Origin of the sequence: Flavobacterium sp. CF136 (genome assembly GCF_000282055.1) — a bacterium.
Taxonomy (GTDB): domain Bacteria; phylum Bacteroidota; class Bacteroidia; order Flavobacteriales; family Flavobacteriaceae; genus Flavobacterium.
Genome location: NZ_AKJZ01000008.1, coordinates 1 through 57,671, shown reverse-complemented (window position 1 = coordinate 57,671; position 57,671 = coordinate 1). Strand labels below are relative to the sequence as shown.

The 57,671-nt window shown below is 32.3% G+C and carries 55 protein-coding genes (1 of these 55 running past the window's edge); 25 read left to right on the top strand and 30 right to left on the bottom strand.

Features of this window, described 5'->3' with window-relative positions; all coding sequences use genetic code 11:
- Window positions 1-305, top strand: the 3' portion of a protein-coding gene (locus tag PMI10_RS02735) for a peptidylprolyl isomerase (protein ID WP_007804231.1). It extends 628 nt beyond the left edge of the window; the window shows 305 of its 933 coding nt (coding positions 629-933); its start codon lies off the left edge, out of view; its stop codon occupies window positions 303-305.
- Between the two features lie 92 nt (window positions 306-397).
- A complete protein-coding gene (locus tag PMI10_RS02730; RefSeq protein ID WP_007804230.1) occupies window positions 398-703 on the top strand; it encodes a c-type cytochrome in 306 nt (101 codons plus the stop codon).
- A gap of 75 nt (window positions 704-778) precedes the next feature.
- Here PMI10_RS02730 and PMI10_RS02725 read toward each other — a convergent pair whose 3' ends face one another.
- Together PMI10_RS02725 and PMI10_RS02720 are read right to left on the bottom strand one after the other, a co-directional pair.
- Entirely contained in the window at window positions 779-1,333 is a 555-nt protein-coding gene (locus tag PMI10_RS02725; RefSeq protein WP_007804228.1) for a thioredoxin family protein, read from the bottom strand.
- Between the two features lie 114 nt (window positions 1,334-1,447).
- Window positions 1,448-2,341: an alpha/beta fold hydrolase gene (locus PMI10_RS02720; protein ID WP_007804226.1), complete on the bottom strand. Its 894-nt coding sequence runs from the start codon at window positions 2,339-2,341 to the stop codon at window positions 1,448-1,450.
- Window positions 2,342-2,466: 125 nt separating this feature from the next.
- On the opposite strand from PMI10_RS02720, the gene PMI10_RS02715 reads away from it, so the two are divergent.
- The gene (locus PMI10_RS02715; protein ID WP_007804224.1) at window positions 2,467-2,802 is read left to right on the top strand and encodes a tRNA-binding protein; all 336 of its coding nucleotides are present in this window, start codon (window positions 2,467-2,469) and stop codon (window positions 2,800-2,802) included.
- 59 nt (window positions 2,803-2,861) lie between these two features.
- On the opposite strand, the gene PMI10_RS02710 is transcribed toward PMI10_RS02715, so the two are convergent.
- The 3 genes from PMI10_RS02710 to PMI10_RS02700 form a co-directional block, all read right to left on the bottom strand.
- Window positions 2,862-3,407 (bottom strand): RBBP9/YdeN family alpha/beta hydrolase, encoded by a 546-nt coding sequence (locus tag PMI10_RS02710; RefSeq protein WP_007804222.1) that lies wholly within the window; start codon window positions 3,405-3,407, stop codon window positions 2,862-2,864.
- A 160-nt stretch (window positions 3,408-3,567) separates the two neighbouring features.
- Window positions 3,568-3,936 carry a PUR family DNA/RNA-binding protein gene (locus PMI10_RS02705; protein WP_035631252.1) on the bottom strand — a complete coding sequence of 123 codons (369 nt, stop codon included), beginning with the start codon at window positions 3,934-3,936 and terminating at the stop codon, window positions 3,568-3,570.
- Window positions 3,937-4,003: 67 nt separating this feature from the next.
- Entirely contained in the window at window positions 4,004-5,782 is a 1,779-nt protein-coding gene (locus tag PMI10_RS02700; protein ID WP_007804219.1) for an ABC transporter ATP-binding protein, read from the bottom strand.
- 203 nt (window positions 5,783-5,985) lie between these two features.
- Between PMI10_RS02700 and PMI10_RS02695 the strand changes: the two genes are divergently transcribed.
- The 3 genes from PMI10_RS02695 to yajC all read left to right on the top strand — a co-directional run bounded on the left by PMI10_RS02695 (window position 5,986) and on the right by yajC (window position 8,578).
- A complete protein-coding gene (locus PMI10_RS02695; protein ID WP_007804217.1) occupies window positions 5,986-7,095 on the top strand; it encodes a Glu/Leu/Phe/Val family dehydrogenase in 1,110 nt (369 codons plus the stop codon).
- Between the two features lie 238 nt (window positions 7,096-7,333).
- The gene (gene nusB, locus PMI10_RS02690; protein WP_035631249.1) at window positions 7,334-8,245 is read left to right on the top strand and encodes a transcription antitermination factor NusB; all 912 of its coding nucleotides are present in this window, start codon (window positions 7,334-7,336) and stop codon (window positions 8,243-8,245) included.
- Between the two features lie 57 nt (window positions 8,246-8,302).
- A complete protein-coding gene (gene yajC / locus PMI10_RS02685; RefSeq protein WP_007804213.1) occupies window positions 8,303-8,578 on the top strand; it encodes a preprotein translocase subunit YajC in 276 nt (91 codons plus the stop codon).
- A 245-nt stretch (window positions 8,579-8,823) separates the two neighbouring features.
- Here the strand turns inward: yajC and PMI10_RS02680 are convergent, their stop codons facing one another.
- The 4 genes from PMI10_RS02680 to PMI10_RS02660 form a co-directional block, all read right to left on the bottom strand.
- A complete protein-coding gene (locus PMI10_RS02680) occupies window positions 8,824-9,405 on the bottom strand; it encodes a YdeI/OmpD-associated family protein (RefSeq protein ID WP_007804211.1) in 582 nt (193 codons plus the stop codon).
- Entirely contained in the window at window positions 9,405-10,682 is a 1,278-nt protein-coding gene (gene pepT, locus PMI10_RS02675) for a peptidase T (protein ID WP_007804209.1), read from the bottom strand. Before pepT ends, PMI10_RS02680 begins: the two co-directional genes overlap by 1 nt.
- Before the next feature lie 214 nt (window positions 10,683-10,896).
- Window positions 10,897-12,030 (bottom strand): formylglycine-generating enzyme family protein, encoded by a 1,134-nt coding sequence (locus PMI10_RS02665; protein WP_007804207.1) that lies wholly within the window; start codon window positions 12,028-12,030, stop codon window positions 10,897-10,899.
- 115 nt (window positions 12,031-12,145) lie between these two features.
- Window positions 12,146-13,132 (bottom strand): DUF6515 family protein, encoded by a 987-nt coding sequence (locus PMI10_RS02660; RefSeq protein ID WP_007804205.1) that lies wholly within the window; start codon window positions 13,130-13,132, stop codon window positions 12,146-12,148.
- Window positions 13,133-13,459: 327 nt separating this feature from the next.
- Here PMI10_RS02660 and PMI10_RS02655 point away from each other — a divergent pair, with 327 nt between their 5' ends.
- Window positions 13,460-14,494: a quinone-dependent dihydroorotate dehydrogenase gene (locus PMI10_RS02655; protein WP_007804202.1), complete on the top strand. Its 1,035-nt coding sequence runs from the start codon at window positions 13,460-13,462 to the stop codon at window positions 14,492-14,494.
- On the opposite strand, the gene PMI10_RS02650 is transcribed toward PMI10_RS02655, so the two are convergent.
- The gene (locus PMI10_RS02650) at window positions 14,480-15,196 is read right to left on the bottom strand and encodes a DUF3307 domain-containing protein (RefSeq protein ID WP_007804200.1); all 717 of its coding nucleotides are present in this window, start codon (window positions 15,194-15,196) and stop codon (window positions 14,480-14,482) included. The genes PMI10_RS02655 and PMI10_RS02650 overlap by 15 nt on opposite strands.
- Window positions 15,193-15,807 carry a hypothetical protein gene (locus tag PMI10_RS02645; protein ID WP_007804198.1) on the bottom strand — a complete coding sequence of 205 codons (615 nt, stop codon included), beginning with the start codon at window positions 15,805-15,807 and terminating at the stop codon, window positions 15,193-15,195. Before PMI10_RS02645 ends, PMI10_RS02650 begins: the two co-directional genes overlap by 4 nt.
- 213 nt (window positions 15,808-16,020) lie before the next feature.
- On the opposite strand from PMI10_RS02645, the gene PMI10_RS02640 reads away from it, so the two are divergent.
- The 4 genes from PMI10_RS02640 to guaB all read left to right on the top strand — a co-directional run bounded on the left by PMI10_RS02640 (window position 16,021) and on the right by guaB (window position 20,662).
- On the top strand, window positions 16,021-16,887 hold the full coding sequence (locus tag PMI10_RS02640; RefSeq protein WP_007804195.1) for a hydroxymethylglutaryl-CoA lyase: 867 nt from the start codon (window positions 16,021-16,023) through the stop codon (window positions 16,885-16,887).
- A 78-nt stretch (window positions 16,888-16,965) separates the two neighbouring features.
- Entirely contained in the window at window positions 16,966-17,526 is a 561-nt protein-coding gene (locus PMI10_RS02635; protein WP_007804193.1) for a hypothetical protein, read from the top strand.
- 65 nt (window positions 17,527-17,591) lie between these two features.
- Window positions 17,592-18,923 (top strand): DUF5723 family protein, encoded by a 1,332-nt coding sequence (locus PMI10_RS02630; RefSeq protein ID WP_238539442.1) that lies wholly within the window; start codon window positions 17,592-17,594, stop codon window positions 18,921-18,923.
- A 266-nt stretch (window positions 18,924-19,189) separates the two neighbouring features.
- Window positions 19,190-20,662, top strand: coding sequence for an IMP dehydrogenase (gene guaB, locus PMI10_RS02625; protein WP_007804189.1), 1,473 nt, complete (start codon window positions 19,190-19,192; stop codon window positions 20,660-20,662).
- A gap of 64 nt (window positions 20,663-20,726) precedes the next feature.
- On the opposite strand, the gene PMI10_RS02620 is transcribed toward guaB, so the two are convergent.
- Both PMI10_RS02620 and PMI10_RS02615 read right to left on the bottom strand, forming a co-directional pair.
- Complete coding sequence (locus PMI10_RS02620; protein WP_007804187.1) at window positions 20,727-21,227, bottom strand: hypothetical protein; 501 nt, start codon at window positions 21,225-21,227, stop codon at window positions 20,727-20,729.
- A 181-nt stretch (window positions 21,228-21,408) separates the two neighbouring features.
- Window positions 21,409-22,287 (bottom strand): L,D-transpeptidase, encoded by an 879-nt coding sequence (locus PMI10_RS02615; RefSeq protein WP_007804185.1) that lies wholly within the window; start codon window positions 22,285-22,287, stop codon window positions 21,409-21,411.
- Between the two features lie 214 nt (window positions 22,288-22,501).
- Between PMI10_RS02615 and PMI10_RS02610 the strand changes: the two genes are divergently transcribed.
- Both PMI10_RS02610 and PMI10_RS02605 read left to right on the top strand, forming a co-directional pair.
- Window positions 22,502-23,290, top strand: coding sequence for a HipA family kinase (locus PMI10_RS02610; RefSeq protein ID WP_007804181.1), 789 nt, complete (start codon window positions 22,502-22,504; stop codon window positions 23,288-23,290).
- On the top strand, window positions 23,287-24,150 hold the full coding sequence (locus PMI10_RS02605) for a DUF3037 domain-containing protein (protein ID WP_007804179.1): 864 nt from the start codon (window positions 23,287-23,289) through the stop codon (window positions 24,148-24,150). The genes PMI10_RS02610 and PMI10_RS02605 overlap by 4 nt, the downstream gene beginning before the upstream one ends.
- 19 nt (window positions 24,151-24,169) lie before the next feature.
- Here the strand turns inward: PMI10_RS02605 and PMI10_RS02600 are convergent, their stop codons facing one another.
- From PMI10_RS02600 to PMI10_RS02540, 13 genes are all read right to left on the bottom strand, one after another.
- Complete coding sequence (locus PMI10_RS02600; RefSeq protein ID WP_007804177.1) at window positions 24,170-24,751, bottom strand: NUDIX domain-containing protein; 582 nt, start codon at window positions 24,749-24,751, stop codon at window positions 24,170-24,172.
- A gap of 57 nt (window positions 24,752-24,808) precedes the next feature.
- A complete protein-coding gene (locus PMI10_RS02595) occupies window positions 24,809-26,080 on the bottom strand; it encodes an adenylosuccinate synthase (protein ID WP_007804175.1) in 1,272 nt (423 codons plus the stop codon).
- Window positions 26,081-26,175: 95 nt separating this feature from the next.
- A complete protein-coding gene (locus PMI10_RS02590) occupies window positions 26,176-26,634 on the bottom strand; it encodes a Fur family transcriptional regulator (protein ID WP_035631246.1) in 459 nt (152 codons plus the stop codon).
- A gap of 181 nt (window positions 26,635-26,815) precedes the next feature.
- The gene (locus PMI10_RS21815) at window positions 26,816-27,358 is read right to left on the bottom strand and encodes a hypothetical protein (RefSeq protein ID WP_007804171.1); all 543 of its coding nucleotides are present in this window, start codon (window positions 27,356-27,358) and stop codon (window positions 26,816-26,818) included.
- Window positions 27,359-27,398: 40 nt separating this feature from the next.
- On the bottom strand, window positions 27,399-29,618 hold the full coding sequence (locus tag PMI10_RS02580) for a RelA/SpoT family protein (protein ID WP_007804170.1): 2,220 nt from the start codon (window positions 29,616-29,618) through the stop codon (window positions 27,399-27,401).
- Between the two features lie 250 nt (window positions 29,619-29,868).
- Window positions 29,869-30,657 carry a TrmH family RNA methyltransferase gene (locus PMI10_RS02575; protein WP_007804169.1) on the bottom strand — a complete coding sequence of 263 codons (789 nt, stop codon included), beginning with the start codon at window positions 30,655-30,657 and terminating at the stop codon, window positions 29,869-29,871.
- A gap of 192 nt (window positions 30,658-30,849) precedes the next feature.
- Entirely contained in the window at window positions 30,850-31,935 is a 1,086-nt protein-coding gene (locus tag PMI10_RS02570) for a phosphoglyceromutase (protein WP_007804168.1), read from the bottom strand.
- Window positions 31,936-32,063: 128 nt separating this feature from the next.
- Window positions 32,064-33,395, bottom strand: coding sequence for a DUF58 domain-containing protein (locus PMI10_RS02565; protein ID WP_007804167.1), 1,332 nt, complete (start codon window positions 33,393-33,395; stop codon window positions 32,064-32,066).
- A 174-nt stretch (window positions 33,396-33,569) separates the two neighbouring features.
- Complete coding sequence (locus PMI10_RS02560; protein WP_007804165.1) at window positions 33,570-34,583, bottom strand: AAA family ATPase; 1,014 nt, start codon at window positions 34,581-34,583, stop codon at window positions 33,570-33,572.
- 41 nt (window positions 34,584-34,624) lie between these two features.
- Complete coding sequence (locus tag PMI10_RS02555; RefSeq protein WP_007804162.1) at window positions 34,625-35,833, bottom strand: DUF4350 domain-containing protein; 1,209 nt, start codon at window positions 35,831-35,833, stop codon at window positions 34,625-34,627.
- Window positions 35,826-36,599 carry a DUF4129 domain-containing protein gene (locus tag PMI10_RS02550; RefSeq protein ID WP_007804160.1) on the bottom strand — a complete coding sequence of 258 codons (774 nt, stop codon included), beginning with the start codon at window positions 36,597-36,599 and terminating at the stop codon, window positions 35,826-35,828. Before PMI10_RS02550 ends, PMI10_RS02555 begins: the two co-directional genes overlap by 8 nt.
- Complete coding sequence (locus tag PMI10_RS02545) at window positions 36,592-37,536, bottom strand: hypothetical protein (RefSeq protein ID WP_007804158.1); 945 nt, start codon at window positions 37,534-37,536, stop codon at window positions 36,592-36,594. Before PMI10_RS02545 ends, PMI10_RS02550 begins: the two co-directional genes overlap by 8 nt.
- On the bottom strand, window positions 37,536-38,501 hold the full coding sequence (locus PMI10_RS02540) for a stage II sporulation protein M (RefSeq protein WP_007804156.1): 966 nt from the start codon (window positions 38,499-38,501) through the stop codon (window positions 37,536-37,538). The genes PMI10_RS02545 and PMI10_RS02540 overlap by 1 nt, the downstream gene beginning before the upstream one ends.
- A gap of 20 nt (window positions 38,502-38,521) precedes the next feature.
- Between PMI10_RS02540 and PMI10_RS02535 the strand changes: the two genes are divergently transcribed.
- From PMI10_RS02535 to PMI10_RS02510, 6 genes are all read left to right on the top strand, one after another.
- Window positions 38,522-39,268 (top strand): RDD family protein, encoded by a 747-nt coding sequence (locus PMI10_RS02535; protein WP_007804153.1) that lies wholly within the window; start codon window positions 38,522-38,524, stop codon window positions 39,266-39,268.
- A 100-nt stretch (window positions 39,269-39,368) separates the two neighbouring features.
- On the top strand, window positions 39,369-39,971 hold the full coding sequence (locus tag PMI10_RS02530) for a trimeric intracellular cation channel family protein (protein ID WP_007804151.1): 603 nt from the start codon (window positions 39,369-39,371) through the stop codon (window positions 39,969-39,971).
- Between the two features lie 7 nt (window positions 39,972-39,978).
- Entirely contained in the window at window positions 39,979-40,929 is a 951-nt protein-coding gene (locus tag PMI10_RS02525; protein WP_007804149.1) for a hypothetical protein, read from the top strand.
- Window positions 40,926-42,062: a DegT/DnrJ/EryC1/StrS family aminotransferase gene (locus PMI10_RS02520; protein WP_007804147.1), complete on the top strand. Its 1,137-nt coding sequence runs from the start codon at window positions 40,926-40,928 to the stop codon at window positions 42,060-42,062. Before PMI10_RS02525 ends, PMI10_RS02520 begins: the two co-directional genes overlap by 4 nt.
- Before the next feature lie 19 nt (window positions 42,063-42,081).
- Complete coding sequence (locus PMI10_RS02515; protein WP_007804145.1) at window positions 42,082-43,389, top strand: CDP-glycerol--glycerophosphate glycerophosphotransferase; 1,308 nt, start codon at window positions 42,082-42,084, stop codon at window positions 43,387-43,389.
- Between the two features lie 56 nt (window positions 43,390-43,445).
- Window positions 43,446-44,891, top strand: coding sequence for a lipopolysaccharide biosynthesis protein (locus tag PMI10_RS02510; RefSeq protein ID WP_007804143.1), 1,446 nt, complete (start codon window positions 43,446-43,448; stop codon window positions 44,889-44,891).
- 419 nt (window positions 44,892-45,310) lie between these two features.
- Here the strand turns inward: PMI10_RS02510 and PMI10_RS02505 are convergent, their stop codons facing one another.
- Window positions 45,311-46,198, bottom strand: a complete 888-nt coding sequence (locus tag PMI10_RS02505; RefSeq protein WP_007804141.1) for a glycosyltransferase family 2 protein — start codon at window positions 46,196-46,198, stop codon at window positions 45,311-45,313.
- Between the two features lie 47 nt (window positions 46,199-46,245).
- Here PMI10_RS02505 and PMI10_RS02500 point away from each other — a divergent pair, with 47 nt between their 5' ends.
- Genes PMI10_RS02500 through PMI10_RS02490 form a run of 3 tightly spaced genes read left to right on the top strand, consistent with a single transcriptional unit; the run spans window position 46,246 to window position 48,744 of the window.
- A complete protein-coding gene (locus PMI10_RS02500; RefSeq protein WP_007804139.1) occupies window positions 46,246-47,358 on the top strand; it encodes a glycosyltransferase in 1,113 nt (370 codons plus the stop codon).
- A 1-nt stretch (window position 47,359) separates the two neighbouring features.
- Window positions 47,360-47,752, top strand: a complete 393-nt coding sequence (locus PMI10_RS02495) for a sugar 3,4-ketoisomerase (RefSeq protein ID WP_007804136.1) — start codon at window positions 47,360-47,362, stop codon at window positions 47,750-47,752.
- Complete coding sequence (locus tag PMI10_RS02490; protein WP_007804134.1) at window positions 47,749-48,744, top strand: class I SAM-dependent methyltransferase; 996 nt, start codon at window positions 47,749-47,751, stop codon at window positions 48,742-48,744. Before PMI10_RS02495 ends, PMI10_RS02490 begins: the two co-directional genes overlap by 4 nt.
- Here the strand turns inward: PMI10_RS02490 and PMI10_RS02485 are convergent.
- From PMI10_RS02485 to PMI10_RS02475, 3 genes are read right to left on the bottom strand one after another with little or no spacing between them, the layout of a single operon-like run.
- Window positions 48,741-49,676 (bottom strand): glycosyltransferase family 2 protein, encoded by a 936-nt coding sequence (locus PMI10_RS02485; RefSeq protein WP_007804132.1) that lies wholly within the window; start codon window positions 49,674-49,676, stop codon window positions 48,741-48,743. The two genes, PMI10_RS02490 and PMI10_RS02485, sit on opposite strands and share 4 nt — an antisense overlap.
- Window positions 49,677-49,682: 6 nt before the next feature.
- Entirely contained in the window at window positions 49,683-50,573 is an 891-nt protein-coding gene (locus PMI10_RS02480; RefSeq protein ID WP_007804130.1) for a glycosyltransferase, read from the bottom strand.
- Entirely contained in the window at window positions 50,573-51,256 is a 684-nt protein-coding gene (locus tag PMI10_RS02475) for a cell division ATP-binding protein FtsE (RefSeq protein ID WP_007804128.1), read from the bottom strand. The genes PMI10_RS02480 and PMI10_RS02475 overlap by 1 nt, the downstream gene beginning before the upstream one ends.
- A gap of 239 nt (window positions 51,257-51,495) precedes the next feature.
- Between PMI10_RS02475 and PMI10_RS02470 the strand changes: the two genes are divergently transcribed.
- The 3 genes from PMI10_RS02470 (at window position 51,496) to PMI10_RS02460 (ending at window position 57,385) form a co-directional block, all read left to right on the top strand.
- On the top strand, window positions 51,496-54,510 hold the full coding sequence (locus PMI10_RS02470; protein WP_007804126.1) for a tetratricopeptide repeat protein: 3,015 nt from the start codon (window positions 51,496-51,498) through the stop codon (window positions 54,508-54,510).
- Between the two features lie 87 nt (window positions 54,511-54,597).
- Window positions 54,598-55,464, top strand: a complete 867-nt coding sequence (locus PMI10_RS02465) for a PhzF family phenazine biosynthesis protein (RefSeq protein WP_007804124.1) — start codon at window positions 54,598-54,600, stop codon at window positions 55,462-55,464.
- Window positions 55,465-55,627: 163 nt separating this feature from the next.
- Window positions 55,628-57,385 carry a TonB-dependent receptor gene (locus tag PMI10_RS02460; protein ID WP_007804123.1) on the top strand — a complete coding sequence of 586 codons (1,758 nt, stop codon included), beginning with the start codon at window positions 55,628-55,630 and terminating at the stop codon, window positions 57,383-57,385.
- Window positions 57,386-57,671: the final 286 nt, after the last annotated feature.

Genomic DNA, 57,671 nt, shown 5'->3' with positions numbered 1-57,671 from the left:
TGATTCAAAAAGGAGATGGTAAAAAAGCTGAGGCAGGTAAAACGGTTTCGGTACATTACGAAGGATCTTTAGAAACAGGAAAAGTTTTTGATTCATCTTACCCACGCAAAAAACCAATCGAGTTCAGATTAGGACAAGGTCAGGTTATCGAAGGCTGGGATGAAGGTATCGCTTTATTGCAGGTAGGAGACAAAGCCCGTTTTGTAATTCCATCTGATTTAGCTTATGGCGCAGCTGGTGCAGGAGGAGTTATTCCACCAAATGCAACTTTGATTTTTGACGTTGAATTAATGGACGTAAAATAAGTAATTAGATTAGTTTTAAATTAATCTTAATAATGAATCCCATTCGCTTGACGAATGGGATTTTTTTTATATTTACTTAAAAAACATAGTCAATGAAATATAAATTTTTTACCCTTGCAGCAGTAATCGTGTTTATGGTTTCCTGCGGTACACAAAAAAACACTCCAGTTGCTGCAGCACAGCCAGCTGAAACTGTAAAAGCTGAGGCTTTGACGCCTGAATTAGCAGAAGGTCAGAGCCTGTATTCTAACAATTGTGCAAAATGCCACAAATTATTCGAGCCGAAAAAATTTACACAGGAAGAATGGCACCCAATTTTGGTAAAGATGCAGAAAAAAGCGAAGCTGGATGATGTTCAGATGGCCTCGATTACGGATTATATTCATTCGCAATTATAAAAAGTAAAAAAATACAATCACAAATTTCATCAATTTGCACGAAGCTATTTAGTGTAAATTGGTGAAATTCGTGTTTTACTTCCACTTGATATTACAACCAATACTTGGTTTTTGAGGGTTTTTGAGACTTCTGTTATAAATCAGGGCATCAATAGCACTTCGTAAATCACTTCCGCTTAACGGAATTCCATTATTAGGTCTCGAATCATCCAATTGTCCACGGTAAAATAAACGATTTCGATTATCAAATAAATAAAAATCAGGGGTACAGGCAGCATCATATGCTTTGGCAACTTCCTGACTTTCGTCAAATAAATACGGAAAATCTATTTTGTTCTTAAAAGCAAATTCGGTCATCATTTCCGGAGAATCCTGCGGAAACTTTTCAATATCATTACTTGAAATTGCAATTACACCAAGCCCTTGGACCCGATAATCATTTGCAATCATAACAATTTCATTGATGACATGAAGCACAAATGGACAATGGTTGCACATAAAAATGACAAGAGTTCCTTTCGATCCTTTTAAATCTTCAAACGTATAGTCATAGTTAGAATTCGTGTCTTTAAGTCTGAACTCTGGAGCAATAGTTCCAAGAGGTAACATATTTGAAGGAGTTTGTGCCATTTTTTAGAATCTTTATTCAAAAATAATCTTTAAATTCTTAAAAGAAAGAGCACAAGGATAAAAAATATCCAAAGAGGCGTTTATTTTAAATAGCCGGCTCTTTGGATATATTAGTTATGAATTTAAAAAATCAAGTAAATCTTCATTTAGTCGTTCTCTTTCAGTATAAAATAATCCGTGTGGAGCGCCTTCATAAACAATATAGGTATTGTTCTTAATTGACTCGGATGCTTTTTGTGAAGTAAGCCCAATCGGAACTATTTTATCATCATCTCCATGAATAATTAAGGTAGGGACTTTTATTGTATGAAGTTCGTCTCTAAAATCGGTATTCGAAAAAGATTCGGCACATTTTAATGTTGCACGCGGAGAAGCAAAAGAGCATAACATTCTGTAATATTCCAATAAAGGAGTACTTAATGGTTTATTGATGATATTTATACCGAAAAACGTTTTTCCAAAATTATCTACAAATCCTATTCGGTCTTCTTTGATAGCAGCTGCAGTTATTTCACTTTTTTCTCTGGGATGTCCATCAGGATTATCATCGGTTTTTAATAAAAAAGGAATAATTGACGAAATTAAGGCTGCTTTTGTAACCCCTTTTCCGTTATGACGGCTAAAATAACGAACTACTTCACCACCACCCATAGAAAAACCTACAAGCGTTACATTTTCTAACTGTAGCTGATTAATAATTTCACTTAAATCATCTGTCAGAGTATCATAATCATAACCATCCCAGGGTTGTGATGATTTACCAAAACCACGGCGGTCGTAAGCAATTACCCTAAAATTATTCTGCACTAAAAATTGTATTTGATATTCCCACATTTCATTAGAAAGCGGCCATCCATGAATCAGGATTACCGGTTTTCCTTTACCATAATCTTTTACGTATAGTTTTACGTTTTGAGCAGTTTCAACGTACTTATCTGTATTTTGCTGCAGGACATCAAAATCTGATTCACTGATAGCTTCAAAGGTGTTTATTAAATTATTTTCCATTTTGTATTTTTTTAGCGTTAACTTAATCTATAAAATTAAAGGATACACTAAAAAAATAATTATAGAATTAGGAGTAATAATTACAAAATTAATAGGTTTGTAAAAAGTAAAGAATTTAAAAGAATATGGATTTAACCTGGAGCGAATTTGAAAAAGTCGACATGCGTGTTGGAACTATAGTTGAAGTAAGTGATTTTCCAGAAGCAAGAAAACCTGCTTATCAGCTTACGATTGATTTTGGAACAGAAATAGGTGTCCGAAAATCTTCGGCACAAATTACCAGACGTTATTCAAAAGAAGATTTATTAAACAGACAAATTGTAGCCGTTGTTAATTTTCCTAAAAAGCAAATAGGTAAATTCATGAGCGAATGTCTGGTCCTTGGCGCCGTAGGCCAAGAGGGAGACGTTATTTTATTAGCTCCCGATTTTAAAATAGAAAACGGATTACGAATAGGTTAGTTTTACTATTCAGTCACAGTTTTCAGTTATAGTTAAATACTGAAAACTGTGACTGAAAACTAAGAAATTTTCTCGATCAATTGTTCTAAAATCAATTGTCCTTCTTCCCAATATTTTAAATCAGAATCAGAGTTGATGTGTCCTTTTTGTCCCACATTTACAAAATCGCTTCCCCATTTTTCGGCAAAATATTCTTTTCTTTCAAAAGAAGCGTAAGGATCATTTTCGCTGGCCACAACAATTGATGGAAAAGGTAATTTTATAGTTGGCATTGGAGAAAAGTTTCTAACGCTTTCCGGAGTATGCTGAGGCGAATCTACATCTGCAGGAGCTACCAATAAAGCACCAACTATATTTTTGTTATTATTTGAAGCTGCCCAATGCAGAACCAAAGAAACCGCCAAACTGTGTGCTACAAGAATAGTCGGACTGTTTAGCTTAGAAATTTCTTCGTTTAGTTTTTCGATCCATTCTTCACGAATAGGTTCATCCCAATTGTCCTGAACAATTCGATTGGAGTTTTTAAATTTTTCATGCCAAAAGGTTTGCCAATGTTTTTCGCCTGAGTTTCCCAGTCCTGGTAATATTAATAAATTTGTTTCCATTGCCGTGGATTTTTTTAGAGATTATTTTTATTGGTATCTGAATCGTAATATTTAATGTTGGATTTCGTTTATAACTTTTAGAAACAGAAGTTTAAATATATAAAAAAAGTCCAAAATGCAGGACATGTTGGACTCGTACTTTTTAAAAAGTTATTTTGAACTAAATATCGTCAAAATCAATATCGGTAAAGCTGGTTCTTTGTCCCTCAGGTTTATCGGAACCGTATTCTTTTTTAAAATCTCTTTGATGTCTTTCAGAAATTACTTCTTCGCCTTTGTGGTTCAGGACATATGAAGTCATTTCTTCTAATATTTCTGCAAAAGAACTAAAATCTTCTTTGTATAAGTAAATTTTGTGTTTTTTAAAATGAAAAGAGCCGTCTTCTTCAGTGAATTTTTTACTTTCGGTAATTGTAATATAATAATCGTCAGCTTTGGTTGCTCTCACATCAAAGAAATAAGTTCTTCTTCCTGCTCGTAATACTTTAGAAAAAATCTCTTCTTTTTCTAACATGTCGTTTTCTCTCATAATACGTTCTATCATTTTGGAATTAATAGTACTCAAAAATCATAAAAATTTATTGATTACACAACAATTAAAGTAATTCTTTTTCCGAAAGTTGTTTTAAATATAACGACGAATAATAACCGTCCTGATTTATTAATTGATTATGAGAGCCTTGTTGGATGATTCGGCCATCCTCTAAAATGATTATTTTATCTGCATTTTTTGCAGAAGAAACCCGATGGCTGACAATTATTGTAGTTTTATCTTTACAGATTTTAAACAAATTATTTAAAATTGCTTCTTCTGTTTCTGTATCTACCGCAGACAGGCAATCATCAAAAAGTAAAATCGCCGGGTTTTTAATAATCGCTCTTGCAATTGAGACACGTTGCTTTTGCCCGCCCGAAAGAGTGATTCCGCGTTCTCCCAAAATAGTATCGTATTGTTTGTTGAAAGTGATAATATTATCATGGACAACAGCATTTTTAGCGGCTTCAATTACTTCTTCATCAGTAGCATTCTGATTGCCAAATTTGATATTGTTTTTAATAGTATCCGAAAACAAAAAGGCATCCTGAGGAACAATTCCGATATTATTTCTCAAGTCATTTAAGTTTAAAGTACTTATTTCATTTTCATCGATTGTAATTTTTCCTTCGGTAACATCATACAAGCGTGAAATGAGAGATAAAATTGTAGACTTTCCGGAACCTGTTTTTCCTAAAATAGCTAAAGTTTCTCCTTTTTTTACTGTAAAAGTGACATTTTTTAAAGCTTCAATATTAGTATCTTCATAAGTATAACTTACATTTTCAAAAGAAATTGTTCCGTTAATATCTGATGAATTCTCATTGTTATTTTTGATTTCGGGTTCAATTTTCAAAAATTCATTCAGACGTTTTTGAGAAGCTTCTGCCTCCTGAACCATCGAAGAAACCCATCCTAATGACGCGACCGGCCAGGTTAGCATATTTACATATAAAATAAACTCGGCAATGGTTCCTATATTCGGAATCGTTCCGTTGATATACATTACACCTCCAAAATAAATCACTACTAAATTACTGATTCCGATAAGAGCAATCATTAAAGGTCCGAACAGCGATTGAACTTTAGCCAAATCCAAACTTTTGCTTTTGCTTTCATCGGCAAGGGCCACCATATTATTTTGATGTTGATTTTCTAAAGAATAAGCTTTAATTACACGGATTCCTGAAAATATTTCTTGTGAAAAACTGGAAACTTTAGATAAATATTGTTGGAAAGTAGTACTTCGTTTATTGATTTCTGAACTTAGCTTAAAAATGCAATACGAAAGAACCGGTAATGGGAGGATTGTATATAAAGTCAATAAAGGAGAGACATTATACATATACAGAATAACAATCGCAAAACGGATAAAGGTGTTTATCGTATACATTACAGCGGGACCTACGTACATACGAACTTTAGAAATGTCTTCGCTGATTCGGTTCATTAAATCTCCAGTTCTGTTTTGCTTGTAGAAATTTTGAGAGAGATTTTCATATTGTTTAAAGACTTCATTTTTTAAGTCAAATTCAACATGACGCGACATTACAATTAAAGTCTGACGCATTAAGAAAGTTAGAAAACCTGCAACAATTGTAGTAGCTATGATTAGCAGTACGTTATGAATTAAATCCTGACGATAAGATGCTATAATTACCTGAGATACCTGATCGGATTTTGGCAGTTTATCAAACTTTTCAATCGCATTTAAGGATTTACTAATAAGCTTTGGAGTAAATAAAGAAAAAATTTGTGCGATTATGGTGATTAAAATACCTAAGGAAAAACTGTATTTATATTTGATGAAATATTTATTTAAATAGCGTAATTCTTTCATTTTTATAATATATTCTATGTCAGATTTGACAAATTCTGTAAACTATTCTTAATATAATAATATAGAATTAGTATATTTCGCAACACTATTTATTTATTACATTATCATTATTAGGTTAAAAAATTAGCACATATGTATTTTTTGTTTAAGTTTGAGATATCTTATTGATGAATTCGTAATTTTAACAAATAAATAGTAGCGCTATGGATGCAACTTTCACAACTGGAAAGGAATTTCAAAAAATGGATCCTGTTTTTGGTCAGTTATCTTTTGACGATCACGAACAAATTGTATTTTGCAATGACAAAGATACAGGTTTAAAAGCAATTATTGGTATTCATAATTCAGTTATGGGGCCGGCTTTAGGAGGTACCAGAATGTGGAATTATAATACTGAATGGGAAGCTTTAAATGATGTTTTGCGTCTTTCAAGAGGAATGACTTATAAAGCTGCAATTACCGGACTGAATATTGGTGGAGGGAAAGCGGTAATTATTGGTGATGCCAAAACGCAAAAAACACCTGAACTAATGCGTAAGTTTGGTGAATTTGTTCATTCATTGAGCGGAAGATATATTACTGCGGAAGATGTTGGAATGGAGACTAAGGACATGGACATTGTCAGGGATGTAACGCCTTATGTTACCGGAATCTCTGAAGAAAGAGGCGGGTCCGGAAATCCTTCGCCTGTAACTGCATACGGTGTCTATTTAGGAATGAAAGCGGCTGCAAAAAGTCAGTTTGGTTCTGATGTTTTAGAAGGTAAAAAAGTTTTGGTTCAGGGAATTGGACACGTGGGTGAAACTTTGGTTGAATATTTGACTAAAGAAGGAGCACAGGTCACTATTACTGACATTAACGAAGAAAAATTATATCAGGTAGCTTCAAAATATAATGCAACAATTTATACCGGAGAAGATTTATATACTGCCGATGTTGATATCTACGCACCATGTGCTATGGGGGCAACGATTAATGATAATACAGTAAACAAAATTAAGGCTAAAGTTATTGCCGGTGCTGCCAACAATCAGTTAGCTGATGAAAATGTTCACGGAGCAAGATTACAGGAAAGAGGGATTTTATATGCACCTGATTTCCTGATTAATGCTGGCGGAATTATTAATGTTTATGCTGAATTAGAGCATTATGGCAAAGCAGAAATCATGAGTAAAACCGAGAATATCTATAACACTACTTTAGAAATTATCGATTATGCTGTGAAAAACGGAATTACTACGCATAAAGCAGCACTTACAATTGCTCAAAACCGTATTGATTTGAGAAAAATTGAAAACGCCGCGAGGAAATAATTTTTTAGTTTACAGTTTACAGTCTCAGTATTCGGTCACAGTTTCGCAAATGAAAACTGAGGCTGAAAACTGAGACTTTTTTGAATCTGAAAACTGAGACTGATCACTGCGACTGATTTTTTGTTCGAAAATTAATTGGTTTAAATTTTAATATCAGGCGTTAAATACTTATTTTTGCACCCTAATTTTTAAATGTTCTTACAAGGTGGTAAATAGAAGACACTTACGCGTTAAAGTCATGCAATCCATTTATGCAATGCATCAAAGTGGTTCTGATAATTTGGAAAAAGAAGAGAAATTTCTTTTTTACAGTATTGACAATATTCAGGATTTATATCTTATCATGCTTTCTTCATTGATTGAAATTTGCAAAAAAGAATCGGTTTTTTTACATCTTTCAAGCAAAAAACATCTTGCAACTGCTGCAGAACGTAATCCGAATGAAAAATTTATCAAGAACAAAATTTTTCAACTACTTGCCGAAAGCAACTCACTTAGTATCGCTTTAGAAAATCGTAAAATCAATAACTGGACATTGAATGATGACTATATTTTGTTGCTTTTGAATGATATTAAATCAAGTGAATTGTATGCAAAATACATGAGCAATTCGACTAATACTTTTGAAGAAGACAAACAATTTGTAATTGATTTGTTTACTGATGTTATTGTTCCAAATGATAAATTATACGAATATCTGGAAGATGATAAATTAACATGGGTTGATGATATTCCTGTTGTAAATACTCATATTATTAAGCAATTTAAAGCAATCAAAACCGAAAATCCGGATGATTTCAGAGTGCCGAAATTGTACAAAGATGTTGAAGATAAGGATTTTGCAAAAGATTTATTCAGAAGAACTGTTTTAAATGAATCTATTTTTGCAAAAGAATATGATGATAAAACACCAAATTGGGACAGCGACCGTATTGCAGAAATTGATACGATTATTTTAAAAATGGCTATTTGCGAGTTTTTAAAATTCCCTTCAATTCCGGTAAAAGTAACTCTTAACGAATATTTAGAAATTGCAAAAGAGTATTCTACGCCAAAAAGCAGTATTTTTATCAACGGAATTTTAGATAATCTGGTTAAAGAACTGGAAGCCAACAAAAAGATGATTAAGGTTGGAAGAGGTTTGATGTAATGAGAATAAATTTAAAAATAATAAACATAAATCCTAAACAATAAAAAAACAAAAATTATGCAAGATGTAATGAAATTTGCTCCTTATTTACTAATGTTTGGAGTTCTTTATTTCTTTATGATTATGCCAGCTCAAAAAAAGGCAAAAAGAGAGAAAGAGTTTGCTCAAAGCTTAAAAGCAGGAGATAAGATAATCACTATTGGTGGTATTCATGGAAAAGTTACTGAAATTTCTGAAGCTACTTTAGTTATAGAAACAATGTCAGGAAAATTAAAAATAGACAGATCTGCTATTTCTCTAGACAAGACTGCTGCTTTGAATAAAAAAGCATAAGTTTTTTTAAATTTCAAGAAAAATATAAATCCCAAACCCCAACGTAATGATTGGAGTTTGGGATTTTTTATGTCTGTAATCTTGTCATTTCGACTGAAAGGAGAAATCACACAAGAAATTCCTCAAAGAAAATCTTTGTCGATCACCTATTGTGTGATTTCTCCTTTCAGTCGAAATGACAAAAAAATGGGTAAAAAAATCTTTGTCAAAGTTTTAAACTTTGACAAGATTGGAATTTCTAAACTCTACCTATATTTATCATTCAGTCCAACGTTCTCCAAAATCATCGGAATAATTTTCTCAATCCGGGATAATTTAGTTTTCTCTTGCTTGGCCGTTTCAATATATTCTAAGAACTCATATTGTTTATAAGGAGAGAATTTCTGAAAAGCTTCCGCTAAAGCCGGGTTCTGACTCATTTCCTTTTCCAGCAATTCAGAAATAATAGCTTCTTTCTTTGCCGGTTTGATAATCTTTCCTTGCTTTTCGTTTTCAATAGCTTCCAGAATATAGTCTAAAACCTCTTTTTCATTCACTTCTTCTTTTGAGGTAAATCGCCACTGACGCAAAGATTTTGTTTTATCTTCCTGAGCATTAATGAGCTTCTTTTTATCATCTTTCAGGAAAACTCCGTTAAAAAACCAAATCGCAAAATAATCTTTAAAACCGCCAAGGCCAATAATATTTTTCTTTTCATAAACAAAAACAGGACCACCCCATTTTGTGGTTTCAATAAGTTCGGTTTTATCAATAATAGATTTGAGAAGGAGTAGTTCTTCTTCCCATTTATTACTGTGTTTCCAAACGCTATTTGAAGTTGGTTCCACTATTTTTTTGTTTTAGATTTTTCAGTTACATCAAAAATTCCCGGAATAGCAGTTAATTCAGCAATTTTCACAATTACGTCAGTTGCTTTTTGAATGCTTTCTGCCGGAACATATTCATATTTGCCGTGAAAGTTATGACCACCTGCAAAAATATTCGGACAAGGTAATCCCATGTATGATAATTGCGACCCGTCTGTACCGCCTCGAATAGGTTTTATGATGGGTTTTATATTTAATTCTCTCATTGCTTTTTCGGCAATATCAACAATGTGTTTTACAGGAAGTACTTTTTCTTTCATGTTGTAATACTGATCTTTAACTTCAGCAATTACAATATCTTCACCAAATTGTTTAGCGAATTTTCTATTGATTTTCTTGGCAATTTTTCCAATTAAATCTTTACGTTTTTCAAATTTAACCTTGTTGTGATCTCTGATAATAAGCTCTAAAACAGTTTCTTCAATACTTCCTGTTAAATGATGAACATGAAAAAAACCTTCGTAACCTCTAGTTTCCTGCGGAGTTTCTTTTTTTGGAAGTTCGTTGATGAAATCATTTGCAATCAGCATCGAATTGATCATTTTTCCTTTGGCATAACCAGGATGAACACTTTTACCTTTGAAAGTAATTTTAGCTCCTGCAGCATTAAAATTTTCATATTCTAATTCGCCAATCTGGCTTCCGTCCATAGTATAAGCCCATTGCGCACCAAATTTCTCTACATCAAAATGATGAGCACCACGACCAATTTCTTCATCCGGGGTAAAACCAATTCGGATTTTTCCATGTTTGATTTCCGGATGCTGAACTAAATATTCCATTGCTGAAACAATTTCCGTGATTCCTGCTTTATCATCGGCACCTAACAAAGTAGTTCCGTCTGTAGTGATAATAGTTTGACCTTTATATTGTAATAAATCTTTGAAGTAATTTGGAGATAAAATGATGTTTTTCTCCGCATTCAGAACAATATCTTTTCCGTCATAATTTTCAATAATCTGAGGTTTTACATTGGCCCCGCTAAAATCGGGAGAAGTATCAAAATGAGATACAAAACCAATTACAGGCACTTCGTGATCAACATTACTTGGTAAAGTAGCCATGATGTAAGCTTTGTCATCTATAGTAACATCTTCTAAGCCAATAGTTTTTAGTTCTTCTACTAATTTATTGGCCAGATTCCATTGTTTCTCTGTGCTTGGTGTTGTTTGCGAATTTGGGTCTGATTCTGTATCAATCGTTACATAACTGATAAAACGATCTATAATATGTTGCATTTGTTTGTTTTTTTAGCAAAGATAAACAATTATTCAGGCGGTTGATAAATGTAAATTATTGGTACTGCAAAAATGAAAAAAATGAAAGTTTGCCACGAATTCCACAAATTAGCACGAATCAATTTAAATTTAAAAATGGAATTTTTAAGTTTATTAGGACTCAATTTTTTATTAGTGAAAATTAGTGAAATTCGTGGCAAACTATTTTGATGGTTTATTGTACACATCTAAAACCAATATGGTTTGCTGGAGACTGATAATCGCCTTTTCCTCTTGTACCTACCATATAGCGTGTACAATATTGATCTGTACATAAAAATGACCCTCCACGCTGCACCTTTTTTGGTAAACCTGGTTCTGTGGGATCGTATGATGAGTCCGGGCCTTTAGGATTTCGGGCTATTTCACCATTTTGACTTAAAGTTGAATAATAATCTGCTGTATACCAATCATTTGTCCATTCCCAAACATTTCCTCCAACATCATATAATCCATATCCATTTGGTGCGAATTTGGCTGTTGGAGCTATGCCTATATAGCCATCTTCACCCGTATCTCCTTTTTCCATAGGAAAGTGGCCCTGATAAATATTGGCCTGAAATTTTCCTTTTGGTTTTAATGTATTTCCCCATGCATAAAGTTCTCCTGTTTTTCCACCACGGGCTGCAAATTCCCATTGGGCTTCAGTAGGCAATCTTTTCCCAGCCCATTTTGCGTAAGCTGCAGCGTCTTCATATGAAACCTGAACGACAGGATATTTTTCTTTTCCTTTTATTGAGCTCATTGGCCCTTCAGGATGTCTCCAGTCTGCACCTCCAACATAGCTCCACCATTGCATGTAATTGTTTAAATCTACTTTTGCAGGAGTAGGAGTAAAAACTGCTGATCCGGCAATCAGATTCTCTACAGGAACATTAGGATATTCTTCAATAGTTGGTTTTTTTTCGGCTAATGTTATATAACCTGTGGCTTTTACAAAAGCTTCAAATTGTTCATTCGTAACTTCTGTTTTATCCATATAATAGCCATCAACATACACACGGTGAATTGGTGCTGCGTCTTTTGTAACTCCTTTTATACTGCATAAGCTTTCATCTTCTACATTACTCCCCATTGAAAATTCTCCACCAGGAATCCAAACCATTCCTTTTGGTGTTTTGTTAATTGGAGGTGTGTTTTTATTTTCTATTGTTGGTTTGAATTGTGATTCTCCGGAAGTCTTAGCTGTTTCTGTACAATCCATTGCTTCTGGTTTATCTTTTGCTGTATCAGGTTTTGTAAAACCATAGGTAATTGCAAGGACAGATATTGCCAATATTGCAAAAATCCAATACGTTTTATTTTTCATTGTAAACAGATTTAATTGAAAGTAATTGTCAATGGCAAAATTAAGTTAAAACAAAAAAATAACCCTATAAAATTCTATTTATTTTATAGGGTTAGTCAAATTAAATTGTTTTTGTTTATTTATCTTCCTCAACAAGAACAACTTCGTATTTATCTTTGCCGTCAACCTGAACGGGCTGGTAGTAAGTTTCTCCAAATTTTATGTATTTTACATCTCCAATTGTAACTTCTTCACCACCTTCGGGAAGACTATCAACCAAAGTTCCTGCAGTTGGTGCAACTACTCTATATGAGTTTCCGTCTTTTTCATAATAAGTACCGCCGTAATAATAATTGTTTACTGTACCGGTATAGACTGTTTGAGCTCCATCAGGGATATTATTTACAATTCCTCCAACAGGGGCAGGTACTGCTTCATAACCACCATTGTACGGTGCATACCAGACGCCCTGATCGTAATGATATGGCGTGCTTTGTACGTTAACTACAATTGCCGTAACAGCCAGAGTTGTTGCAAAAAATCCCCATGGGTGCCAAACCGGTCCCCAGTAATAAGGTCTGTATGGATGATAATAATACGGATGGTACACATAATATCTATAACCGCTATATCTGTAAGCCGGACGCGCATAGACCACAGTATTTCTTCTTACAATTGTATTGCGGTTGTTGCGAATACGAACATTGTTATTTACATTAATGGTAACGTTGTTTTGGCTTCTATTTACAGTACTCCTGCGAATGTTTGTGTTTTTATTTCCAGTTTTATTATTTCTGTCAGGTGTAAAAGCAGCTCTGTTGTTAGTGAATTTTTTATCTCTAATTTTTGATGTAGGGGGATTTGATGGCATTGTTGCCCTATTGCCATTAACAGGTCTGTTAATTGTTGAAATTTTGTCGTTTACAGATGGTCTGGAAGCTGCAGACCTTGTATTGGTTGAAGGTCTTGATTTTACTTGTGGCCTTGCTTGTGTTGGTCTTTCGGTTCTTTGTGTTCTGTTATTCTCGCGCCGTTGTGCGAAGCCATCTGTTGAAATCAGAAAAAATGATCCTATCATACCTGTCAGAATCATCTTTTTAAGGGAGTTTAGAGTGGTTTTCATTTTTTATTGTATTTATTGTTTATATGGGTTAGATAAACAAAAGTGATTTTGGTTTAAAATTCCTTATGAAACTGATTGTTCTTTTTTGAACGGAGTAAGTAATTATAAATCCAGGCTCAGAAGGAACAAGGTAGTTTTTTTGTTTTTCTAACTGTTTGTTTTAAAGTAAATTATATCTAATATACTCATTATATTTTCAATTTTATTGAAAACAGTGTTCTAAATTTTGCCGCTTGTATTAAGCTATAAAATTTGTTTTCTGTAAAAAAGAGGCATTTTCAAGTATTATAATTAAATTTGCAACCAAAAAAATAACAACAATTCCCTATGTATAAATTGATAATTCGTCCGATACTTTTTTGTTTTGATCCAGAAGAAGTACATTATTTTACTTTTTCATTCGTTAAATTCATTTCAAAAATACCGGGAGTTTCATCAATAATCAAATCAATTTACGAGGTAAAAGATACTCGCTTAGAACGAGAAGTTTTCGGGATTAAATTTAAAAACCTGGTAGGATTGGCTGCAGGATTTGACAAAGATGCCAAATTATACAAAGAGCTTTCTGATTTCGGATTTGGTTTTATAGAAATAGGGACCGTTACACCCGTTGGACAGGAAGGAAATCCTAAAAAACGTTTGTTTAGATTAAAAGAAGATCAGGCGATTATTAACCGAATGGGGTTTAATAATGGCGGTGTCCTGGAAGCAGTAGAGCGCTTAAAAAAGAATTCAGGTGTTTTAATTGGAGGAAATATTGGAAAAAACAAAGTGACTCCAAACGAAAATGCTGTAGACGATTACATTATTTGTTTTGATGCATTGTTTGACCATGTAGATTATTTTGTGGTGAATGTAAGTTCTCCAAATACACCAAATTTAAGAGCATTACAGGATAAAGAACCTCTAACAGCTTTGCTTCAGACATTACAAGACAGAAATGTGGAAAAGCAAAAAACAAGTGCCCAGAAAATAAAACCAATTCTTTTAAAAATTGCTCCGGACTTAACAGATGAACAATTATTGGATATTATTGATATTGTAAAAACTACGCAGATTGCGGGTGTAATTGCAACAAATACTACGATTTCAAGAGATGGGTTACAATCTCAAAATCAATCTGAAATGGGAGGTTTGTCAGGAAAACCATTAACAAAACGGTCTACTGAAGTTATTCGTTTTCTTTCTGAAAAAAGCAATAAAGCATTTCCTATTATTGGAGTAGGAGGAATACATTCAGCGGATGATGCTATAGAAAAACTTAATGCAGGAGCAAGTTTAGTGCAGTTATATACCGGTTTTATTTACGAAGGACCGGCTTTGATAAAAGCTATAAACAAAAAGGTTCTAAAGCAGTTGTAAAAGTAAAGCCTGCACGATTAATCCCGTGAGGATGGCAGTTCCAAAACTTATTAAAGTACCAATTAAAACATATTCGGTAAGTTTTCTGTCTTTGGCTTCTTTTAAATCTCCAAATCTAAAAATTGATTTAGCAGCCAACAGAAATCCGATTGCTTCAAAGTGTCCTGTCAGAATAAAACCGAAAACAAATAATCGTTCTAATATGCCAATATAATTCCCTGCGCTCGCAAGTGAATTATCAATATGGCTGTTTGATTCTTCAGGACTCCAAATCGAAATAATCGTTTTAATGAAAATTGAAGTTGGTTTTGTTATAAATAAAAGCCCGGTTATCAATATCCAAAACTGATTACCAAACCAAAGGAGCTCTATCGTTTTATTTTTATATAGAAATACAATCCCGATTAAAATTAAGATATGTGCAATTTGATCTACAACAAACCAAGTGCGTTTTGTTGTGCTTTTTTGAAAATTTAATTTGATTAAATCAATAACCCCATGGGTTACAGCAATTAGAATTGCATAAGGTATAAACTGAATTTCTCCAGTCAAAAGTGCTGCTAAAATTCCGTGCAAAAGAATATGAAGGTATAAATAAATGCTTTTATGTTTTTTAGCTTCCTTATCGGCTACCCATGAGTTTGGCTGCCATATAAAATCGCCCAGTAAATGTGCTAAAAGTAGTTTTATAAATAAAATCATGATGTTGTAAGTTGTTTTATCTGTGATCTGAAATAACGTTCTAAATTCATAACCAAATCAAATTGGGCGCGTTTTTGTCTTCGGCTTACTGCTGCCTGATTGATGCCTAGTTTTTGCCCTAATTCTTCTTGTGACAAAGTTGGGTTTTCTATTGCAATAGCTACAAATTCAGCAGATTGTACAAGCCAATTGTCCATAAAAGTCAAAGCTAACTGAATCATCAGGTTCATCCTTTCATCTATTAATCCATCGCCCGTTCTCATGGCTAAAGTTACTTTTTGTTTTTTTAAAGTCTCAAAAAGTTCTCCGGAATTTATAAAAGCGGAGCCATAGCTTTCGGATATTTTTTCGCCATTATGCGTTTTATCTCCAAAACCAATACTCATTCGGGCATCTAATTTTATGGCTCTTAACTGTGCTTTTATTAAAATAGCAGACAATAAAGCCTCTTCGGGATTTGTTATTTCGATTTGAAATTCATCGCCTCTGTAAACCTCCCACTGACTTGGTGTTTCTCCAAATGGAGATAAGATTTTTTTTAAATCTTCTACCCAATCTTTAGATTTTTGCTGTCTTGAGTCAATTATGTCGCCTGTAATTACACTAGTCATAGATTCAAATATAATTAAAAATAAATAAACTTACTATTACAAATATACGTAATATTTTTAATTATTACGCTTTTATGTAATAATTTTAATTATTACCTTATTTGGTAATGTTTTTTAATATTACAATATTGCGTAATAGTAAAATTTAAAGAAAATTATAACTTTTATTTCTTTAAAAAAGAAACTAACTTAGCCTTTACAAAAGAATAAGCTTTGAATAAAGAAATCAAAATTATCGAATGTCCCCGCGATGCCATGCAAGGTATCAAAACCTTTATTCCAACAAAAAATAAGGTTACCTATATCCAGGCTTTGCTTAGAGTAGGCTTTGATACAATTGATTTTGGAAGTTTTGTGTCGCCAAAAGCTATTCCACAAATGCAGGACACGGCAGAGGTATTGGCACAGCTTGATCTTTCTCAGACGACAAGTAAATTATTGGCAATTATTGCTAATACGCAGGGTGCAGCGTTGGCTTCAGAGTATAAAGCCATTCAATATTTAGGATTTCCTTTTTCTATATCTGAGAATTTTCAAATGCGGAATACCCATAAAACCATTGCAGAATCTTTAATTTCCCTCCAAGAAATTCTCGAAATCGCTGATAAAAAAAATAAAGAAGTGGTAACCTATCTTTCTATGGGTTTCGGAAATCCGTATGGAGATCCCTGGAATGTTGAAATCGTAAGCCAATGGACAGAAAAATTGGCAGGAATGGGCGTGAAGATCTTATCACTTTCTGATACAGTGGGAAGTTCAACACCAGAAGTTATTACCTATCTTTTTTCAAATTTAATTCCTAAATACCCTCAAATCGAATTTGGCGCGCATCTGCATACGACGCCAGACAGCTGGTTCGAAAAAATAGATGCTGCCCACAAAGCAGGCTGTGCCCGTTTTGATGGCGCCATACAAGGTTTTGGAGGCTGTCCAATGGCAACTGATAAGTTAACCGGTAATATGCCTACAGAAAAACTGATCTCCTATTTTACTGCAAATAAAAAGAATACAGGCTTAAATACATTAAGTTTTGAAAGTGCTTATAATGAGGCTTCTAAATTATTTAGGAAATTTCTTTAAAAAGTTGTAACTTTACTATTGTGAGCAATAAGCTGTTGTTAAAGTGCGTTGTTTCAGTAAGTTGTAAACTTTTTATTTATGAAACTGTCAAGTATAAACAACATTCCAAAATTTTTGCTTTTAGCATTTTTGAGCTTTTCATGTTCAAGCGATTTGGATTTTAATCAGGTTGATGATCTCAAATTAGAACCTGTTTTTGTGGCTAACCTCACTTATTTTGATGTTCCGGCAAATGCTTTTGTTGATAACGGAAATGAGCAAAGTGTTATTTTTGATGCTCAGGATTTTAATCCGTTTAAAAATTCTATACTGAGAGACGATTTGGTAAAGACCGAATTTGATTTTGAGATAACAAATACCATTACACGAGCCTATAGAATTGATTTAAATCTTATTAATAAGAATAATCAAAATATTGAAACGCTGACTTTTAATGTTCCGGCTTATTCTGGAACTGCCAACATCCATAATTTTTCCGAGGTTTTTGAAAATCAAAGATTAGTGCTGCTTAAAACTACTGCTAAAATAAGTTTCGCAATAACAATGGCACCAGGCCCGCCATTGACAGAAACCAGTCCAGGAAACCTAAAACTTCGTTCGGGTGCAACGTTATATTTAGAAATAGAAGATTTGAAATGAAAATAATATATCTGAGCATATTAGTATTTATTCATGTCATCTGTTTTTCGCAAAACAAGCAAATCTTGTATAACTTTACGTCGATTCCACAATCATTACTGGTAAATCCGGGTGCCGATGTTTCGTATAAATATTATTTCGGAGTGCCTTTGTTATCGGGAATCTCAGCAAAAGTAAGCTCAAATAGTTTTTCAGCCTATGATTTATTTGCTGATAACGGAGTTGATTTTAATGATAAAGTTCGAAATATCATTAATAAATCTTCCAATAAAGACAAGGTTTATGCAAACCAGCAGCTCGAATTATTTTCAGGAGGATTCAGGGTTGGCGGCGAAGAAAGTACCTCTTATTTTTCATTTGGAGTTTATCAGGAATTCGATTTTTTAATGTACGTGCCAAAGGATCCTGCTATTTTGGCATTAGACGGAAATCGTGATTATATAGGCAAATCATTCAATTTGGGCGATATAAATCTGCGTGCCGAAGTGCTTTCAGTATTACATATTGGATTCCATAAAAAACTGAATGAAAAATTTGTTTTTGGCGGGCGTGTCAAGTTATATTCAAGCGGTGCAAATGCTACTTCGACTAAAAATTCAGGATTTATTTTTACCGCAAACGGGACAGCAGATACGAATATTTATAATCAGGTTATTTCTTCGGATCTAGAACTTAGAACCTCTGGAATTGCTGCTTTTACAAGGGATGAATATGATGGAAGTATTCCTGAGGATATTATTCATAACACCTTTTTTAACGGAAGCCTCGGTTTGGGCATTGATGCCGGATTTACATACTATTTCCAAAAAAACTTTCAATTTACGGCAAGTATCATTGATCTTGGTTTTATCAGACAATCAAAAGATATAGAAACATATACTTACAAAGGGCGTTACGAATATAACGGTGTAAACCCAAATTTCGGCTCAGTAAATGAACCGGAAAATGTTTTTGATGATTTCGCAAAAGCGATTCCTCGTGATACACTCCACAATAAATACACAACCTGGAGGCCTGTGAAATTCAATGCTTCTATTCAGTATTCATTTGGAGAATCGAGATTTGATGATGGTGAATGCAGTTGCAAAACACCAAGTAAACGTCTGTATGTAAATGCAATTGGAGCCCAATTATTTGCTATGACAATGCCAAAAAGTCCATTTGTGGCTTTTACGGCTTTTTACCAACGTCGTGTTTTCAGAAAATTAGAGATCAAAACTACTTATACAGTAGATTCCTTTTCTTATAAAAATATCGGTTTGGGACTTTCAGGAACTCTCGGAAAATTTAATATGTATGTTCTTGCTGATAATATTTTAGAATATAAAGACGTTTCCAAAGCTAATAGTCTGGCATTTCAATTTGGGATGAATTATATTTTTGACGATTCAGAATAATAATTTTTTCAGGAGCTATTCCGGCTGTCCATTGCAAGTGCTCCGGCAAAACCACTTTTTTCTAAAGGTTAAAAAGAGCTTCCGCTGGTCGCTTTTTAAACCTGAGAAAAAAAGGTTGTTTTACTTTTCGCAGCTTTCCATTTCCATCCGGGCTAGGACATAAGGTAACGATTTCGTTATCGGTTCATAAAAAATCTAAATAGGTTAGTACACAAGTTTCCAATTTATTCACTATATTTGCACGCAATTCAACTAGAAATTGCAACATGATAGCACACAACTCCAAGATTATCGGCGAAGGTTTAACTTACGATGATGTATTATTAGTACCTAACTACTCGAATGTGCTTCCTCGCGAAGTGAGTATCAAATCAAAATTTTCAAGAAATATAACACTAAACGTTCCAATCGTATCTGCTGCTATGGATACAGTTACCGAAAGCGCAATGGCAATCGCTATGGCACAAGAAGGAGGAATAGGTGTTTTACATAAAAATATGACTATCGAGCAGCAGGCTGCAAAAGTTAGAAAAGTAAAACGTGCAGAAGCCGGAATGATTATCGATCCGGTAACTTTACCAATGAATTCTACAATTGCAGATGCTAAAAACGCAATGAAAGAATTCGGAATTGGCGGAATTCCAATCGTAGACGAAAATAAAATCTTAAAAGGTATCGTAACAAACCGTGATTTACGTTTCGAGAAAAATGGAGCAAGATCAATTGTTGAGGTAATGACAAGTACAAACTTGGTTACTGTTGCAGAAGGTACTTCATTAGAGCAGGCAGAAGTAGTTTTGCAAGGTCACAAAATCGAAAAATTACCAGTTGTAAATGATAAATACGAATTAGTTGGTTTAATTACTTTCAGGGATATTACTAAACTAACTCAAAAACCAATCGCAAACAAAGATGCTTTCGGGCGTTTAAGAGTTGCTGCTGCAATTGGAGTTACAGGTGATGCTGTCGAAAGAGCCGCTGCATTAGTAGCTGCAGGTGTAGATGCTATTATTATCGATACTGCTCACGGGCATACAGAAGGTGTAGTCAATACATTAAAAGAAATTAAAACAAAATTCCCAAATATAGATGTAATTGTTGGAAACATTGCAACCCCGGAAGCTGCTAAATATTTAGTAGCAAACGGTGCTGACGGTGTAAAAGTAGGAATCGGTCCTGGTTCTATCTGTACAACCCGTATCGTTGCAGGTGTTGGTTTTCCTCAGTTTTCTGCAGTTCTTGAAGTAGCTGCAGCTATAAAAGGAACCGGAGTTCCGGTAATTGCTGATGGTGGAATTCGTTATACAGGAGATATTCCTAAAGCAATCGCTGCAGGGGCTGACTGTGTAATGTTAGGATCGTTATTAGCAGGAACAAAAGAATCACCGGGAGAAACTATTATCTTCGAAGGAAGAAAATTCAAATCATACCGCGGAATGGGTTCTGTTGAAGCAATGCAAACAGGTTCAAAAGACCGTTACTTTCAGGATGTTGAAGACGATGTTAAAAAATTAGTACCGGAAGGAATCGTTGGTCGTGTTCCTTACAAAGGAGAATTAAACGAAAGTATGCTGCAGTTCATCGGAGGTCTTCGTGCCGGAATGGGATACTGTGGATCAAAAGATATTCCGACTTTACAAGAATCAGGACGTTTTGTTCGTATCACTTCAAGCGGAATCACAGAAAGCCACCCGCATAATGTTACGATTACTAAAGAAGCTCCAAATTATTCAAGATAATTGTTTAAGTTTTCATTATAAAACAAAGAAGGCGTAAGATTTAATTCTTACGCCTTCTTTGTTTTTAATTTATAATAGAAATACCATTATTTAATTCATCAATAATATTTTGATTCTGCTCGATTGCTTCAGCCTGAGCACCATACTGCATTTGTATAGAACCGCCTTTTCCGTTGTATATAAAACCTTGATATTTGTATAAAAAATCCTTGTAATCTAATTCACATTCAAAATAATTCACAGTCAGATCATTAATTTTCTTTTTATAGATTTTAAGATTTTTAATTTTACCAAACTCTTTGTATTCATCCTCAATTGTTGATTTTAGCTTTTTATCGGATATAAAATAATCATATTCAATAAAATAGGCATTTACTAAATTGTATTTATCATTAAATTGAACATCCCAGTCAGTTGATTCAGTAAGAATCCAATTTTCAGGAGCATATTTTATTTGATAAATTCCTTTTCGGCTGGTGTAGGTTTCTACTTTTGAGTTATCATTGGTTTGTCCTGTCATGCAAAAACAAGACAGAAGAAACAACAGAATTAATTTTTTCGACATTTATTTATGTTTTTTCAGTTTTATTCCTTTTTCGGATTAGAGATATTTAGAACGAAAATAATAAATTAAAACTGACTTGTTTTAAAATCATATTAACTTTCTTTAAAAAGTTTAGTCATTCTGTTTAGTTCTTCTGTAAATTTCAATTGTCAGAGTTGTTTAATTTAAAAAGGAAAATATTTTAAGGAGTTGCTGTCTGTTCAGCTTCTCTGAGTTTTTGATTATCAAGAATCTGCTGTAAAAATGGCTTGATCTGGTTTTCAATTTCTGTCTCAGAAATATCCAAAACTTTCGGATCGTTTACTAATTCAAACCAGGGTTTCGGACCATCAAAATTATAACTTCCAAAAACAACGACCGGAGTTCCTTTTACTTTCACATTCTCACTGTCTTTCAGGATCCATTCATCTGCCCATTTATAAAGGTATTTAGCATCTTTTTCAAGTAAACGCAAGCACGAATGTGAGGCAGGATAACCGGGTAGTTCATATTGATGAAAACCGACTCCTAATTTATTTTCGATATTGAAATTCCATTTTAAGTCCCATTCGTCATTAAAAGTACTCGTTGTTTTTTCGGCTTTCCAGTTGGTGAAAAATAATCCGGTTGGAGTAGGGTCTTTTTTTCTCCCCATGCTTGTTGGACCTGTATAAACAAGTTCGCCATTCTCATATGCTGCAAAAGTTTGGGTAGCGTAAGAAAAAATCAGGATTTTTGAAACATCTTCTAAAGAAGAAATATGCAAGGGAAAAGGAAGGTAATAAACCAAATCACCACTAAAATCACTTGGAACTATAATTGAATCCATTTTTGCGAGATTAGCTTTGTCCGTTCTATTTAGAGCGTAAGCAATATCTAGTTTAGTAGAATCACTTTTATTGCCTTCAAGCCATTGTTTTGTTTTTTCAAAATGATAAGAAACAGAAGATTTTGGTTTATTGTATTCAATAGTTTTGTGAGCTTTGGTTTCAGTTGTTTTTGTAGTTTCGCTTTTTTTGCAAGAGCCTAATACCAAAACTAATAAAAGGAAGATATTTGATGTGTAATATAACTTTTTCATACATAGGGTTTTTAACCTTGTAAAGTTATTTTATTTGCCAATTATCTGAGTTACACAATTTTTTGAATTGTTTGTTTGATTTGCATTAGTTTTTAAATTAGTTCTTGATTTTAAGAATACAATCATAGTTATTTATTAAAAAATACTTTAATAATTGTTTTAAGCAGGTTATTTGTTGTTGAATTTTATTATATTTCAATATTAATAAAGATATATGCAAATATTAAAACTAGTTCATATTGATGGTTTTATAGATGGTGGAAGCTCAAAGCCTTTACTGATTACAGCTGTTGATGAAGCTGGAAATGTTAATCAATATGTGATGAAACTTTTTAAGAAAAATTATGTTGATCAAAATTTTAGTATTGCAAAAGAGGTTTTAATCTCAGAATTAGCAAAGGAATTTAATCTATCAGTTCCAAATTATGCGGTTATTGATATTGATCATAGTTTACTAATTGAATATTTTGACAATGATGAATTAGAAAAATTGGATTCAGGGTACAAGTTCTGCAGTGAATTTAATGGGCAATATGTAATTTTTAACCCATTAGTTTCTCTCCAGTTTATAAAATCATATGATATTGCAAATTTGTTTGCATTTGACAATGTCATAATAAATAGTGATAGAGGAGGTTTTCGAAATAAACCCAACCTATTGGTTAATGATGATGAAATTTTGTTGATTGATCATGAACAAACTTTACCTTTTATAAATAACTCTTACAGTAATCCAAATTATTTCACTTATTTGCAAAATTACCCCTTTCAACGTCATTTAGTAATCACTCATTTAAAATCTATGAGATTAAAAAATGGTATTTTTGATGAGTTTTTAGAAATGTTAAAGCATTTGAATATAGAAAGATTTATAAGTATTTTTGATGAATTGGATTATTTAAAGATTAACTTCGGTGATAGAGATGATTTTTTTTTATTTTTGGAATGGCTTAAAAGTAAAAGAATTCCAATATGTAATCATTTAATTGGTATAATAAAATGAAAACAGATTTTTATAAATATTGTATATTAAAATATAAGCATACTCCGTTTCTTGATGAGAGTATTAATATTGGCTTACTTATATTTTATAGTAATACGGGTGATTTTTCATTTACTTATTCTAAAAATTTAAGTCGTATAAAAAACATTTATAACAACATTCCTGAAAGAACAATTAAGGAATATCTTAAGCAAATTGATAAAAAACTGGCAAAATTATCATCAAGTAATGATATATTCTATAAATTAGAAGTTGATGATTTACCTTCATTTATCTCTAGATATTTACTACCATTCGATGGAAGTGTTTTGCAGTTTACCAATTGTAAGACATATTTACAGAATGACTTTCAAAATGACTTTATAAAAAAAATTCTTGTAAATAAATATTTTATTGATGATATAAAGTTTCATTTTAATCAACCAAAAGAGCCTCAACTTTCGCAACAATTTTATAATAACTTGAAAGGACTAGATTTTAAATCTATCAATAAAAATGAGAAAAAATTCTTTGTTGATTATACTATTGTAAATGAAACTGGGAATGAGTTTAAGTTTGATTATGCTTGGCAAAATGGCAGTTTGAATTTAATAAAACCTATAAGTTTTGATCTTAAAGAGTCAAAAAGTATTGCAGAGAAAGCGTATAAAAATTTGGGACAGTTTATTGATTTAGAAAATGAGGCAAAGAAAAATAATTTACGTTATGATTTATTATTAGGAAAACCTAAATCTAAAAATTTATTTAAAGATTATGATCATGCAATTTCTTTATTAGAAAAAATAAAATATGCTAAAATAATTGAGGAAAATGAAATTGATGGGTATTCTAATAAAGCTATTAAGGCTATTACAGAATAGCTTTAAACTTGTGTGATTTTTAAATCAATCCTTTTATTTTCGCATGCTGCAATAATAAAATAGTTTTAGCATCCAGAATTTCACCGGATTCAATCATTGCGTAAGCTTCATCAAAAGTATATTCAAGGACTTCAATGTTTTCCTGTTCATGATCCAGTCCGCCTCCTTCACTTACTTTCATGGTTTCATCATATTCTCCAACAAAAAGATATAAAATTTCTGTTACGGCCCCTGGAGACATATAGGTTTCCATAACTTTTTGAACCCTATTTAGTCGATATCCGGTTTCTTCTTCGGTTTCACGAATAATGCATTCTTCGGCATTATCCTGATCTAAAAGACCTGCGCAAACTTCAATCATCATTCCGGATTTATTTCCGTTAAGGAAAGTAGGTAAACGAAACTGCCTTGTTAAGATGACTGTTTTTTTATAAGTATTATAAAGTAGAATAGCTGCTCCGTTTCCGCGATCATAAATTTCACGGATATGAGTTTGGGATGCTTCGTTTTCTTTTTGGTAACTGTAAGTTACCTTATTCAAAATATACCAATTGTCTGATAATAATTTAGTTTCTTTTATTTCAATTTTTGGATCTGCCATAATTAAAAATGTTTTGTATAAAAAAAAACGCCCTGATTATCAGAGCGTTTAGTGTTGTTAATGCATTATTGTTTGCTTTCTGTCTGGTCCAACCGATACGATTTTGATTGGCACTTCAACTTCTTTCTCAATATATTCAATATATTCTTTTAGCTCTTTTGGCAATTGATCGTAAGTGGTCATTCCAGTTAAGTCAGCTTGCCATCCTTTAAATTCTTTATAAAGAGGAGTTACATTTTCCGGTTCGATGTTATAAGGAAAGTGCGAAATGTTTTCTCCTTTATAGTTGTAATCTGTACATACTTTTAGCGTTTCGAATCCGGAAAGTACATCACCTTTCATCATCATCAATTGTGTTACTCCGTTTACCTGAACAGCATATTTTAAAGCCACTAAATCTAACCAGCCACAACGTCTTTGTCTTCCTGTAACAGATCCAAATTCGTTTCCGACTCTTGCCATTGTAGCACCAATTTCGTCAAAAAGTTCAGTTGGAAAAGGTCCGCTGCCAACACGTGTAACGTAAGCTTTAAAAATTCCGTAAACTTCTTTGATTTTATTCGGGGCAATTCCTAAACCGGTACAAGCTCCGGCAGCAGTAGTGTTTGATGAAGTTACGAAGGGATAAGTTCCAAAATCAACATCTAATAAAGATCCCTGAGCACCTTCGCATAAAATAGATTTACCTGCTTTTTGAGCCTGGTACATGTATTCTTCACTGTCAATAAAATCTAATTTTTTTAATTCTTCAATAGCTTCAAAGAACTCTTTTTCAAGTTCTTCTAAGTTATATTGAATAGCAACATCATAAAAAGCAATCATCGCTTCGTGTTTGTCCGCTAATGCTCTGTATCTTTCTTTAAAATCTTCTAATTCGATATCTCCGACACGTAATCCGTTTCTACCGGTTTTGTCCATATAAGTTGGACCAATTCCTTTAAGGGTAGAACCAATTTTCGCTTTTCCTTTTGATGCTTCAGAGGCTGCATCCAATAAACGGTGAGTTGGTAAAATTAAATGTGCTTTTCTGGAAATGATTAGTTTCGTTTTGATATCTATTTTAAATTTCTCTAAACCTTCAATTTCTTTTTGAAAAACTACCGGATCTATTACAACACCATTTCCGATGATGTTTATTGATTTTTTATGAAAAATTCCAGAAGGAATGGTTCTAAGTACATGTTTGATTCCGTCAAATTCTAATGTATGTCCTGCATTTGGTCCTCCCTGAAAACGTGCAATAATATCATAATTTGAGGTAAGAACGTCAACAATTTTTCCTTTACCTTCATCTCCCCATTGTAATCCTAGTAATAAATCTACGGTCATTCTGTTTTAATTTGCGTTGAGACAATTTAAGTTGCCCTACTGATTAATGTAGTTAATTTTCTTTTTTAATATTTTTTGAATAATTCCTTTCCGGACTATTGTTTTTGCTTTCTGTTACCGTAGAAATACAATGAATGATTCGTGATTTCGATATCAAAGATTTCTTCGATTGTTTTTTTGATGGTTTGAATTCTTGGGTCGCAAAATTCAATAACCTCACCAGAATCTGTCATAATGATGTGATCGTGCTGCTTATCAAAATATGATTTCTCGTAGTAAGCCTGATTTTGCCCAAATTGATGTTTTCTAACCAAAGCGCAGTCCAACAATAACTCGATCGTGTTGTATAAAGTTGCTCTACTCACACGATAGTTTTTGTTTTTCATTTTGATATAAAGGTTTTCTATGTCAAAATGCTCTTCGCTATCGTAAATTTCCTGAAGTATAGCATAACGCTCAGGAGTTTTGCGATGCCCTTTTTGCTCAAGATACATTGTGAAAACATTTTTTACAATTTCTTGATTCCTAGTGTTGTCAGTTGAAATTAGTGTCATAATCTGGCAAAGATAATTTTTTATTTTAATGAATAAAAGTTTAAGGTTCAAAGTTTAACTTTCAGATCAGGATTAAGTCAGTCTTAATGTGCTTGTTGTAGGCTTTTGGATGACTATTTTTTCCTGATCAGAGTAAACATATTAACATATTTGTTTCTATTTATGATAAAACTAACAATTGTTATTTGACTTTTGTCATAAACATATACCAGTTCCATTCCCAGGTTTTTCCTTTGTCATCACTCATGGCCTGGCTCCAGACAGGATTTTTTTCATCTCTGGCGTCCCATCGAAACGCCTGAATTACATCTTTGTTTTCATATGTGTCTTTTGAGAAAAAGTGCCCAACATTATTTTCAAAAGAGCCTACTACCGGTTTGTCTAAAACACCTGTATTTGAATCAGACCAATAAATACTCCATAATTTTGTCAGAGGATTAAACAAACGAACTGTCATACCTTCAAAAGGTTCTCCGTCAAAAGTAGCCAGGAAGTTATCGATATTGCCAATTCCGTTTAAAATAGTATACATTTCCTGAGTCGATGGAAATTCGATCCATTCCGTACAATTGGAAAGTCTTGTTTTCAATTTTTTATTTATAATATTGGATTTGCCTTTAAAAAAATCAAAATCATTTTTCGAAGAAGAATCAGAGGCTGTAATGATAAGTTCTCCTTTTTCATCAAAATTTAATTCCGGTATTTTTAAATTATCATTTTTCATAACTAAAAGCTTTTATTTTTAATTGATCGTTTATAAAGAATTAAGTCCTGTATTCTCTGGTCACTTTATCGACTCCGTCAATTTTTTTAATAGCGTTGATCATTTTTTTCAAAATGGTATTGTTTTTTACAATTACAGCGATCTGACCGTGAAATATTCCGGCATCAGTACTCAAAGAAATACTCTGGATATTCACACTCATATTGTTGGAAATAACTTTGGTCAGCTGATTGGTAAGCCCTAAAACATCCATTCCTGTAATGTTGATAATAGCTTTGAATTCTTCCTGAGACGAATCGATCCATTTTGCACTCATGATACGGTAGGCATAATTCGACTGCATTCCAATTGCATTTGGGCAATCTTTTTTATGCACTTTTATCCCTTCATTGATGGTTACAAATCCAAAAACGTCATCTCCCGGAATTGGGTTACAGCATTGTGAAAGCTTGTAATCGAGTTTGTCATGTTCAGTCCCAAAAACCAGCATGTCATAATTGCTGCTGATAACTTGTTTGTGAATGTCTTCATCAGCAGTATCTTTATTCCTTTTAATTTTATTTTTAAAGAAATTAATGATAGAATTACTTTTTTGTGCAGCATAATCTTTTAATTGCTGGTTTTCGATTGCACCGATTCCAACTCTGTAAAATAAATCTAAACTGGTTTTAAGCCTGAAAAAATTAACTAATTCATTGATGACCTGTTCACTTATGGTAATCTTTAAATGTTTCAGTTTTCGGGTAAGCAATTCTTTTCCTTCTTCCGCAATTTTTTTGGTGTTTTCGTTTAAAACATTTTTAATTTTATTTTTCGCCCGGGAAGTCGTTACATATTCTAACCAGTTTATCGTTGGTTTTTGATTGGCAGAGGTAATAACTTCAACCTGATCACCGCTTTTAAGTTCATGATTTAATGGTACCAAACGTCCGTTTACACGTGTTCCTCTGGTTTTGATTCCGATTTCTGAGTGAATACTAAATGCAAAATCCAATGAAGTAGCCCCTTTTGGTAATGATTTGATTTCTCCTTTTGGCGTAAAGACGAAAATTTCTTTTGAATATAAATTCATTTTGAAATCTTCTACAAAATCTACCGCATTGGTTTCCTGATTCTCCAAAGCTTCACGAAGTAAATTTAGCCACACATCCAAACCGCTTTCTTCGGTAGCGCCATTTTTGTATTTGTAATGGGCTGCATATCCTTTTTCGGCAATTTCATCCATACGTTCGCTTCGAACCTGCACTTCAACCCAACGTCCTTTTGGTCCCATCACGGTAATGTGCAAAGCTTCGTAGCCTGTTGATTTTGGAGACGAAATCCAGTCACGCAAACGACTCGGACTTGGTCTGTAGTGATCCGTTACGATTGAATAAATTTTCCAGGCTATAAATTTTTCATCATGAGAGTCACATTTATAGACAATTCGAAGGGCAAATTTGTCGTACACTTCATCAAAACTCACATTTTGGGCCCTCATTTTTCGACGTATCGAATAAATAGATTTTGGTCGTCCTTTTATGATGTAATCAATATTTTCGTTGTCTAAAGATTTTTTCAGAACATCTGAAATATCTTTAATGTAAGCATCCTGTTCTTCTTTGGTTTCTCTTATTTTGCTTACGATATCTTCGTAAACTGCCGGCTCAGTATATTTTAAGCCTAAATCTTCCAGTTTGGTTTTAATGTTATAAAGTCCCAAACGATGGGCGAGTGGTGCATAAATGTATAACGTTTCTGAGGCAATTTTTGTTTGTTTGTATTCGACCATTGAATCCATTGTCTGCATATTGTGCAGACGGTCCGCCAATTTGATTAAAATTACACGTACATCATCGTTTAGGGTCAGAATCATTTTACGGAAATTTTCTGCCTGCATGGACGCATTCAAATCTTTTTGAACTAATGAAATCTTAGTTAAACCTTCAACTAATTGAGCTACTTTTGGATTAAATAACCGCTCAATATCTTCAACAGTTATGGGAGTATCTTCGACAACATCATGCAATAATGCCGCAGCAATAGAAGTGGCCCCCAAACCAATTTCGGAAGCTACAATTTTCGCAACTGCAATAGGATGAAAGATATACGCTTCGCCGGATTTTCGTCTTTGTTCTTTATGGGCATCAACAGCCACATCAAAAGCTTTCCGAATTAACTTTTTATCTGCAGGTGTTAAAGTTTGATAACTGATTCTAAGTAATTCTTTATACTCTTGGGCAATTGCTTTGTTTTCTTTTTCTATATCTATTTCTATCATAACGGCATGGTTCAATTCTTAAAAATAAGGATTTGTTTGAATATACGCAAGGCTTTGCATTGTTGATTTCAGATTTTAGATTTTAGATTTTTTAGCTTGTCGAATCGAGTAGATTAGAGATTATTTTGTGTTTCAAAAGGACTTCGACTCCGCTCAGTCGGACAATATAAAAGTTATCTTTTTGTTAGAAAAAAAAGTAAAAAACATTTAAAAATGAAGAAAGCAAAGTCGCAGACTTTCAATCTAAAATCTAAAACCCTCTTTGACGTTTTGCTTCAAAAATCAAAATAGCCGCAGCAACAGAAACATTCATACTATCGATTTCTCCCTGCATCGGAATAATGATATTCTGAGTCGCAGCATCCCGCCAATCCTGTGTTAAACCTGTAGCTTCTGTTCCAACAACTAAAGCGGTTGGTGTGGTAAAATTCTGTGTGTGATAAGAAGTTGAATTTTGTAAAGTTGCGCAGTAAAAGTCAATTTTTTTATCTTTCAAAAAAGTAATAATTTCAGCTGTTGTTCCTGTAGCAATTTGATTGGTGAATAAACAGCCTACACTTGAACGTACAATATTTGAATTATATAAGTCACTTTTTGGATTGGCAATCAAAACAGCATCCAGATTCGCAGCATCAGCAGTACGTAAAAGCGCACCAATATTTCCTGGTTTTTCTGGAGCTTCGGCAACTAAAATTAACGGATTATCGGATAATTTCAAATCTGACAATTGTAACGATTTGGTTTTGGCTACTGCCAAAATGCCTTCGGTAGTATCGCGATAAGCCAGTTTTTGATAAACTTCTTTATTGATTTCGATTAATTCAACTGGCGAATTTACCAATTTAGAAATCTGATTCTCTGTAACTAATTCCGGTAAAAATAAAACGGTTTCTATTTCGTAACCACCTTTTATGGCTAATGAAATTTCACGTAACCCTTCAATCAAGAATGTTCCGGTTTGTTTGCGGGCTTTTGCTTTTTCCTGCAATAAAACAAGCGATTTTATAAACGGATTTTGTACTGAAGAGATTTGTTTCATTTTTTTGAGGCTCAAAGTTGCAAAGGCTCAAAGGTACAGAGGTTTTTTTCTTCCTGCAAGGTTTTTGAAACCTTGTAGGTTTCAAGTAAGATGAAACAAAAAAAAGGTGCCACGAATTTCACGAATTTTCGCTAATTTTTATTCACATTAAGGTGAAATACTAATTCGTGAAATTCGTGGCAAGAAAAAATCTTATTTCTCAAAGATTTCTGTAATCTCTTTTGCAACAGGATGTGCTGCTGTAAAAGTATATCCCATAATTTTGGCAATCGTTTGTGCAAATTGTTTTTGATACAATTGAGATTCTGTTTTTATTTCGCCTTTAGATGCAATATCAGGACCTATGATGGCAAACCAAATTTCTGATGCTCCTGCAATTTTTTCGCCGTGACTTGTCCATTCGGATTTTGTTTTGTCGCCGCGACCGTGATCAACGGTTATCAATAGCGTCGTTTTATTTTTGTATTGAGGATCGTTTTGAACAAAATCCCAGATTTGTTTTATCCATTTGTCAACCTGATTTGCAGCATCCAGATAAGATCTGTAATGTCCTGAATGAGCCCATTCATCGGTTTCTCCATAAGAGATGTAAAGTACTTTTGGTTTGTTGGTTTTAAGTTCGTTCAGGGCCTGGTAATGTGTGAAAACATCCAGACATTCGTCTTCGTGAAAAGGTTTAAACGAATCATCCCGTATTTCATTTAGTAATTTCTGAACAGCCGTTGGATTCTTTCCTCCAATTTTATCAAAGGCTGAAATTACAGGAAAACCACTTCTTTCTTCATTTAAAATTCTGTCAAAAGCATCCCATGCTCCAAAGGCGGCAACTTTCCCTTTTATTTTTGGCTGCTGATTTAAAAACTCCAAAACATTGACATTTGGATTCGGTTTATAATCATTAGAATTGACTAAAATATCAACGTTTCCGGTCATGATTTCGCTATATCCGGGATAACTAAACCAATATGGGTTTGAAACATTTACTTTATTTCCGAGATCACGATTTCCATAAATCTGACCTTTCGATGCAATTTCAGACCATAAAAAAGGCATTAGTTTCTGACGTGATTCTTTAAAATCAGGATTCCAATATTTTTTGTAAATGTAAGCACTGTCTCCCTGATTAAATTTTTTATCATTGGCTATTACAGGATCCATGCTTTTAAAAATTTCCTGCCATCTAAAACCGTCTGTGGTTATTATAATGATGTTTTCTGTTTTTTGGGCATGTGATAAAAAGCTAAATAAAATGAGTAGGATTGAAAGTGCTTTTTTCATGTTTTTTGAGTTACAAAGGTTCATAGGAACAAAGATTCAAAGATTTTTGATCATTCTTAAATTTAATTTACGAACTTGATATCTTAATAATACTCATTTTACATTTTCACAACATACATTTCACATCCTTACAAAATTCCTCGTGCCTTAATCTCCAAATATTTATTAATAGCATCCAAAGTCAGATTTTCAGGCTGGGTCAATACCGAATGGATTCCATATTTCTTGAGTTCGTTCGCAATAAGTCGTTTTTCGAACATGAATTTTTCGGCAATTACTTTGTCGTATACTTCCTGAATTGTATCGGTTTTTTTATTGATAATGGCGTTCAGCTCAGTATTACTAAAGAAAATCACTACCAATAAATGACTTTTTGCTATTCCTTTCAGATATGGCATCTGGCGATTCAAACCATCCATCGTTTCAAAATTGGTGTACAAAATAATCAGACTTCTCTGGTTGATATTTTTCTTGATATCGACATACAAACGGCTGTAATCGCTTTCGAAAAAATCAGTTTTGATATTGTATAAAGTCTCCAGAATTTTCTGCATTTGCGAACCTCTTTTTTCGGCAAAAACTCTGTTTTCGACTTTTTTGGAGAATGCAAAAATTCCGGCTTTGTCCTGTTTTTTCAGAATGACATTTGCCAGGACCAAGGTCGAATTAATAGCATAATCCAATAAACTCAAACCGTTAAAAGGCATTTGCATTACACGGCCTTTATCAATTGCCATATAAACTGATTGTGATTTTTCGTCCTGGAATTGGTTTACCATCAGCGCATTTTTCTTGGCAGTAGCTTTCCAGTTTAAGGTTCTAAGATCATCACCCTGAACATATTCCTTAATTTGTTCAAATTCCATTGTGTGCCCAATTCGGCGAATTTTCTTGATTCCGTATTGGAATAAATTATTCGAAAAAGCCAACAAATCATATTTTCTCAACTGAATATAGGATGGATATGTGGGTACCATTTTATCTTTGTCGAAAGTAAACCTTCTTGAAATTAACTTTAATGGCGAAGACACGTAAATATTTAAGTTTCCAAAATGATATTCACCACGTTCTGTTGGGCGCAAATCATATCCAATTACATCCTGAGCAGATGATTTGATGGTTCTTAAAATTTTAAAATCACGTATCTGAAACTGAAACGGAATTTCATCAATAATCTTTGCTGAAATTGTAAAAGTATAATGATTTTTGATCGAAATATTTACGGGATTCAAATCACCGTTCGATAACTTTTCAGGAGTCTCTCTCGTAGCTTCAATTCCAGTTTTGGCCAGATATAAAATCAGTATATCAAGTCCGAGAAAAGTACTTAAAATCAAAACTATAAACCAAACAGCGTTGTATAAACCAGGAAAAATAAAAGCACAAATGAACAGCCCTATAATGCCTAAAAGCAAATAGAAGAAGAAATTATTGAGATATAGACTTTTTATGAATTTCAATTTAAAATAGTTTTTCAGGTTCAGATTTATGTTTTATTCGTTATTGTCAGGCTGATTGAGGTCGAAGCCCTTTCAAGTTTCAAAAGTCTTCGATTTTGCTGAGGATGACACTTTCGATTTGCATTATTCTCTGCTTATAGTTCCAGTCTGGATACTGAAAACTGCAACTGAACACTACCTCGGAATTTCTACAGATTCAATAATTTGCCTGATGATTTCTACACTTGTAATACCTTCCATTTCACGTTCCGGTGCTACGATAACACGATGTTGTAAAACCGGAATTGCAGCTTCTTTAACATCTTCGGGTGTGACAAAATCACGACCATTGATGGCAGCAAAACCTTTGGAAGCATTCAATATAGCAATTGATGCACGAGGTGAAGCCCCTAAATATAAAAAGGCATTTTCACGTGTATTTACGACAATTCGGGCAATGTATTCCAACAAGTTTTGTTCAACTCTGATTTGTTTGATTAACGCTTGATACCCTTTTATTTCCTCAGCAGAAAGGATAGTTTTAATGGCTTCCAATTTACCATGATCCTGTAAAAGATGTTCTCTTTGAATAATTATGATTTCTTCTTCTAATTTAGGATAATCGATAGTGATTTTGAATAAAAAACGGTCCAACTGTGCTTCCGGTAATCGGTACGTTCCTTCCTGTTCAATTGGATTTTGTGTGGCAAGGACCAAAAAAGGAGTTTCGAGCTGGTATCTTGCGCCATCAATTGTAATCTGACGCTCTTCCATAACTTCAAAAAGGGCAGCCTGTGTTTTGGCAGGGGCACGGTTAATCTCATCAATTAAAATCAAATTAGAGAAAATAGGGCCTTTTTTAAATTCGAATTCAGAATTTTTTAAATTAAAAATCGAAGTCCCTAAAATATCAGAAGGCATTAAATCCGGGGTAAACTGAATTCGGCTAAAGCCAATATTTAAGGTTTTTGATAATAGTTTAGCTGTAATGGTTTTTGCAACACCCGGAACACCTTCAAGCAAAACGTGTCCGTTTGATAAAATAGCGACCAAAAGCTGATCGATCATTTTATGCTGACCTACAATTACCGTTTCAAGTTCTTTTTTGATGGCATTTACGTGATCTAAAAGTGGTGCTAAATTTAGCCTGGTTTCAAAATTTACATTTTCGTTTGTAATTTCTGTTTCTGTAGTATTGATATCGTCCATGGTTTAGTATGTTTTCTTTTAAATGATTTTCTGTAAAAATATTAATGTAAAATTTTCTCAATGGCATTATTAATTCGGATTAAATCTTCTTCGAGACTTCCGTGGTAACTTTTTCGGTGTTCGTTGATTAGAAATACAAGATCCCGAATATCATTTTCGTCTTTTCCTGATTTATGATGCAGTTTTTTGATAAAAACATCATCAAGTTTTGCAGTATCTATTAAATATTCATTTCGGACTCTTTCCAGAAAATAAATGATTTTTTTGTCGATTATATTGTCATGATCACCTTCCTGATAATATAAATTCCCTATGGTTTTGGTGAAATCAACCGTTAAATTAGGCAGAGGTTTTAATATTGGAACAATTCTTTGTTTTCGTTTGACATTAAAAAGAATAAAAATCAGCATTCCGATTAAAAATAAATACCAGGCCCATTTTAGCGCAGGCTGACTTAAAATATAGCGTAATGGCGAATCGGAAATTGTCTCGCTGTTTTGCCCTTTGGTATACCAAAAAACATCTCCTTTCGGAATATAAGATAATACTTTTTCAGCGTACTGGTAATGATCACTTTTTAACAAATGAAAGTTGGTAAAAGCTGCGGGTTGTGTATGCAGATAAAAATAGCCATTCAGATAAGGGACTTTTATGAAATTAATGCGCTTTTGGGTTGGTTTGTTGCCTTGATATCCTAAAACAGTAGTGTTTAAAGTATCAATTTTAGAAAAATAATAGTCACCCATTCCTTCAACCAAATGATATTTTTTTGCACTTACATTTTTATTGGCCAGCCAGACTGAAGTATTGTCAGAATATTGGAAATCGGTTCTGAAATCAATTTTTAAAGTATCTAATAATGTCTGGGGAAATGTTTTCATACTTAAAAAAGCATTGTTTCCGTGTGAGACAAAATAGAGGATTTCCTTGATAGACTGGTCGTCAATTGATTCAAATTCTGAAATATTAAAAAAGGTACCTTTTATTTTATAGTTTTCAACCAGCGAATCGCTGTCGTATTTGGAATCTAAAAATTCATAAGGTGTTATTGCAGAAACCCTTTCAATCTTTTGATTTTTAAGTAGTCCTTTAACTTCTTTATCAAAAACATATAATCCAAACGGAATTTTATCATTTACCGAATAGGTTGGTCTCCAGTCAATAGGTTTTGGCCGGTTACGGTCTGCCATTACTATCAGGGTGAAAATAACAACCAGAATAGCAATGTATATTTTTAAGGTTTTATTCATTGCTAAAAGTTTTTATTGCGTTTTTAAAACGATTTTCGGCTTTTCTGAACATTGTTTCATCAATTTCAAATTCGCCATACCAGATATAATTGTATAAGTATGATAAATAGGTAAACTCTTCTTTATGAGCTGGCCCTTGAATTTCGTACAAATAATCTGAATTGGTTTTTTCGATATCCCATTCGATATAATGATTTTGAGCCATAACCTTCAATAACCAAAGGTAATAATAACGAACAGCAATTCTTTTTTCTCCTGATTCAATACTTGCTGCAATTAACTTTTCAAAATCTAAAAGATGGATGTTTTTTTCAATATCCGAGTAATAGATCGTTTTTTTGTTTGCATCTTTTCCAAAAATCCATTGCCCGTCTTTATTTATTAAAGCTTTTGCAATTAAATAAATTACAAAAACAACAATCAAAACAGCCAGAACTTTCAATAAGATGGAGACAAAATTCATTGAAGCTTCGTTACTGCTGAATCGGAATAAATTATTTAAAATACTTGCCAGCCATTCTTTAAAATGATCCCACCAGTTTTTTTCGGGCGTTTTATATTCATACACAAAGTCTGAATCTGTATATTTTTTTTTGAAATTTTTAGGGAATGTTTTGGTTTCAATTGTATCCGAATCAATTTGGATATCCTTCTCAGTATATTTTACTGAAGTTGCTTTTGGCGGTTCGGCTGTAGCCAAAGTATCCTGAGCATTAGAAATACTTAAGAAAAAAAGAAAAGAAAGAATTAGGAAAATTTTATTCATTATCGGTTCCGATTAAATCAATTTGACTAACAGAAGTTAGATTTTCATTTTCTTCCCTTAAACTATAATAAATGATTCCCTGATTGACAATGATCAGATTATTAAAAAGATAGCTTAGTATGATGGTAAACAGAAAAATAACAGTTATGAAAATACCAATAGATGAAAAATCAGCATAGCTATTATTCCAAGCGGGACTGGAAGAGGTAAAAAACAAAATCATTCCAATCATATAAGGTATCATTGTAATAAATCCCTGTACAATCTGTATCAGCATAAGCATGATAAATGTTGTTCCTGTAATGGCCCAGAATTCTTGTTTCAGCAATGAAAAACCTCTTTTTAAGGATTCAAAAAACCTTGTTTTTTCTGTAAGGTACGTATAAAGGCTTAAATGCCCCCAGGCTATAAAAGCAGGCATCGCAATCATAATCAGCGGAATACCGATAAGGATGAAACATAAAAGGAACAAAATTACAAACGAAATAATCATTATCGGAAAAAGAATAAAAACCGATCCGATAAAGAATTTTAATAATTTTCCTGTATTTTGTTTCAATAGCAGAATAATATCTGAAGTTGTAAAATCATTTCCTCCTTTTTCCTGAATAAGTTGTAAATAAAGAATTGGATAGGCAATATTCAGCAATGACAAAATAATAATCAATACTCCGAAAAGTATAATGGAACCTATAAAAATGCCAAAGTTATTATTGAAGTATTCTAAAAAATAACTTCCGCTGGGAGCTCCGGATACAGAAAATAAAACTTCAAAATAAATTTTGAAAAGGAAGTACATCAAAACACACAAAATCAATAAAAAACCTCCATTGATGATAATGTAATTTTTGAAAAAGTGTTTTCCAAAAATTTTGAAAAAAGTAAATGTATCCGAGATGTATTCGCTAAGCCCTCGTTTTTTTAAAAGTTCAAACATTATAATGAAGTTGTTTTTTTATGGACAATAAAAGGATAAACCAGATAGTAAAAAGAAATTACTCCAAGCGTAAATAAAATAATAAAACTACTGAGCCAATTAGGCATATCGATAGAATATCGGGTAATAAAACCTTCCAGGAATCCTGCACTGATTGTAAAGGGAAAAGTACTCAAAAATATTTTGAAACTGTTTTTAAAACCCATTTTAAATGAATTTATTCTCGAAAAAGTTTTGGGAAACAGGATAGAAGCACCTAAAATAAATCCGGCAGTAGTTTCAATGACAATTGCAAAAATTTCCATAGAACCGTGAATCCATATTCCGCGGACGCTTTTCCAAAAAACACCTTGTTCGTAAAAAAAGTATTGAAAAGCTCCTAACATCAGGGAGTTTTGCAGAAAAATATAAAACGTTCCAATTCCGCCAAAAATTCCATAGATGTAACATCTTGCGCCAACATAAAGGTTGTTCATTGTAATGCCAATAAAGCTTCCCCAGTTACTTCCTGAGCCATAAACAGCCATGGGATCTCCCTTTTTGATGTTTTCTAAAGTCATATTTACATAACCATCACCCAAAATCAACCGTACAAAATTAGGATCATATCGTGCTGAAATTACACCCATCGCCACAGTAGCAAAAAACAATACAAAAGCATACATTAAATATCTTCTGTATTCATAAATAAGCAGTGGAACTTCGATTTTGAAGAATTCTAAAAGTCTGTTTTTCTCAGCTCGTTTTGTTTTGTAAATTTTCTGATAAATCTGTGATGCCAAATGATTTAAGTAAACTACAGTCTTACTTTTTGGATAATAGGTTTGGGCATACGACAAGTCATTCATCATTTGAATGTACAAATTAGCTAACTCATCAGGATTTTTTTTAGCTTTACCAAAAATAGCTAGCTCAAATTCCAGCCATTTTTCTTTATTTTGTTTTATGAAGGCAACTTCTCTCATTGTAGGCTAAAATATAAAATATGTCAGAATTATCGATAAATACAACACAAAATGTTAAAATAAATTTTAAATCGGCTTCAGTTGGTGAGCGGATAGGAGCTTATTTTTTGGATTTAATCATCAAAATCGCCTATGGCATAGTGATTTCGATGATATTTTTTTATTGGTTAAATATAGACAGATTAATGGTTAATTTAGATAACTGGTCAAGAGTTTCGATTATTTTATTCCTCTATTTTCCTATAATAATTTATTCAATCACTCTGGAAAGCATTTTTGAAGGACAGACAATCGGAAAAAAGCTTACTAAAATCAAAGTAGTTAAAATTGATGGCTATCAGGCCGGATTTGGTGATTATTTAATGCGTTGGTTTTTCAGATTGGTTGATATTTCAATTTTTAGTGGAATTATTGCTTTGATATCGGTGATCTCCAGTAAAAAAAGTCAACGATTAGGAGATATGGTGGCAGGAACATCTGTTATTACTTTAAAAAATAAAATTAATATAAGCCATACGATCCTGGAAGAAATAGGAGAAGCTTATGTGCCAACTTATCCTTTGGTAATTAAATTATCAGATAATGATATGCGAATCATCAAGGAAACGTTTCAAAGGGCAGAGGCCAAAAATGATTACGAAATCATTTATAAATTAGTTTCTAAAATTGAAAATGTAACAGGAATCAAAAATCAATCGACAGGAAATCCTACAGATTTTATCCGTACTGTTTTAAAAGATTATAATTTTTATACGCAGAATATGTAGATGTAAAGATCAATATCAATAACAATGTCAAATTCAATAAAAAAAGATAATTTTTAAATCTTAGAAACTTAGTGACTCAGAACCTTAGAACCTAAAAAAAATGTTCCATTTATTAGATATTATAGGTACAATGGCTTTTGCAATGTCGGGTGCTTTAACCGCGATGCATAAAAAACTAGATCCGTTTGGAGTTTTTATTATTGCATTTGTTACAGCAGTTGGTGGCGGAACACTTCGCGATGTTTTGATAGGAAGAACTCCGGTAGGCTGGATGCTGGATTTGCAATATGTTTATGTAATTATTTTGGGTTTTGGTCTTGCTATTCTTTTTAGAAAAAAGTTTGACAAGCTTCGTACCTCATTATTTTTATTCGATACAATTGGTTTAGGCGTTTTTACTTTAATAGGTTTGGAAAAAGGAATTTCAATAGGTCTGCATCCTGTAATTTGCATTGCTTTGGGAACAATGACAGCTTGTTTTGGAGGTGTAATCAGGGATATTTTGTGTACTGAAATCCCAACTATTTTCAGAAGGGAAATTTATGCTACCATTTGTATTTTTGGAGGTATAGTATTTTTTGCTTTGCGAGGTTTAGAATTAAATCAGGATGTATTGTACTTAACTACTTCAATTGTTATAATTTCGGTACGCTTAATGGCTGTAAAATTCAAATGGTATTTGCCGGCCTTTGATCATAAATAAAAGAACATTGGATAAATATACCGTAAAAAAATATACTGAAAACGATTTTAAAACATGGAATGACTTTATTGCTCAGGCCAAAAATGCTACATTTTTATTTCATCGTGATTTTATGGAGTATCATAAAGATCGTTTTGAGGATTATTCTTTAATGATTTTTGAAGAAGAAAAACTGGTTGCCGTTTTACCGGCTAACAGGTCAGGAGAAATAGTGTATTCGCATCAGGGATTGACTTATGGCGGATTGGTGTTTTCATCTAAATTAAAAGCAGAAAAAGTTGAATTGATTTTAGATGAAGTTTTATTCTATCTAAAAGAAAATACAATTGATATTTTTTATTATAAGCCAATTCCAAGTTTTTATCTTTCGAAAGGAAATCAGGAAATAGATTTCTTTTTGATTAAAAAAGGGGGTGTATTAGAGCGAAAAGAAATGAATTTGGTTGTTAATCTGACTATTCCGTTAGAAATATCGAAAAGTAAACTGAAACATTTCAGAAGAATCGAAAATCTTCATTTAGAGATTATTGAAGAAAAAAAAATGTATCCGTTTTGGGAAGAAGTTTTAGAGCCAAGATTAATCGAAAAACATAATACAAAACCCGTTCATACAAAAGAAGAAATTACAATATTGAAAAAAAAATTTCCCGAAAATGTAAAGCAATTTTCAGTTTACAATGAGCATAAAATAATTGCCGGAATAACTATTTTTGAAACTGAAAAAATTGTAAAATCGCAATATGGTGCTACTACTAAAAAAGGGGAAGAGGTAAGGGCACTTGATTTTTTATTCATTAATTTAATAGAAAAATACAAGAACGAAGGAAAATATTTTTTTGACATGGGTATTGTTGGTGATGATAATAAAAAAGGATATAACTCCGGGCTTTTAAAACAAAAAGAAGAGTTAGGTTGTTCTGTTTATAATCAGGATTTTTATAAAATAAGTATTAAATGATAAAGTTTCTGGACTTAAAAAAGATAAATAAACCATATGAAACTGCTTTTCAGGAAAAATTGAAATCAGTTTTGGATAATGGCTGGTATGTTTTAGGGAGGGAAGTGGAAACATTTGAAAAAACTTTTGCAGAATATTGTAATTCAAAATATTGCATAGGAGTCGGTAATGGTTTTGATGCTTTAGTCTTGATTTTTAAAGGTTATATTCAGTTAGGGAAACTTCAAAAGGGAGATGAAGTTATCGTTCCGGCGAATACTTATATCGCCAGTATTCTGGCAATTTTACAAGCAGATTTAGTTCCGGTTTTGGTTGAGCCAAAGTTAGAAACGTACAATATCGATCCGGATTTGATTTCAGAAAAAATCACATCAAAAACCAAGGCTATTTTGGCAGTTCATTTGTATGGTCAATTAGCCGAAATGGATGTGATTAATACAATTGCAAATCAAAATAACTTATTAGTAATCGAAGATGCAGCTCAGGCGCACGGAGCCATGTTAGTTGAAAGTCGAAAGGAGAAAGTCGAAAGTAAAAAATCCGGAAATCTGTCGAATGCAGCTGCTTTTAGCTTTTACCCGGGAAAAAATCTGGGAGCTTTGGGAGATGGGGGAGCGGTTACGACAAATGATAGTGAATTAGCAAGAACTATTCAATCTCTTCGGAATTATGGTTCCGAAGTTAAATATCATAACGAATATATTGGTGTAAATTCAAGATTGGATGAATTGCAAGCGGCTTTTTTGAATGTGAAACTATCAAATTTAAATGTGGATAACGAAAAACGTCGTGTTATCGCCAAACGTTATTTGTCTGAAATAAAAAACGCAAAGATTATATTGCCTACAGTGTCATTTCGAGGTACGAAGCAATCTAATAATCATGTATTTCATTTGTTTGTTATCAGAACCGAAAATCGAGACAAATTACAAAGTTATTTATTAGAAAACGGGATTCAAACAATGATTCATTATCCAATCCCGCCACATAAACAAAAAGCATTTTCAAGCTGGAATAATTTGTATTTTCCAATTACTGAAAAAATACATAATGAAATTTTAAGTTTGCCAATCAGTCCGGTAATGACTAATGATGAAGTGGATTTTGTTGTTTCAATTTTAAACAATTATTAAATGGGATTTTATTAAAAAAATGAGAGAATTAAAATTAACTATTAAAAAATATATACCTGAAAAAATCTGGATTTCACTTATTAAGATATACAATTTTATAAAACTTAGAGATCTCTATAATTTATATTTAATTAAAAGGGCACCAGGGAGACATCGAAAAGCACTTGAAATAGTAAGAAAAAAAGAAAATATAAAAGTTGCTTTCTTTTTGACTCATGAATCGGTGTGGAAATACGATATGCTTTTTGATTTAATGTTGCAACATGGTAAATTTGAGCCAGTTATATTTGTTTGTCCTATAGTGAATTTTGGTTTTAAAAATATGTTGTTTGAAATGAACAAATCATTTGAAGCATTTAAAAAGAAAGGATATAATATTATAAAAACATATGATAATGAAACAGGAGAGTATCTAGACATAAAAAAAACGTTTTCTCCTGATATTATTTTTTTTACAAATCCTTACGAAACCTTACAAGATTATAGGTTTTACATTAAGCAGTTTCCAAAAACCTTAACCTGCTATGTACCTTATAGTATTCCGACAGTTAATTATGAGTTTACTTATAATTTAGATTTTCACAACCTGGTTTGGAAAATTTTTTCAGAAACGGAGATTCACCACAAAATGGCATCCGAAAAACAAAGAAACAAAGGAATAAATAGAATTCTAACAGACTATCCGGGATTCGACCTGCTTTTGAATAAAAGGCCAAAAGAGGTTTGGAAAAATAAAAACCCAGTCTTAAAAAAAATTATATGGACACCACATCATTTAATGAACGAGTTAAGCAAAGTGTCTAATTTTTTAGAGTATTACGATTTCTTTTTAGAATTAGCCATTAATTATAAGGATAAATTGCAAATTGCATTCAATCCACATCCTTTATTAAGAGTTAAATTAGAAAATGACCCGAATTGGGGCAAGGAAAAAACCGATAATTACTTCAATAAATGGGTAAACCTTGAAAATGGTCAATTTGGAGATGGTTATTATATCGATCTTTTTTTAACATCAGATGCACTCATTCATGATAGCGGCACGTTTATGGCAGAATATCTTATTACAGGAAAACCATCTCTTTTTATGGTTAGAGACGAATCCGTTATGAACTATTGGAATGCTTTTGGAGAAAAAACATTAGCAGTACATTATCAATCCAGAAATAAAAAACAAGTAGTCGATTTTATCGAAAATGTGGTACTGAAGGAAAACGATCCGATGAAAGAAGAACGCAATGCTTTTGTAAAAAATACGCTGTTACCAAAGAACAATTTAACCGCATCTGAAAACATATTGAATTATTTAGAGAGCCAAATCTTTTAATAATTAAGAATTCACTTGTAATAATTATTAAGTACAACAAATTTTAATTTTTTTAAATGCAGAATACCTCTCTAAAAGCAACCGCAACAAAAGGAATAATTTGGTCAGCAGTTGATAAATTTGCTGTTCAGTTAGGGCAATTCGTTGTAGGCATAGTGCTTGCCCGAATTTTGGTGCCGGAGGATTTTGGTTTAATAGGAATGTTAGCCATTTTTATAGCCTTGTCACAAATTTTTATTGAAAGCGGATTGGGGATGGGTTTGATTCAACGTCAAAACAGATCAGAGATTGACTTTTCGACTTTATTTGTATTTAATTTAGGGGTAAGCAGTTTTTTTTATTTGGTGCTATTTTTCTCAGCACCTTTTATTTCGTATTTTTTTGGACAACCTAAATTAACTGATTTAACACGAATCCTGGGTTTAAGTTTGTTTTTAAATGCTTTCGCGATAGTACAGCGAACTAAGCTAACAATTGCGATTGATTTTAAATCCATAGCAAAAAGTAATGTAATTGGAATGAGTACAGGTGGATTATGTGGAATAATTGCTGCTGTAAATGGATATGGAGTCTGGTCGTTGGTTGTTCAAACGCTCATGGGGTCTTTCGCTTCGTCTGTATCTTTATGGTTTTTTAGTAATTGGAGCCCTTCCATTGCTTTTTCAAAAAAATCTTTTGGGTCCTTATTTCGCTATGGTTCAAAATTGCTGATTGCCGGTCTGTATGCTCAAACCCTCAATAATGTTTATAATATTTGTGTAGGTAAATTTTATCCAACTGCTTCATTGGGTTATTATACACGAGCTAAGAGTTTTGCAGATCTGTCAGCAGGGACAATTGTTAGTGTTATACAACAGGCTACATTTCCAATTCTTACATCAGTACAATACGATAAAGAGAGATTAGTTTTTATTTATAGCAGAATGATTCGTATGTCAGCTTTTTTTATTATTCCAATTATGACTCTTATTGCTTTGTTGGCAAAACCCATTGTTATTTTATTGCTGACCGATAAATGGGTTTCTCTAATTCCACTTTTGCAATGGATGGTTTTTGCGCGTATTTTTTTTCCAATGAGCGCACTCAATATGAATTTATTAAATGCAATTGGGCGTTCGGATTTATTCTTAAAAGTAGATTTGTCTAAATTGCCATTGACAATATTGGCTATGGTGATTACAATTCCTCTTGGGGTAAAAGTTATGATAATTGGACATGTTGTTACATCAGGCCTTGCTTTTTTAATAAACGCCTATCTTCCAGGGAAATTTTATGGGTATGGTCCAATTCAACAATTGAAAGATATGCTGCCTTTTTTTGGAGCTACAATAGGAATGGCAATTCCGATTGTTACTATGACTTATTTTATTGATAATCTGGTCTTACAACTATTTTTTGGAGTTATTCTTGGTGTAATAGTTTATCTCTTTATCTGTTGGTTACTAAAAGTAGATGAGTTAACAGAGGTCGTGAAATTACTTTTAAAGTATAGAAAAGAGTGATTTTCTGTATAATTATTCATTGAATACTTTAGATAATTATATTTTAAATAATTATTTTCCTTTATTTTTAATAAACCCTTATTTCTGTATTTTTAACTTATTTTTATTAAGAATAACTGTTGTTTTATTTAGTAATATTGCACGAAATTTTTAATATAAACCTTGAAGCATGATATAGCCCAAGGCGTTAAAAGAGTTAATGGTGGCAATGCAAGCCCTGATCTCCGAAGCATTCCTAATGAAAAGCTGGCAAATGTCTCTGACTTTGCGCAATTTTTTTAATGTTTTTGTAGATGTAAATCTCTTAAAAGTCTCCTGACTTTTTATCAAGTGTTCTTACATAGTAATGATGAAGATAAATTAGTTGCTTTTATAAAAAAAGAGTTGGGATACAAGAGGATCAGTACAAAAATAATAATTTATAAAAATCTTAATTTTAGCTCTAAAAGGATGTATTTCATAAATAGCAAAACATCAAAAGTTTTATAAGCTTTTATCATTTCATAATGAACCCGTTTTAAGAGTGACTTGTTTTCTTGCCTCGTTTTATTTAGTGCAATAGCTTTCTTGATAACAAGATAAGATGTATGGTTTATTTTTTTGGTCCGGGAATTAAATTTTTTATAAAACTGGTTTCCCATTGAATTTTCAAGTTCTCTTTTTTGGATTAAGACAGAATCAATAAATTCAAAATTATAATTTCTGGATGTTCTAATCCAAAGGTCTAAATCTTCATAAGCCAGATTTTCATCATAGCCATTCAGCTGTTCCAGAACTTTTCGTTTTATCATAGAAGAAACGGAACAAATCATACTGCTTTGACTTAACATTGCTAAATATATGTCTCCTGAAGCTGGTTTTTTTAGAGCTTTTTGTTCGGCATTGACTTCATAATAATAACCGATATGAGTGCTGTTTTCCGAAATTATTTCTGCGTTACCATAAACAATTCCTAAATTGTTTAATTCAGAACTTAAAAAAGTATTTATTTGTTTTTCAACACAATCCGGCAATAAAATATCATCTGCGGCCAAATCAATTATATAATCTCCTTTTGCAAACTGTAATGCCTTATTAAAAGTTTTAGTATTTCCTAAATTAGTTTCGTTTGAAATAAACTTGATATCCGGATGGTTTTTAAGCCAACTTTGAATAGTTTGTTTTGATTGGTCCGGACTGTCATCGTCTGCAATTATTAGTTCAACATTTTTATAAGTTTGGTTTAATACCGAATTTAATGATTCAACTACAAATCGTTCATGGTTGTAACACAAACAAATAATACTGACTAATGGGAGATTTTGCATGACTTGGTATAAAACGTTATATTTAGCGACTAAAATAGTATTCGTGAATGATAAAACAAAATAAGAAATACAAGATTGCATTAGTTGGTTATCGTTTAAATGATGGCGGACTGGAAAAAGTCATGTCTTCATTGTCTGTTTATTTTGGTAAAAAAAATATCGAAATCCATAATATTCTTTTTGTTGATGCTATTTCGTATCCCTATTCAGGAAAATTGGTGAATATTGGAAAAATGAAAACAAATAGCAAAGGTTTGTTAGGAAAATTAAAACTGTTTTTGTTTTTTAATAAATATATAAAGGATAATCAATTTGATTATATTATCGATTTTAGATACAGAATCAAACCTATTCAGGAATTCATATTGTCAAAATGGGTTTATGATACCAAAACAATTTATACAGTTCATAGTTCCAGGTTAGAAACTTATCTGCCAAATTTTCGCTTTTTAACTAAACAAATTTGCAATAAAAAATATAGTCTGGTTTGCGTTTCACAAGAAATAAAGAACTTAGTAACAGCAAAGTTTAATATTAAAAATGTGGTTACTATTAATAATCCAATTGATATTGACGATATTAAATCTAAATCTTTAGAGCAAAATGATTTAGATTTTCCTTATATAATCGCTGTCGGAAGATTCGATTCACATAACGTAAAACAATTTGATAAACTAATTATAGCTTATTCTAATTCCACTTTACCAAAAAAAAACATTTCCCTTGTGTTATTGGGCGATGGTGAACTTAAAGATTTTTATAAAGAGACAGCTATTAAAAGAGGTATTGCTGATAAAGTTTATTTTGAGGGATTTAAAAGCAATCCTTATAAATATTTAAAAAAAGCAAAATTCTTGGTAATGTGCAGTAAATATGAAGGATTTCCTATGACTTTGATAGAATCATTAGCTTGTGAAACGCCTGTTATTTCATTTGATTGTGTTTCAGGTCCTAATGAAATTATTACTGATAAAGAAAATGGTCTTTTGGTGGAAAATCAAAATTTTGAAAAGCTTATTGACGCTATGAATTTATTTATTGAAGAGACTGTTTTGTATAATCAATGTAAAAATAATTCCTTAAAAAGTATAGAACGTTTTTCAATCGAAAAAATAGGAAAGCAATGGCAGGATTTAATGGGAATTAATATATATTCGTGAAATGAATGTACAAATTATATCGATACCTAAAATAGAAGAGCGAAGAGGGAATCTCTCTGTAATAGAAAATGACACCGTTCCTTTTGATATTAAAAGGGTTTATTATTTATATGATGTACCTAGTGGTGCCGAACGTGGCGGTCATGCGCATAAAAACCTGCAACAGTTTTTAGTGGCTTTAAGCGGGAGTTTTGACGTGGTTCTTAATAATGGAAAAGAAGAACAAATTATTACTTTAAATAAGCCATATGAGGGTTTATTGATCAATTCCGGGATTTGGAGAGAGCTTCAGAATTTTTCTTCGGGTTCTGTTTGTTTGGTGGTAGCTTCAGAAGTTTATATTGAAGACGATTATATTAGGGATTTCGAAGAGTTTATAAAATATAAATCATGATTTTTAATAAAGAAACTACATTAGTCAGTATTGGTGATTTTGTGGATGTATATTATAAAATCAAAACAAGAGGAATCAATTTTTTACTTTCTAAATTTTCCAGGCTCTCATATAAAAATCGTGTTTCTTCGAAATGGGATTCATTTGTTTCCAAGTCTGATTTTTGGATTATTCCTGAAATAACAAAAACATGGAATTATAAAATTTCGGGAGATGATACTTTGACTTATGAGGATTATGTTTGTCATAAATATTTTGAAGGTAAAGAAAATCTAAGTTTACTGGCTGTAGGTTGTGGAGAAGGTAAACATGAAAGAAATTTTGCTAAATATTCAATTTTCAGCAATGTAGCTGGGATTGATATTTCAAAAGACAGTATAGAGAATGCTAAGATTTTAGCTGCTGAAAATAATCTGAAAATTAATTATTACTGTGATGATTTTAGAAAAACAACTCTCTTAAAAGATAAGTTTGATGTTGTTTTATTTGATTCCAGTTTACATCATTTTGATAAAATTGATGATTTTTTAAAGAATAATATTTTATCCATTTTGAATGAAAATGGGTATGTGGTTGTATTTGAATATTGTGGACCAAACAGATTGCAATGGAAAAAATCACAACTAAAGGAAGCTAATAAAATCTTAAAAAGTATTCCGTTAAGATTCAGAAAATTAATTGATGGTAAGAATATCAAAACTAGAGTTTATAGACCAGGATTACTAAGAATGTTACTTGTTGATCCTTCAGAGGCACCGGATTCTGAAAATCTTGTGAAGTCATTAAAAAATAATTTTAAAGTACTTGAAGAAAAAAAACTCGGAACAAATATCTTACACATCCTTCTTAAAGGGATTGCTCATAATTTTCTAATTGATGATGATGAAACTAAAGAGCTCATTCATAATTTTATTGAAAAAGAAAATGATTTTTTAAATTTATCTGGTGAAAATGATTCCATATTTGGTGTCTACCAAAAAAGAACTTCTTAGTTATATGTTGAGAATTCAAGGCTTTTTTTCTTGAGTAAATGTTTAATTTTGTATAATTTTTGCAACATTTTTTTTGGTAAATGAAAAAGCAAACGATTTATTAAACCTATGTTTTTTTTGTTTATTCCATAATAAAATTTGTTGGCAATATTACTATCCCCATACGTTTTATATAAAATAGCATAAAAGAAACGATGTATGTCTAAGAATGCTTTTAAATCAGGGTTTTGTTGTTCTGATATTATAAATTGTTCAAAATCCATTAATTTCATTGAACTAATGTTGTTCTTTGCAAGACTGTCAGGAATGTAAAAATTATATATAGCCGTAATTGTATTTGTAATAGCAACTTGATACTCTATACCTATTTTTGTCCACAACTCAAAATCCTGCCCATTTGTTATATTAGGTGTAAATCCCTCGAATTTTTCTAAAATTTCTTTTGGTATAGCCAAGCAGGAAGTCCATGTAATTCTAAAAGGACGGTTTGAAAAAAAATAATTTTCTACAATTCCCCTAAAAGAACTTTTTATTTCTTTATAATGGGGTATTTGAAAGTGATTTTCGGTCGTTCTAATTTTATATCGGGAACAATACATTCCACAGTCTGGGAAATCATGGTATAAATTGGCTAATTCTTCTAAATGATTTGGAAACCAAAAATCATCAGCATCCAGAAAAGCAATAAGTTTTCCTTGAGATTTTTGTATTCCAAAATTTCTGGCCACAGAGACTCCTTGGTTTTTTTGATTGTAAATATTGATTCTTTCATCATTAAATCCAAGCACTAAAGTTTCACTTTTATCAGTAGATCCGTCATTAATTACTATGATTTCATAATCTGTAAAAGTTTGACTGATAACACTTTTTAAGGTGTTTTCAATATAATCGGCTTTATTATAGAGCGGAATGATAACAGAAAAAAATGCCATGTCGGATTATTTTTTTAAATTACAATAATAACCCAATTTATATAGATCGAATAGAAATAAGGAAGGGTTTTCTGAAAGTAAATTAGTTCTAATATTCGGTTCTAATTTTTTAAAAATATAAGAAGTTAATTTAACAAGCATTAATTTCTCTAATAAGTTATATGTAGTAATAATTTTAGTATCGACAGAATCTATAATTTTGGAAGCAACAATAAATGCTAAATTTTCCAGAGAAGTTTTTGTTTTTTCCAGGAAAAGGGCTGAAGTTTCCAGATTAAGATGAAAAGTAGGGTTGTCTATATGGTTGACCTGAATATTTTTTGTTTCTAATACAGCCAAAAAACATAAATCTTCATAACCGTATTTTGTTATTGAGTCATCAAACGAGTTCTTGGTGAAAATTTCTTTTTGGATCAGTAAATTAGAGGTCAATGCACGACCGTTTGGTTTTTCTTTTCTTGTTTTTAAAGAAAGGGACTCTCTTTTATTTCCATACACCCAACGAAGAAGTTTTTCTTTTTCTGGTTTTTCTTTTTTATATTCAATTCCGCCAAAAACTACTATATGTGCAATATTTTCGGTAGTTTTAATGTATTTTTTTATAAAATCTTTTTGAACAGGAAAGGTGTCACAATCTAAAATAAGTAACCAGTTATACTTTGCTTTTTCAGCCAGCGAATTAATATTTTTGCCTCTTCCAAGATTCCAATTGTTTATGAAAAAACAACAGTTTTCATATGTATTTATGATCTCATTTTCAATATTTAATAATGAAAATGAAGCATCATCTTGACATAAAATTTCAAATTGAATTCCACACGAAATACATTGTTCTTTTAATTCAAAAACTAAAGGAAAAACATTATAATTATAAGTAGGAATAAGTATAGAAAGCATTACACAGATCGCTGTACAACTTCAAAAATTCTTTCATCCTCACACTTCAATGTTTTAGACGGGAATTTCATTAATAAAGCATAGTCATGTGTAGCCATGATAACCGTTTTGCCGTTACTATTGATTTTTTTCAAAACTTCTAAAACCTCTGAACTTGTCTGTGGATCAAGATTTCCGGTAGGTTCATCAGCTAAAATAAATTCCGGATCATTTAATAAAGCCCTTGCAATAGCAACACGTTGCTGTTCACCTCCGGAAAGCTGGTGTGGCATTTTATTCATGAAATCTTTCATGCCTACTTTGTCTAAAACTTCATCGATTTGATGTTGCATAGCTTCTTTTTCTACCCAGCCGGTAGCTTTAAGAACAAATAACATATTGTCTTTTACAGTTCTGTCCGGAAGTAGTTTGAAATCCTGGAATACAATTCCAATTTTACGTCTCAAATACGGAATTTGATTTTCTTTCAGGGTAGCTAAATCAAACTCTACAATATGTCCTTCACCTTCAGAAAGAGGTAAATCGCCGTACAGGGTTTTCATGAAACTACTTTTTCCGGAACCTGTTTTTCCAATTATATAGATGAACTCACCATGCTGAACATCTAAATTAATATGTGATAAAATTTTTCTTCCTTCCTGGTATATAGTGACATCTTTAAGAGATAGTACGATTTCTGACATAATAAATTTGATTTGAATGTAAAAGTAATAAGTTAACGGTTGGATTCAAAATAAATTTTAATCATTTCTGAAGAAAACCTTTAAAATACTAATTGTTTTTGAATGTTTGAGAACCAATATTTTGAACTTTAAGATGGTGTTAAATAACAACTGTTAAAATATTTGTTTATAATAAATACAGGAAACATTTCGTTATAAACGGTATAAAATGATACATTTGAATACTAAATATAATTACAATGCGTAAACTTTTCTGGTTCTTTTTACTACAAGTTCTCTTTATTTCGACCACAGTTTTGGCACAAAAATCGGCTATTTACACCTACGATTTAAAAGAATTTGATAAGGCGCTGGCTTTATATAACGACAAACAATATGCTTCGGCACAACTTATTTTTGAGCATGTAAAAAACGAAGCAACGACTGAGGAAGTTCAGTCAGATTGTGCATATTACATAGCCAATTGTGCTATCAGGACCAATCAGGCAAATGCAGATGCTTTGATGGAAAAATTTGTTGACGACTATCCAACCAGTACAAAACAAAACCAGGCTTACATAGAAGCAGCCCATTTTTTCTTTGAGCAAGGCAATTATCCGAAAGCTTTACAGTGGTTTGATAAAGTGGATGAAAGCTATATGAGCAAGTCAGATTTGGATAAATTCAATTTCCAGAAAGGATACAGTTATTTTAATGCCAAAAAGAAAAAAGAAGCTACATCCTATTTTAATAAAGTGGTAAACTCCCCTGAATTTGGTTCCCAAGCCAAATATTATCTAGGTTTTATGGCTTATGAAGGAGACGATTACAAAGAAGCTACCAAATATTTTGATGAAGTTTCAGGCGAAGAAAAATACAAGGAAAAACTTTCGTATTATCAGGCTGATATGAATTTTAAACTGGGAAATTTTCAAAAAGCAATCGATTTGGGACAAACAGCAATGGCTAAATCAAATGCACTTGAAAAATCGGAACTGAATAAAATTATAGGAGAAAGTTATTTTAATTTAAAACAATACGGTAAAGCAATTCCATTTTTAGAGCAATATGCAGGTAAAAAAGGAAAATGGAATAATACTGATTTCTATCAGTTGGGTTACGCTTATTACGAACAAAAAAATTATGAAAAGGCGATTTCTCAATTCAATAAAATCATCGAAGGAAAAGATTTCGTTGCACAAAACGCCTATTACCATCTGGGATTGAGCTATCTGAATACGGGTAAAAAACAAGAAGCGCTAAATGCTTTTAAGAATGCTTCTGAAATGGAATTTAATGCTGAAATTAAGGAAGATGCAGCTTTGAATTATGCTAAATTGAGTTATGAAATTGGAAATCAATATCAGACAGTTCCCGGAATCCTGCTTGATTTTTTGGAAAAATATCCAAACAATTCAAGTAAATCTGAAGTAGAAAAATTATTAGTCGACTCTTATATTTCTTCTAAAAATTATAAAGAAGCTTTAGTTTTATTAGAGAAAAATAAAACACCGGAAAATAAATTAGCCTACCAAAAAGTGCTTTTTTACAGAGGAATGGAATTATATACTGAATCTAATTACTCAGAGGCATTAAAAATGTTCAATGGCGCTGTTAAAGAACAAAAAAATCCTGAGTTTACAGCCCGTGCCACTTTCTGGAAAGCAGAATCTGAATATGTTACGGATGATTTTGAAAATGCACTGTTAAGCTACAAACAGTTTGCAGGTTTGGCTGAAGCAAAAAAGACTGACGAATACAAAAACATCAATTATAATATTGGTTATACCTATTTTAAATTGAAGGAATATGATCAGGCAGCAAGTTCATTTGAGGCACAAATTAATAATTCAAAAGAAGATAAAGTACGTTTAAATGATTCTTATCTGCGTCTGGGAGATTGTCGATTTGTAAATGCAAAATATGGACCTGCGATGGAAGCATATGCGAAAGCTATTAATGCAAAAGGAGTTGACGCTGATTACGCTCAGTATCAAAAAGCAATTTCGTACGGATTTATGTCTAAAAATGACAAGAAAATTGATGAGCTGAATAATTTTCTTTTGATGTATAAAAAATCATCTTACAGGGATGATGTTTTATATGAGTTGGCCAATACATATGTTGCCGATAAGAAAAACGACCAGGCGATTAAGACTTACGATCAGTTAATTTCAGAATTTAAAAATGGTTCATTTACCTCAAAAGCTATTTTGAAACAGGGTTTGATTTATTATAATACAGATCGTGATGAGCAGGCTTTGGTGAAATTCAAAAAAGTTGCAGCCGAATTTCCAAAAACACCGGAAGCGCTGGAGGCAGTATCTACAGCAAGATTAATTTATGTTGACTCAGGAAAAGTAGATGAATATGCAACTTGGGTACGTACCCTGGATTTTGTTGCTGTTACAGATGTTGATTTAGATAATGACACTTATGAAGGGGCGTTTAAACAATACAATCAGAACAATAGTAAATTGGCAATCACAGGTTTTACAGGTTATGTGAGTAAATTTCCATCAGGAATTCATTCTTTGGAAGCTAATTTTTATCTGGCACAATTATATTTCGCAGAAGGTTCAGAAAGCAAATCAGTTGCTAATTATCAATATGTAATAGATCAGTCAAGAAACGAATTTACAGAACAAGCCTTAACGAGATTATCTCAAATTTTCTTAAAAGCGAAAGACTGCGATAAATCGATTCCGGTATTGGTTCGATTAGAAAGCGAAGCAGATTATCCTCAGAATAAAAGTTTTGCTCAGGCGAATTTGATGAAATGTTATTACGACAAAAAAGATTATGACAATTCAGTAGTTTATGCGGACAAAGTATTGCAAAACCCTAAAGCAGATACAAATGTAAAAAGTGATGCGCAGATTATCGTAGCGCGTGCAGCAATGCAAACCGGAGATGAAGATAAGGCAAAAGCAGCGTATGCTAAATTATCTGCAACATCAAAAGGAGAATTGGCGGCAGAAGCTTTGTATTATGATGCTTATTTTAAAACCAAAGAAGGCAAATTTGATGCTTCGAATGTAGCAGTTCAGAAGTTGGCAAAAAATTATTCAGCTTTTAAATATTACGGAGCGAAGAGTTTGGTTTTAATGGCGAAAAACTTCTACGGATTAAAAGACAGTTATCAGGCAACTTATATTTTAGATAACGTAATAAATAATTTTACAGATTATCCGGATGTAGTTGAAGAAGCGAAAAGAGAGTTAAGCGCGATCAAATTAGAAGAATCTAAAACAAATTCGTCGATTACTAAATAAGAATAAAGAATATAGAGAAAAGAATACAGATTGAGTGCGGAGTCTATTTTCTATATTCTTTTTTCTATTCTCTAAAAAAAAGAAGAAATGAGTTTACCTTTTTATATAGTTGATGTTTTTGCTGAAAATAAATATGCCGGCAATCAGCTGGCGGTTTTTTTAACCGTTGGAAATATTGTAGAGGCAAAAGAAATGCAGCAAATTGCCCGCGAAATTAATTTTGCTGAAAGTACTTTTATTACGAAGCTTGATTCACAAAACAATATTGCTGAGGTTCGAATATTTACCCCTGAAAAAGAAATGCAATTTGCAGGTCATCCTATTATTGGAACTTCATGGGTTTTAATGAATAAAATATTTCAAAATCAGCCAAAAAATATTGCTTTGCAGGTTCCAATTGGAGAAATTCCGATACACGAATCAGAGAATTTGATTTGGTTAAGGGCTGCTCAGCCAAAATTTTGGGATACTTTTTCAAAAAATGATTTTGAGTTATTCAGCAATTTAAAATCAGAAGATTTTGAAGATAAATATCCAATTCAGGAAGTAACCACAGGAAGTGCTTTTGTGATTGTCCCGCTTAAAAATAAAAGGGCATTAGAAAATTTGGTTTTAGATAAAGATAAAACGGATAAATGGCTAAAAGCAAATTGCAAAACAAACCACAGAGCATTATACTTTTATTATTTGGAAGAATCAAAAATTATAAGCAGAATGTTATGTGTAGAAAATAATCAACTGGTTGAAGATGCTGCTACAGGAAGTGCAAGTACTTGTCTGCAGGCGTTTCTTTTAAAATATCATTTGGATAAAATTAAAACAATTAATTATCAGGGAGATTATATTCAAAGACCTTCGCAGATTTATTTCAATGGAAAAAGATCAAAGGATAATTTTGAAATCGAAATTGGAGGAAAAGCCCAATTTGTTGCCGCAGGCGAATGGGAAGTCTAACTAGAAGATTAGTTAATTAGAGAATAGAATTAGATAATAAAAATAGATTTTAGAAAATAGAATATAGAGAATAGAACAAAAAGCAAAGAGTATTGAAGGAAATATAGATTTAGTAAAAGTCTATTTTCTATATTCTTTCATCTTGTTCTCAAAAAAATAAAATATGAAAATTAATTTCCAGAATAAAACTATCATTTTGATTTTGCTGTTTGTTTTTCAGCTTTCATTTGCACAAAAGAAAGAAGAAACCATTGGTACCGAAACTGTAAATGTGGTAAAGCCTTATTCGCCAACTATATCAGACGCTTTTAAAGTAAAGGAAACTCCTTCGCTTGACGATACAGGGAATCAGCCTAAAGAAACTATTAAATACAGTATTTTGTCAGTTCCTGTAGCATCTACTTTTACACCTTCAAAAGGAAAAGCAGAAGGTGTCGAGAAATCAAAACAAGAGCGTTTGTTTAGTAATTATGCGACTGTAGGGGTTGGAAATTACGGAACCCTGAATGCCGAATTATTCGTGACGCAGGATTTAGGAAACAATGATTATGTGGCGGGAATGTTCCGTCATCATTCATCACAAGGCGGAATTAAAGATGTACAATTGAATGATGAATTTTATGATACGGCATTAAATGTTGGTTATGGCCAGAATAATCGCGATATGTCATGGAATATTGATTTAGGATATCAAAATCAAATATACAATTGGTATGGCTTGCCGGCTGATTTTGGTTCGACTTTACTTCCGGGAGATCGTTTTGATTTAATAAATAAAATTAATCCAAATCATTCTTATAATACTATTTCTTTGGGAGGAAACATGGAATTTAACGAAAGTATTTTTAGTAAAGTAGCAACCAAATTTACGCACTTTTCAGATAGTTTTTCTTCTTCAGAAAATCGCTTTTACCTAAAACCGACTTTTAAAGTTGATGTAATGGATCAGTCAGTCAATACAAATGTGATTATTGACCACGTAAGCGGACGTTTTGAGAATAATTATGCTGGAGATAATACTGAACCTGTAAAATATAGCTTGACCAATTTTGGAATCGAGCCAAGTTTTGTAGTTAATGAAAACGACTGGACTTTAGAATTAGGAGCAGGATTATATTATGCATTGGATTCTGAAAATAGCGGAAACAAGTTTTATATTTATCCAAAAGTAAATGCTTCGTATAAATTGGTTGGAGATTTGATGATTTTCTATACAGGTGTAAATGGAAGTTTAAATCAGAATTCGTACGCTGATTTTGTGACTGAAAATCCGTTTTTGTCGCCAACATTAATAGATATGAGACCATCAAGTACTCAATATAATGCTTTTGCAGGTTTGAAAGGGAAACTGGCGAACAATGTAAATTATAATTTGACAGGGTCCTATTTGAATGAAAAAGACAAAGCCTTGTTTAAAAGCAATAATTATACAGAAGATTTTTCAAATCAAAATTACGCTTACGGAAATTCTTTTGGAGTTGTTTATGAAGACATCAGAACACTTCGTTTTTATGCAGAACTAAAAGCTGATTTTTCTGAAAATGTTACTTTTGGAATCAACGGAACTTTTAATAGTTACAAAACCGACGCGCCCGTAGAAGCATGGAATTTGCCGTCAATGAAATTGAGCTCTAATCTGGATGTAAATATAACCAAACAATGGTATGCGGGTTTAAATGTTTTTTATGTGGGAGAACGTAAGGATATGCAGGCAAATACTGATTTGGGAACAGATCTGGTTTTAGTTACTTTAAAAAGTTATTTTGATGCCAACGCACATTTAGGATACAAACACAATGAGCGTTTGACTTTATTCTTAAAATTGAATAATATTGGAAATCAGGCATACGAAAAATGGCTAAACTATCCTGTACAAGGATTTCAGGTGCTGGTTGGAGCGAATTATAAATTTGATTTTTAAGATTCCCGAACTAATAATGTCACCCTGAGCGGAGTCGAAGGCCTGTACCGAAAAAGGCTTTGACCAAGTTTATCCTGAGCAAAGCCGAATAGGCTCAGCCTGACACAAAAATTGAAGATTTTTAGATTAACAAATCTCATTAGATAAAAAAAAGCTTCCATAATTTGGAAGCTTTTTTTATAGTTGTTGGGTGTAATTTTATTTTTAACACATAGAAACATAGACATTATTTTAAAAAGAATTCAAAAAGAAATACATTTCTTTTACATAGGCCAGTTATGTGAAT

Bases quoted from the DNA above. Each gene is read 5' to 3' on its own strand.
- PMI10_RS02730 (WP_007804230.1), top strand. From the start codon at position 398: ATGAAATATAAATTTTTTACCCTTGCAGCAGTAATCGTGTTTATGGTT.
- PMI10_RS02725 (WP_007804228.1), bottom strand. From the start codon at position 1,333: ATGGCACAAACTCCTTCAAATATGTTACCTCTTGGAACTATTGCTCCA.
- PMI10_RS02720 (WP_007804226.1), bottom strand. From the start codon at position 2,341: ATGGAAAATAATTTAATAAACACCTTTGAAGCTATCAGTGAATCAGAT.
- PMI10_RS02715 (WP_007804224.1), top strand. From the start codon at position 2,467: ATGGATTTAACCTGGAGCGAATTTGAAAAAGTCGACATGCGTGTTGGA.
- PMI10_RS02710 (WP_007804222.1), bottom strand. From the start codon at position 3,407: ATGGAAACAAATTTATTAATATTACCAGGACTGGGAAACTCAGGCGAA.
- PMI10_RS02705 (WP_035631252.1), bottom strand. From the start codon at position 3,936: ATGAGAGAAAACGACATGTTAGAAAAAGAAGAGATTTTTTCTAAAGTA.
- PMI10_RS02700 (WP_007804219.1), bottom strand. From the start codon at position 5,782: ATGAAAGAATTACGCTATTTAAATAAATATTTCATCAAATATAAATAC.
- PMI10_RS02695 (WP_007804217.1), top strand. From the start codon at position 5,986: ATGGATGCAACTTTCACAACTGGAAAGGAATTTCAAAAAATGGATCCT.
- nusB (WP_035631249.1), top strand. From the start codon at position 7,334: ATGCAATCCATTTATGCAATGCATCAAAGTGGTTCTGATAATTTGGAA.
- yajC (WP_007804213.1), top strand. From the start codon at position 8,303: ATGCAAGATGTAATGAAATTTGCTCCTTATTTACTAATGTTTGGAGTT.
- pepT (WP_007804209.1), bottom strand. From the start codon at position 10,682: ATGCAACATATTATAGATCGTTTTATCAGTTATGTAACGATTGATACA.
- PMI10_RS02665 (WP_007804207.1), bottom strand. From the start codon at position 12,030: ATGAAAAATAAAACGTATTGGATTTTTGCAATATTGGCAATATCTGTC.
- PMI10_RS02660 (WP_007804205.1), bottom strand. From the start codon at position 13,132: ATGAAAACCACTCTAAACTCCCTTAAAAAGATGATTCTGACAGGTATG.
- PMI10_RS02655 (WP_007804202.1), top strand. From the start codon at position 13,460: ATGTATAAATTGATAATTCGTCCGATACTTTTTTGTTTTGATCCAGAA.
- PMI10_RS02650 (WP_007804200.1), bottom strand. From the start codon at position 15,196: ATGATTTTATTTATAAAACTACTTTTAGCACATTTACTGGGCGATTTT.
- PMI10_RS02645 (WP_007804198.1), bottom strand. From the start codon at position 15,807: ATGACTAGTGTAATTACAGGCGACATAATTGACTCAAGACAGCAAAAA.
- PMI10_RS02635 (WP_007804193.1), top strand. From the start codon at position 16,966: ATGAAACTGTCAAGTATAAACAACATTCCAAAATTTTTGCTTTTAGCA.
- guaB (WP_007804189.1), top strand. From the start codon at position 19,190: ATGATAGCACACAACTCCAAGATTATCGGCGAAGGTTTAACTTACGAT.
- PMI10_RS02620 (WP_007804187.1), bottom strand. From the start codon at position 21,227: ATGTCGAAAAAATTAATTCTGTTGTTTCTTCTGTCTTGTTTTTGCATG.
- PMI10_RS02615 (WP_007804185.1), bottom strand. From the start codon at position 22,287: ATGAAAAAGTTATATTACACATCAAATATCTTCCTTTTATTAGTTTTG.
- PMI10_RS02610 (WP_007804181.1), top strand. From the start codon at position 22,502: ATGCAAATATTAAAACTAGTTCATATTGATGGTTTTATAGATGGTGGA.
- PMI10_RS02605 (WP_007804179.1), top strand. From the start codon at position 23,287: ATGAAAACAGATTTTTATAAATATTGTATATTAAAATATAAGCATACT.
- PMI10_RS02600 (WP_007804177.1), bottom strand. From the start codon at position 24,751: ATGGCAGATCCAAAAATTGAAATAAAAGAAACTAAATTATTATCAGAC.
- PMI10_RS02595 (WP_007804175.1), bottom strand. From the start codon at position 26,080: ATGACCGTAGATTTATTACTAGGATTACAATGGGGAGATGAAGGTAAA.
- PMI10_RS02590 (WP_035631246.1), bottom strand. From the start codon at position 26,634: ATGACACTAATTTCAACTGACAACACTAGGAATCAAGAAATTGTAAAA.
- PMI10_RS21815 (WP_007804171.1), bottom strand. From the start codon at position 27,358: ATGAAAAATGATAATTTAAAAATACCGGAATTAAATTTTGATGAAAAA.
- PMI10_RS02580 (WP_007804170.1), bottom strand. From the start codon at position 29,618: ATGATAGAAATAGATATAGAAAAAGAAAACAAAGCAATTGCCCAAGAG.
- PMI10_RS02575 (WP_007804169.1), bottom strand. From the start codon at position 30,657: ATGAAACAAATCTCTTCAGTACAAAATCCGTTTATAAAATCGCTTGTT.
- PMI10_RS02570 (WP_007804168.1), bottom strand. From the start codon at position 31,935: ATGAAAAAAGCACTTTCAATCCTACTCATTTTATTTAGCTTTTTATCA.
- PMI10_RS02560 (WP_007804165.1), bottom strand. From the start codon at position 34,583: ATGGACGATATCAATACTACAGAAACAGAAATTACAAACGAAAATGTA.
- PMI10_RS02555 (WP_007804162.1), bottom strand. From the start codon at position 35,833: ATGAATAAAACCTTAAAAATATACATTGCTATTCTGGTTGTTATTTTC.
- PMI10_RS02550 (WP_007804160.1), bottom strand. From the start codon at position 36,599: ATGAATAAAATTTTCCTAATTCTTTCTTTTCTTTTTTTCTTAAGTATT.
- PMI10_RS02545 (WP_007804158.1), bottom strand. From the start codon at position 37,536: ATGTTTGAACTTTTAAAAAAACGAGGGCTTAGCGAATACATCTCGGAT.
- PMI10_RS02540 (WP_007804156.1), bottom strand. From the start codon at position 38,501: ATGAGAGAAGTTGCCTTCATAAAACAAAATAAAGAAAAATGGCTGGAA.
- PMI10_RS02535 (WP_007804153.1), top strand. From the start codon at position 38,522: ATGTCAGAATTATCGATAAATACAACACAAAATGTTAAAATAAATTTT.
- PMI10_RS02530 (WP_007804151.1), top strand. From the start codon at position 39,369: ATGTTCCATTTATTAGATATTATAGGTACAATGGCTTTTGCAATGTCG.
- PMI10_RS02520 (WP_007804147.1), top strand. From the start codon at position 40,926: ATGATAAAGTTTCTGGACTTAAAAAAGATAAATAAACCATATGAAACT.
- PMI10_RS02515 (WP_007804145.1), top strand. From the start codon at position 42,082: ATGAGAGAATTAAAATTAACTATTAAAAAATATATACCTGAAAAAATC.
- PMI10_RS02510 (WP_007804143.1), top strand. From the start codon at position 43,446: ATGCAGAATACCTCTCTAAAAGCAACCGCAACAAAAGGAATAATTTGG.
- PMI10_RS02505 (WP_007804141.1), bottom strand. From the start codon at position 46,198: ATGCAAAATCTCCCATTAGTCAGTATTATTTGTTTGTGTTACAACCAT.
- PMI10_RS02500 (WP_007804139.1), top strand. From the start codon at position 46,246: ATGATAAAACAAAATAAGAAATACAAGATTGCATTAGTTGGTTATCGT.
- PMI10_RS02495 (WP_007804136.1), top strand. From the start codon at position 47,360: ATGAATGTACAAATTATATCGATACCTAAAATAGAAGAGCGAAGAGGG.
- PMI10_RS02490 (WP_007804134.1), top strand. From the start codon at position 47,749: ATGATTTTTAATAAAGAAACTACATTAGTCAGTATTGGTGATTTTGTG.
- PMI10_RS02485 (WP_007804132.1), bottom strand. From the start codon at position 49,676: ATGGCATTTTTTTCTGTTATCATTCCGCTCTATAATAAAGCCGATTAT.
- PMI10_RS02480 (WP_007804130.1), bottom strand. From the start codon at position 50,573: ATGCTTTCTATACTTATTCCTACTTATAATTATAATGTTTTTCCTTTA.
- PMI10_RS02475 (WP_007804128.1), bottom strand. From the start codon at position 51,256: ATGTCAGAAATCGTACTATCTCTTAAAGATGTCACTATATACCAGGAA.
- PMI10_RS02470 (WP_007804126.1), top strand. From the start codon at position 51,496: ATGCGTAAACTTTTCTGGTTCTTTTTACTACAAGTTCTCTTTATTTCG.
- PMI10_RS02465 (WP_007804124.1), top strand. From the start codon at position 54,598: ATGAGTTTACCTTTTTATATAGTTGATGTTTTTGCTGAAAATAAATAT.
- PMI10_RS02460 (WP_007804123.1), top strand. From the start codon at position 55,628: ATGAAAATTAATTTCCAGAATAAAACTATCATTTTGATTTTGCTGTTT.